Raw genomic sequence first — 44,218 nt, forward strand, 5'->3', positions numbered from 1 at the left:
CGCTCGGCGCGCGCCGAGCGTCGCACTGTCCGTCCTGCGACTGTTGTCCCTCCGCGGCGCCCCCGTTTCGGACGCGGCAGCCGCTTCCAGGGCCGCCAACTGCTCGGAGTCCAGGGCCATCCCGGCAGCGTGGTAGTGCGCCCGTGCTGTCACCGAGTCCACGCTGACCAGGCCCAGGTCCGCCTGGCCCTGGGCAGTGGCCTCGGCAATCACCGCCTCCATCAGGTACTGGAAGACTCCCTGTGTCGCCCAGATCCGGAAGCGGTCGTACGCACTCTGCCAGTGCCCGAACTCGCTGGGAAGGTCGCGCCAGGGGCTGCCCGTGCGGAACCGCCACATCACCGCGTTGAAGTGTTTCCGCAGGTCGGGGATGGGTCCGACTGCGGCGATCGGAAGGAGGAGCTCATTCAGGGCCCACTGCGCGTCGGTGAGATCGCCTCACGCCATGACTGACGGCCTATCAAGAAAGGACTCCATGACGCAGGCGATCTACCGAACTCGTGATCCGGACTCCAGACAGGACCTGGTTCAGAGAAGTCACCAGGCCGCACGAAATAGCGCCTGACCCGGGGCATGGCGAACCTCCGTGAACGCCCCCGAGGAATTCAGCCTACGAGTGGAGTCCTGCGCTCGCACACGTACTGCCGGCTCTTTCGGGGGTCGCCGCGCGCTGGGGGAGAGGCAGGGCCAGCATGGGCGTATGTCCTGGCGCTGGCGTTCACGGGCCACGATCGCGGTGACCTTGGCGAGCTGGTGAGGGCGGCCGGGGCCTGAGAGAGCACGGTCGGCATGGTGTCGTGCCCGCCGACCGTGCTCTCCCTGGATGTCAGCTGCTCGGCAGACTGTCCGAGGCGGCCCGTACCGAACTCACCACCGAGGGCAGGACGTTGCGGGCGTCCAGGGGGTCGGCCACGGTGTTGGTCAGGCGGACGGCCTCCTGGGTGGTGCGCTCTCCGGTCGCGGCGAGGGCGATCGCCACCTGTTCGACCTGCTGGGTCAGCCCGATGTGGCCGAGGGTGTCGGCTGCGGCGCCCGGGTCGCCGTACGCCTTCTCGATCAAGGGCAGGGCCTGCTCCGGATCGGGGGTGACGGTCCTGAACTCCTTGATGTGCGGGTCCTCGGCGTCCTCGAAGAGAATCTGGCCCGGCACGGTCGCGCCCGGCTGGAGCCATGAGAACCAGTACCGGCGATCGGGCAGAACAACGGGAAGACAGCCCAGCAGAGCGTCAGTCAGTCGCAGAGCCACGACCGCCGGAACCGCTTACGAGTATCAATGTCAGTGGCGGCTGGAAGACTGAACGCCGTGAATGGCGATGAGCAACTGTTGCGCGGCCGGATATACGGCCACGACCACGACGACCCTGACCCGGGCCCACGCCCGGGCGGCTCCTACGTTGCACTGGTCGGCGGGCCCTTGGACGGGCTGCTCCTGGATGTCACCGGCTGGACGCCGGACCAGATCGCTGGCGGCGCCGCTCTGTCCACCGAGCTCGGTCGGTTCGGTGCCGGAGGCCGGGCCTTGTACGACCCGCGCCCGGGCGACCCGAGCCGCTTCGACTGGTCCGGCGACAGCCCTTGACCACTCCCGAAGCTCCTTGCGCACCGACCACGCCCCGATCATGGGGAATCCAAGACCCCTGGCGACATCCATGGGACCTTGCGTCGGATCGGTACCCACAATGTTTTCAAGCGCCCCTGAAGCAATGAACCCGCCACAGCGCCGCTGCGCTGAGAACAGAGGCCGTCTCGACAGCCTGAGACGGGGCGTCGCCACTGGACTCGTGGCGGGGGACAGCACGGTGTGGGTAGCGGTCTTCACAGGCGGCACAGCGGTCCTGGCGAGCTGGGTGACCACGGTCGGGAACGCGCGGGCGACAAGGGCCCAAGCAGAGACATCCATTGAGTGGTGTGCATCGTGAAGTCGCAGGTCGCGGGTCTGGTGTGAATGACGAGTTGGGTACTCGCGCCGGTCGGCGGCCGATGACCTTGGTGTAGATCATTGGGTGGTCCGGTTCCGGTGGGATACCTGGTTCGGCTGCGCTCGCGACTTGCCCCCGCCTACGATCCGTCGGCAGGTCGGCAGGTCGGCAGGTCGGCACGCCACGAGATCGCGGGAGGGCCCGGGATGCAGGAGCGGCAGTGGATCGCCGCCCGCCGGAGCGAACTGGATGCCCTCGCCGAGGAGTTGACCAAGCAGCTTCAGGAGGTCCAGGTCGAGCGGGACGAACTGGCGGTCGCGGAGCGGGTGTTGAACCGCTTGGCCGAGCAGGTCCAGGCCGACGCCGAGGTTGTCGCTCCGGTATCGGCGAAGGTGGCCGGGCGCGCAAGTCCTGCTCATCCCGCACCGCAGCGACGCGGCCGAGGAGGGCGCGCTGCCCGGCGACTATCGCAAGATCCTGGCGATCGTGCGGGAGGCCGACGGCCCGGTGCAGGTCAGGGCAGTCGGCGAGCGGCTGGGTCTGAACGCCTCGGTGCGCGGCAAGCTGGAGCCGCTGCGGGCGAAATGACTAAGCTCGCCGATCGCGGCTGGCTGCACAGACGCCCCGACGGGAAGTTCACCGCACGCTCGTAGCCACGCCGCCGGCGGGTGCCTTAAGGACCGTAACCGGCGGGTCCCCGGCGGCAGTTGAGTTTGGTGTGAAGAAAAACAACCCTCTCGCCGGGGCCCAGACGGCCTTGCTTACACCGCACGCCTGCCGCTGTCGAGTGCGACCCTGAACTGGCTCGCCAGTCTGGTACGCGGCCACCTGAAGAAGATCGGCTCGCGGTGGCGGGCCCTGCCCGCGGGGAAGATCGCCGCCATCGTGCTCGCGGTGCTGCGCTGTGACCAGCGGCCGGGCGACCTGGCCGGCGGCAACGGGATACACCGCACCACCGTGACCCGCTGGGTCAGGGAAGTTGTTGGCCTGCTGGCCGCTCGCGCCCCGCGCCTGGGCCGCACCCTGAAGAGGATCACCCGAACGGGTGGCGGGGTGGTGCTGCTGGACGGCTCGCTGATCCGCGCCCGGCGGCGCACCGGCACGGTGAACCGGAAGAACTACTCCGGCAAGCACAAACACCATGGCCTGCTCGTGATCGCGCTCACCGACGGCAAGGGTCGACTGCTGTGGGTATCGGCGGCGCGGCGCGTACGTACCTCGGAGATCACCGGCTACAAGGCCGCCCGGAACCGGCCGCTGACGCGCGGGCAGAAGCTGTCCAACAGGGCCCTTGCCGCAGTACGGGCGCCGGTCGAGCACGGCTTCGCCCACCTGAAGAACTGGCGCGTACTCGGCAAGGTACGCACCGATCCGAAGTGGGCGACCGCCCTGGTGAGGACTCTGCTGGTCCTGACGAACCGCGAAGTCTCTCGGTGACCGACGATCTTCGCCGAAGCGTGACGGGCGCCGACGGCGCCGGGCCGCCGCCCGCCGCCGAGGGGGTTTTCTGAACGCCATCCTCTGCGTGGACCGGACCGGGGTCCCATGGCGTCACCTCCTGCTCGACCACCCGCACAACGGCTCACGACGTAGTAGGTTATAGGTCGACCACTAACGTAGGAGTGAAAATGACAGTCAAGGAAGACGACGCCACCCGCCGCGCCGCTGCCCAGCACGCCGTGGCCGAGCACCTGCGCCTCACCGCTGCCGGACACACCGAGGAGTGGGTGAAGCTGTTCGCCCCGGACGCGGTGCTCGAGTTCCCGTACGCGCCGGCCGGCGTGCCCCAGCGGGTGACGGGGCGAGACGCACTGCGCGCGCACATGAGCAACTTTCCCGAGACCTTTGACGTGGAGTTCGTCGGCCTGGTGTTCCACGAGACGGTCGATCCGAGTCTGGTGATCGCTGAATTCCGCTCGACGGGCACGGCGCTGCCGACCGGCAAGCCGTACGAGCAGACATGCATCTCCGTCGTCCGGACCGATGACGACGCGCGCATCACCCACTACCTGGACTACTGGAACCCGCTGGTGGCGATCGAGGCGCTCACGCCCCACGACGTGCCGTCCGACTCCGACCGCAGCGTGGCTTTTGGAGGCTGAGGGGAGCCGTGTTTGACTGACGCCCATGCCTGCCGCCGGTACCAGCACGAAGAGCGACGAACGACGTCGGGCCATCGTGGCCGCCGCGGTCGACTGCTTCGCGCAAAAGGGTTTCTACGGTACGACGACGCACGAGATCGCAGACTGGGTCGGCGTCTCTCAGCCGTATCTCTATCGCCTGTACCCGAACAAGGAAGCACTGTTCGCGGCGGTGGTCGACCACGTGTCTGTCGTCATGACCGACACTCTGGTCGCTCACTCACCGGCGTCGGGTGGGGCCGGGCCGGCGCCCGAAGCGGCGTTGGACGCGGCGCGCGGCGCCTACACCGCGCTCGTCGCGGACCGGAACATCCTGCGTTTCCTCATGCACGCGAACTGTGCCGTCGGCGAGCCGCTGGTGGAACAGGCCGTGCGCCGGTGCTACGCCAAGCAGGTTGACACTGTTCGGCAGTTGCTGGGCGACGACGAGGCTGTGCGGCGCTGGTTCGGCGCCGGAATGCTCGACAACGTGGTCGCCGTGCTGGGTCTGGCCGACATCGATGAGCCATGGGCGCACGTCCTCACCGCTCGATGACCCGGCACTGGCAGTTCGGCGCCGACGGTCCCGAGTCCTCCTCGTAGGCCAACTCGGCCGATGGGACTCGGCTTCTTCAGCCGCGGGCAAGCTTCGTCCGGGTCGGCCTCCTCCCGGGCGGGCGTCGGGGCGACGGTCGCGGCGGCCTCCGGTCCGCTCCAGCTCCCGCATCCCCACGCTCTCCCGGCGTACCGGCCCGGCCCCGGATCGTAAGAGCGGCACAGCGGTCGACACAGCACAAACCGAGGACGGCTCCGAACGGCATGTCAGACGATCTTCGCCGTGGACACCGGCCGATGACCAGCGCGAGTAGCTCTCCCGACCCTCACACCAGATCCGTGACCAGCAACTTCACGATGCACACCCCTCATTGAGGGACAGCGCCGGGACCATGTGCGAGACAGTCGGCGTAACGCCTACTTGGACCTGATGGAACAGGCCCACGTGATTGGCGAGCTGTACTGGCGAATCGGTGATGCATACGCGCAGCTCACCAATCAGGCCGACCGGCTGACTCGCATTGAGGAAACCCGGATACAACTGCGCAACGGCTTCGACCGACCGCGTCGAGGTCACGAACGGGATTCATCGCCGAGCTCACCGCCGTGACTGAGGCCCTTTCAACCTGGTTGAGCACAGGCCGAGTTGGCGGAAGGTCGGGCGCGGGGAAAGGCGATGCTTCTGGTTAGATGGGCCGACGACAAGCACTCCTTGCGCCTGACCGGCACACCTCAGCGGGATCGTTGTCAAGAACTCCTGCGGGGTAGCTGACAGAACACGGCCGGTGGAAGCCGGCAGACGAAGGATGGATCTCATGGGAACGACGCGGGGCGGACCGGTGGGGGACGAGGACATCCAGGTCCCCGCGGGACGGACCAGGTGGTGGGTGGTCGCCCTCATCCTGGGTCTGCCTGCACTTCTCGTGGTCGGCTTCTTGGCCATGATCGTGATCTGGCTGTTCGTCGACGACTCCTCCGGGGCCGAACAGGGGCCCTCCCACGGTCTTCAGGCGCCGATCGCGGCGAACTGGTAGTTGGTAACTGGTACGGCTGACGCGCACCCTGCCGTTCGAGCGGCAGCGCGGTCACTCGAATGAGACTGCTGAGACCAAGCAAAGGGCCGTCGCCAACGAACCGGATTCCTCGCGCGCGGTCGACCGCAAACTGATCACACGTCTCAAGGCGCCTCAACACGGCCCCGCGCGTGCGGCATGACCCGAGACCGTCGCCAGACCTCCTATCGCAGGTCTATCGCGATCAGTGCGCAGCAACGACAAAGCGTGAGCGTCTGTCAACTTGAAGTCGCAGGTCAAAGGGCTGGTGTGATCGGCTGTCGGGGTGCTCAGGCTGCTCACGGCCGACTGTCTGAGCAGTAGATCGTCCGTCAGCACGGTCAGCGCCTGAGCCGAAAGACGGTCGACGAGATCATTTCGCGCAGGAGATCATGTGTGGGTGTCGCCGGTCCGCTCCGCACCCCCGATCCGTTTCAAGACGAAAGGTTGACCATGTGGGAAGGCTGTACCCCGGTCCTAGGGGCGGAGCCCGAGCCGTCCCGCCGGGAGATCACCGGCTGGGAGATCCCCGGCATTGGCGAGATGGACGTCGATTCCGAGGGGTACCGCACGTCCGTGCTGCCGTCGGACGGATCCCTGCGCATCGAGCTGGCGTTCTCCGACGCGTACGTGGAGTCCGAAGCGATGCCATACCGGCGGCTCGGACCTGTGTTCCTGATCCTGGAGGGCGTGCGGTCCCTCGACATGGAGACCCTCGGGGCACCGGCGGGCCCGCTGTGGAAGCGGCTGCTGCAGGGGGATTCCCAGGACGAGCTGCTGCGAATGGCCTGGGACGAGAACGAGGACGTCCTGCATGTGAGGGACGGCGGCACAGTCCTGAGCTGCCGGGGTGGTACGTGGCACTGGCAGGTCGGCTTCCGGCCCCCTGCCTGAGCCGGGCGGCGACCTGATCACGCAAGAAGCCGACTGACCGTGCCAGGACGGCTTGAAGATCAGCGGTTGACTTCCAGGTTCGTCAGAACGAGCAGTGCACGCAGGAGGTGGGTGGCGCGGGCAGGGTCGGTACGGAGCTTGGTCAGGATCCGCCAGTTCTTGAGGTGGGCGAAGCCGTGCTCGACCGGTGCACGCCCGACGGCGAGGACACGGTTGGCTTCCTTCTGGCCCGGGGTGAGCTTGTGGGTGCGGGTGGCGGCGTAGCCGGTGACGATCACGGGGTCGCGGATGTCGTTGTCCAGACCGCGGAAGCCGAGGTCGGCCAACGCCCCAAGGCCGGCGGCGCGCAGGTGGGCCAGGATGTGATCCTGGCGGGCGGCGGTGTTGTCGTGGGTGGAACCGGGCCGGGCGGCGGATACCCAGATCAGGCGGCCTCTCTCGTCGGTCAGGGCGAGGAAGTGCAGGCCATGACTGCGGTACTTGCCGGAGTAGTTCCGCCGGTCGGCTCTCCCGGTGCGGCGCTGGGTGCGGATGAGGGTGCCGTCGATCAGGACCACCTCCCCGCCCCGTTTGGCGATCTTCTTCAGGGCGCGGTCCAGGCGGGGCGCCTGCGCGGCGAGCAGGACGATCACCTCGTCACGCCAGCGGCGGACGGTGGACTCGGACACGTTGTTGCCGCCAGCCATGTCGGCCAGGCGCTGGTCGTGACGCAGTACGGCCAGGACGATCACTGCGATCCTTCCAGGCGGCAGGGCCCGCCACCTGGACCGTATCGCCTTCAAGTGGCGTCGCAGCAGATCGGCGAGGTGGTTAACGGTGCTCGTGGACAGCGGCAGACGGCACTGGTAGACAAGCGGGCAGGAGTCCTCGGCGCGCTCATAGGTTCTCGTCACACAGTCCCAACGGCCGCCGGGGGCACCCCGATTACGCCCGCACCGCACCGCCAAGAAGTGGCGTGCCTGGTTACAGGCGAGTGGTGAACCGGCCGTCGGGCATTTTCCGCAGCCAGCCAGCCAGCCAGCCAGCCAGCCAGCCAGCCAGCCAGCCGCGGTCGGTCAGCCTGACCAGCTTCCCTCGTAGCGGTTCCAGCTTGGACCGCACGCTGACGTCCACCCCCAGCATCTCGCCGACCTGCCGGGTCATGACCGGTCCGGCGGCCTGCCGCACGACGGCGAGAATGCGCTGGTAGTCCGGCGGGAGCGCGGTCTCCTCCACGTCTGGCGCGCGGTGCGGAATCAGCATCACCGCGCGACCACCCACCTGCCCAGGAGCCGGCGCGGCCGAGGCACGTTCGTCGGCAAGCTGTTCACTCACCCGTTCAAGGACCCGTTCGGCGACAGCGAGTTCGTGCGCTCAGTCCGCACCTCCGCCAACTCCTTGGCCAGCCGTTCCTCGAGTTCGTCCAGCTCCGCACGCCGCGCGGTGATCCGTTCCAGCAGCTCAGGATCCATACACCGGATCGTAGAAGGCACCCAGGCCCCAGAGAGCAGGAACCGGCAAGTTGCCCCCTGACGGACGATCTACTCCTCAGACAGTCGCCCACGAACAGCTTGAGCACTGCGAAATCCGGTCACACCAGCCCTTTGACCTGCGGCTTCAAGTTGGCGGAGGCTCAGTGGGACCCATTGACACTGGGTCCCGCTCTCTCGTATCAGCAGCCGCCCCGGTCACCTACCACTCTTGGTATGTGGGTGGGCGAGTGCCCCCGGCAGGATTCGAACCTGCGCACACGGCTCCGGAGCACAATCAGAGTTCGGCTTGCGAATGGGCCCTGACCAGCCCCAGCGCGTCCATCAGAGCGGTGACATGGGCGGAGGTAAAACCACCCGGGCGGCCTGCCGCGGCTGGATCTGCTTCGAGCGCGAGGCGGGGTTCACCCGCAGGCCGTCGACCGGACGTATCTGGGACGGCGCACCCCGGTCGAAGGTGAACGGCCGCGGCTCGGGCGGGTCTCGGTCGCCGGGATGATCGCGATGCGTCCGGGCTCGCGGACCCGGCTGTGCCGCCGTCTGCGGCGCCACACCGAACGCAAGGGCGAGCGCCGCCGCTTGTCCGAGCACGACTACATCGCCCTTGTCGACGGCGTGCACCAACTGCTCAAGGCACCGATCGTGCTCGTGTGGGCCCGCCTGAACACCCACGTCTCCCACAAGATGCGTGACCTGACCGAGGCGCGCGCCTGGCTGACGGTGTTCACCCTGCCCGCCTACGCACGCGAACCGAACGCGGTCGAATGCCTATGGGCCTACGTGAAACACAGCCTCGCGAACCTCTCCAGTGTTGCCCTCGACCGACTCGCCGCGCTCGTGCGCAACCGACTCAAGCGCCTCCAGTACCGGCCCGACGCCCCTCGACGGTTTCCTCGCAGGGACCGGACTCGCCATCGACCTCCCGCCGCCATCACCCTGAAGCGCTTCGGCAGCTAATCGGTTGCACGCCACCGAAACGGGAGTGTCAGATCCCGACTATGACGATTGTGCTGAGGACGCCGACGGCCGACGGAGTGCGCGAGGCCATAGCGGCGCTGCGGGAGTGGCAGCACGACGAAACGCCGATGCAACTGCATCCCGGGGACATCGGCTGGAACTACCGGTTCGGAACGGCCGAGACGGCCACAGCGGTACGGACCTGGAGCCGGAGCGGACGGATCCTCGCCGTCGGGATGCTGGATTCGCCGACGCTCGTGCGGATGACGGTCGCTCCCGACGCTTTCCATGACGAGGACTTGGCGCGCCGGCTCATCGAGGACTTCTCGCTGCCCGAGCGCGGCGTGCTGCAGGAAGGAGCGGTATCCATCGAGGCGCCGCAGGGCCTGCTGCTCCACGACCTGTTGACCAAGGAGGGCTGGGGAGTCGACGAGCCGTGGACGCCGCTCTTCCGCGACCTCGCCGAAGAGGTGGAGGACCCCGGTGTGCGGATCAAGGAGATCGGCCTGGAGCAGGCACAGGACTTCGCCGATGTTCTGCGGTCCGCGTTCAACCCCACGAAGTCCACGCGCGAGTACCGGCACAAGATGTCCGCGGCACCGTTCTACGCCGACGCCCGATGCCTGGGTGTTTACGACGATCAGGGCAACCCGGCGGCGGTGGTGACGGTCTGGTCGGCCGGCCCGGGGAAACCGGGTCTGGTCGAGCCGATGGGCGTCCACGCAGACCACCGTGGCCGTGGCTACGGCCGGGCGATCACCGTCGCCGGGGCGGCCGCACTGCGGGAGATGGGCTCGTCAAGCGTGCGCGTGTGCACGCCGAGCTCCAACGTCGGCGGTGTCGCCACATACAAGGCGGCCGGGTTCGCGATGAGGCCGGAGATCGCCGATCGGATCCGGAAGGTCTGACGTAGACCGGATCCGGAAGGTCTGAGGTAGGGGTCTCCGGACCTTCTCACCATGCCGCAGTGCCTCGTACGGCGGCCGTACGAGGCGCTCTGTTCGCGGCTCGACCGGACATCCACTGCTCCAACTCCGGGCGAGTCCGGCCGACGAGGGCGGTTCCATCCGTCATCCGCATAGTGCATCGCGCATACCAACGAGGTACTGCGTACATGACCGTCAGCCAACGAGTGGACGGTCTGTCGGCTGAGCGGTGAGCCACTCAAGGAACTCGCTGCCCAGGCGCCTGCAGTCCTCAACCAGACCCCGGCCCTGTAGGACGGAGAGCCATGCAACCCCTGTCTCAGCTGTGATCGAGGCCCACCGGACACTGGAGAGGCTCGTGGCCAGCCTGAGTGACCGGCAGGTCGCCGAGGCATCCGCCCTTCCGGGTTGGTCACGCGGCCACGTCCTCGCGCATCTCACCGACAACGCGAGAATGTTCGCCCGTCTCGCGGAACATGCCCTGCGCGGTGAACTTGTCGCGGGCTACGACGGCGGGGTCGACGAACGCAACGCGATCATCGAGGCGACGGCCGGCCGCAGCGCGGCCGAGCACCGCGCGCAGCTCGCCGCGCACACGGCCGGGCTGGAGGCATCCTGGGCACGCGCCACCGACGTGGACTGGAGCCGTCCGGTGACGTTCCGCAACGCGAACCTCGCCGCAACTGTCTTCGCACGCTGGCGCGAGGCATGGATCCACATGGTCGATCTGGAACTCGGCGTGCGGCCGGACGACTGGCCCGAGGACCTGGCTGCGCACACCATCGACATCCTCCTCGGCCGCCTTCCGACAGGCGCACGCCTCCGTGCGGAGGACGTGGGCCGCCAGTGGTCCGTCGGCGCTGGGCCTCCGGGCACGGTGGTCACCGGAAGCCTGCGCGACCTGGGGGCCTGGCTGGCCGGACGTACGCCGGTCGTGTCACCAGCGGCGGCGGAGGAACTGCCTGATCTCGGGCCCTGGCCGCCCCACCCTCCAGCGCCATGACCGCCTGCGACCTCGTCACCGGGCAGGGGTGTGGGGCACGCCGATCTCGGCCCGAACGGCGCAGGAACTGCCTGAATCACCCCGTAGCAGCGTGACCTGACCGGCCGAGAGCCGAATTCCGTTCTCGAGAGGAAAGAGCGCCATGCGTGCCGACATTGTCTGGTGGGACCTGTCCGCCTCCGGACAGACCATCGAGTCCATGCGTGAGTACCTGCGTGAGGAATCCGTCGCCGCGTTCTCCGAGGTGCCCGGACTTCGCTTCAAGATGTAGCTCTCCGATCCGGACAACAACCGCTGGGGAGCCGTTCTGCTGTGGGAGTCGGAGGAGGCGTCCCGGCAGGCGCTGCCCAGCCGGGCGCTCGAACTCATCGGCTACCCACCGCAGATCGTGCACGGGTTCGACGCGGAGGCCACGACCGAAGGCCGATACGAAACGCAACAACTCGCCCTGCAAGGGTTGGCGTTCACCGAAACAACGCAGAGGAAGTCAAGCTGACGGGCAACCAGCGGGGACAGCATGTCCTGGCCCCGCCTTGTTCGCCGCGTCCATGGCTCACGCGTACCCCGGACGACGCCGCGCCCTCAATGCGTTCAAGAATCGTCGTCGTGATCGCAAGTGGCCCGAGATGCTGGTTGCGAGCAGTCAGCGCAGTGCAACCGCGCCTGCGTGGACGGCACGGAGGGCCCGCTCGACAGTGTCCTGCTTTTCGCCGACCGGAGCCACGTAGTCGATGACGGCGCGCGCCGCGTCCTCCGTGAGCATTCGGGTGATCACCCACGTGGCGAGATACTGGGACGCCAGGCAACCGCCCGCCGTAGCGATGTTCCCCTCGGCGTGGAACGGCGCGTCCACCACGGTGACGCCGCAGGCTTCGACAAAGGCTCGGCTCTTCATGTCCGTGCAAGCCGGCATGCCCTCCAGCAACCCGAGCCGGGCGAGCACCAGCGCGCCGGAGCACTGCGCACCGATCAGCTGTCGTGACGGGTCGAGCGGCAGCCTGGAGAGCAGCCTGTCGTCGGCGACCACCTCTCGCGCCTTCACCCCGCTACCGATCAGCACGACGTCGGCTTCGGTCACGAACTCCATCGGGCGCTGCCCGGTCACCTCGACGCCGTTCATCGACGTGACAACCGGCGTCGGCGTAGTGATGAAGGCTTCCAAGCCGTCCTTACGACATCGGTTGATCAGCGCGGAAGAGATGAAGCTGTCGAGCTCGTTGAACCCGTCGAAGGTGACCACGGCGACCTGCATCACAACTCCCTCAAGCACAGCATCAGAGGTCCACAGTTTTCCTGGCGCGCTGTTCCCGGTCGAGAGCCAATCAGTGGCTGGTGGCATGCCTGACGGCGCTCTGTGTGTCGAGTCCCGAGCTGGAACCGACTGCCACCCGGATTCGCTCTGTCGGGCGTCAACGCCGTCCGCCGGTTCACCGAGTGGACCGAGGCCCGGGTGTGGGCCAAACTCCACCGCCTGGTCCTGGATGAACTCGGTTCGCGGGGCGGGCCGGACCGGCTGCCCTGCCCGATCGCCTCCGCCAGTGTCCCGGCCCTCAAAGTAGGCCCTGCACATGCTCGGAACTGTGGCTTCCACCACGGCGAATGTGATCTTGGCGTGGTGAGATCGCCGGATGCTCGGTTTCCTCATCCGTCTCCTGCCGTTCTGGGTCCGCGAACCCCTCCTCATTGCAGTCGGGTCGGTTCTCGGCGTACGCATCATGTATCTCGCCGTCCACGATCACGAATGGGTCGCGGCCGGTCTCGGCGTGGTGTTCCTCGTGTTCACAGCCATACGCATCTACGTGGTGGTCCGGGCCCTGCGCGCACGCCGGAACCCGAGTCCGGCAGCCTCGGCGGACGGGGCGGCGGCCGATGCTGCGGCCCAGGCCGGAACGGGGCCGCGTCCCGGCCCGGTCACTGCGGAGAAGGACCACAACGCATGGGGCCAGGCCGTTGCGGCCGTGGCCGTGTTCGGGGCACTCGGGGCCGTGCTGTGGGTAGCCCCACGCGTGATGCCGTCCGACGTCAGTACACCGCAGCCCGCCTCGTGTTCGGGTGGGGCACACGAGGAGCTGCCGAAGGTCTACCAGCAGACGCCCCGGCCCGTGACCGGCGAAGAGCTGTGCAAGGCGCTCAACCGGCCAGACCTGGCCAAGCTTCTGGGAACGCCTGAAGAGACCGCTACCACTGCTTCCGGCACCAACAACACCGCCCCGTTGACCGATGGGAGGGTCGCCAATCCGGAGGCCGAGGTCGCCTTCGACACGTACACCGTGAACGTCTCGGCCACTTACAACAAGCTGACGACCGACCAGTACGTGAAGCTGATGAAGTTCGGGGACGAGACGGACATCAAGACGCTTACGGCTGTCGGTCGGCCCGCGGTCTTCTCCTCGGCTCCCACCATGAAGATCGAGATCGATCTCGGGAGTGGCGGATCCGGCGGACCGGTCGAACAGGGCCCCCTGGCCAGGACGCTGACCGTGGCGCTGGACCGCAATGACCGGGGCGGTTACTGCGACATTGTCGTGTGGAGCAGGTCAGGAGCCCTCCCTGACGACAGCGTTCTCCTGGACATCGCCGAACGGGTCCTTCCGAGGATCCCCGAACGGCCTGCCTGATGAGACGCGGAGAACAGCTGCCTCGGCAAGACCGAGGACAACAGCACCGGTCTGTCTCTGCTGGGCGCGCGAGTCCATGAACCTGGCTTCGGACGCTGCCTCAGCCCGGACCCGCTCAGCGCGCCGTATTCTCCAGATCCCGCTGTCCATGCGGCCAGTTCGTCCGGATCGGTGTTACACGGCACCCCGTCGCTCTCCTTGGCCCGCAGCGAGCACACGCCCGCCATCGCACCCCCACGCCCACCACGGCGCCACGCACGCGTCATCTGGGTCGGCAGATCGAGGATCGGCGCCAGAACCAGCTCACGCCGTGCGGCAAGTCGGCGTGATGATTCCACGGCGATCAGTGTCTTGCCGGACCCGGTGGCGGCGACGACCTGCGTTCTCAGGCCTCTGAGGGGAGGCGGCCGTCGGAGGGGGACCTGGAGGTGCCTGACCGTGTTCAGGAGCATCGGGGACGTTCGGATCGAGGACGTCCCTGGAGGCTGAGCCTGAGGGTGCTCCGAGTGGTCATCACCAACGGCCGCGCCACCGGAGTTCTCGTCGATCGCGGCGGACGCCGCACCACTCTCGACGCGGGGCAAGTCGTGCTCTGCGCGGGGTCGTTCGTCACCCCGCATCTGTTGCACCTGTCGGGCATCGGACCGCGCGCCGACCTCGAACGCCTGGGTCTGCCCGTGCTCAAGGACGCTCCCGCCGTCGGCGCACGCTTCAGCGATCACCCCCAGGTGCTACTGGAATGGGCCCCGAGTTGGGACCTGGGCGAACCCACCGACTCCTGGCTGGGCGGCTGCGTGCACCTCTCGTCCTCCGACAGCGCCTACGAAGGTGACCTGGAAATCCTCCAGTCCTTTACCCCCGTGGCGGCACTGGTCGCTGGAACTGTGACGGTCCCGGGTGCTCCCTTGGCTTTCCTGGCGTCGGCCCAGACCCCTCGCCGTATCGGCAGCCTGCGCCTCCGGTCGGCCGACCCTGCCACGCCTCCGCGCATCGAGTACGGCTATCTGCGGGCACCGGAGGACCGGCGCCGCCTGCGTGAAGTCGTCCGTATCACGGCAGAGTTGACTGCCACCCGCGCCTTCGGCGAGGTCTGCCGAGCTATGCTCGGCCCCGGCCCCGGAACCCGTCGCCGACGGCCGTGCCCTGGACGCGTGGATCGCGGGCCACCTGGGAACCGCTCACCACGCCTGTGGCACCGCACCGATGGGACCGGCCGACGATCCCGCCGCGATCGTCGACCAGTACGGCCGGGTCCACGGCCTCGCGGGACTTCGCGTGGCGGACACGTCCGTCCTTCCCGAGGCCCCGTTGCGCGGCCCGGCGGCCACGGCCGTACTCATCGGCGAACTCGTCGCTCACGCAATGCGCCACGATCTGCCCTGAGGCGAACAGTGGCGGCAGGCACGCGCGGCACGTGGTACTCACCGCACGGTCGGGAACAGAACGCGGGCGCGGTCGGGGTCGGGCGTGACGAAGACACCGTCCGCGGTGACCACGACGGCCGACGGGTCCTCCGCGGTGCTGATCGAGCCGTCCACGAAGACCTTGCGGCCCTCGGTGCCCGTGACCCGGGCGTGGACCCACAGGGGCGTCTCCAGGGGCACGGGCCGGCGGTAGCGCACCTGGAGGGAGACTGTCATGCCGGGCAGTCCGGCAGCGATGCAGGCTCTGCCCATGAGTTCGTCCAGCAGCATGGCGCTCATTCCGCCGTGCCCGTAGCCGGGCGGTCCTTCGTGGGCGATACCGAGGGTGCAGCGGCCGACGGCGCCATCGCTGTCCGCGGTCACCTGCATTGGGGGAGCGAGAGGGCTCCCGGCTCCCGTCACGGGGCTGTACATCCGTATCTCTCCGGGGAATTCGTCGACGTCCGGGATCTCCGCCCTGGTGCGTCGCCGACCGGTCAACTGTCCCCTGATGAGGCGGACTTCGTCCGTGATCCGATGTAGGACCTCGGTCGGGGCTGCGGTGCGTACGGTCGCGTCCACGAGGGCCCTCAGTTCGTGGCCGAGAGCGGCAACAGCCTCCCGTTGGAGGTCCAGTTCCGTTCCCGTCGTGCCTGCTGTGTCGTGGTTCGTCGCTGGGGATTCGATCTGTATTGCGTTCATCAAGTTTCTCGGTCGGGGTGTTGGCCGTGGTCGCGACGCGGTCAGCCGTCGGCGCGGACGAACACGGGCTTGAGGCGCCCCTCGGGCAGTTCGTGAGGGAGTTGTTCCCAGTCGAGGACGTGGGAGACGACCCGTGCCGGGTCGACCTTGCCCGAGGCGGCCAGTTCGAGGGCGTCGGGGATGTGGTTGCGGACGTTGTCGCGGGCGATGCGCAGGGTGACGCCGGTGAGGTACATGTCGAGCAGGGGCAGTTCGCCGGGGCGGAAGTGGTTGCCGGCTGACTCGCAAATCCCTTCCGGGGCGAGGGACTTGACGGCCAGGGCGAGCTGTTCGACGCGGCCGGTGGCCTCGACGGCGATGTCGAAGCCGTGCTGGACAGGTTCCAGCGTCTCGGCGGTGGCGGCGCCGTAACTGCGGGCCAGTTCGCGGTGTTCGGGGTCCGGGTCGACGTAGAGGACGTTGGCGGCGCCGAGCGCGCGGGCGATGTCGCACACGTAGAGACCGATGCTGCCGCGGGCGACGACCAGGACGCGGGCGCCGGGCTTGTTCTTGAGGTGGGGTGCCACCAGGCGCCAGGACAGGGACCAGTTGTCGCTGGCCGAGGCCATCGCGACCGGGTCGAGGCCCTCGGGCAGGGGCACCAGCATGGCGTCCGCGTACGGCACGCGCACCAGGTCGGAGAAGAGGCCGCCCCAACTCCCGCCGATGGGCGCGCCGTACATCGCCATGTGCGGTACGGCCGTGCAGTGGGCCGTGAGTCCGGCGCGGCAGTGGTCGCAGGTGCCGCAGTTGATGGACCAGGGGACGACCACCAGATCGCCGGGGGACACTGCCGTCACCGTGTCGCCGATGTCGACGACCCGGGCCACGCACTCGTGGCCGAGGGCGAAGGGCGGGTCGATGAAGCCGTGCCCGGCCAGGATGGCGGAGTCGACGTCGCAGGAGGTGGCGGCGACCGGGGTGACGATCGCCTCCTGGTCCGACTGGAGCTTCGGGTCGGGTGCCTCGCGCCACTCGACGGTGCGCTTCGCGACGTAGGTCAGTTCACGCATCGATGCGCTGCCCCTTCGCCAGTGCCACCAGGTCGGCGTAGCGGATGACCGAGCCGCCCGCGCCCCAGGTGCCTTCGGCCTGCTCGTGGACCAGCACCCACACGCGCAGTGCGTCGTCCTGGGACAGGCCGGCGGCGCCGAGCACCGTCTTCGTTGCGTCCCCGACCAGGCCCGCCTTCCGGCGCTCGGACAGTGCGCCCTGCGGGACGGTGACGTCCACGAGGAAGCGGGGCTCCTCGTCCTCGGCGGTGGTCTGCGCACCCTCCGGGAGCTCGACGAGGTAACTCCATGCCTGGGCGCGGAAGAACGCGGTGTCGGGTGCTCCCTCCCAGCGGAGCAGGACGGCGGCCAGGTCGCGCTGGACAGTCTTGCGGCCCTCTTCGGTCAGGGAACCGGGCGGGACGGTGAGCCGGATCATCGGCATGTGGATATCTCCCTTTGTGCTGCACACGCGGTCTATGACAGTCGTTATATCCGAGGTTCACGCTAGACTATGACGAGCGTTATATCCAGAGACATCCAGTGACCAGACACATTCAGTGAGGGGCATCGCCGTGGCCGGATCCAGCGCGCCGTCGCGTGACCGCATCGTGGCCGGTGCGGCCGACATGATCAGCAGGCGCGGTCTGAACGCCACGAGCATCCGGGACCTGGCCAAACACGCCAAGGCCCCGCTCGGCTCGACGTACCACTACTTCCCGGAGGGGAAGCGGCAGTTGGCGACCGAGGCGGTGCAGTACGCGGGTACGGCCGTGGCTCGTCTCCTCCGCAAGGAGCTGGACGCGGGCCCGGCCGCGGGGCTGCGCGCCTTTCTCGCCCTGTGGCGCGGCATCGTCGTCGAGAGCGACTTCCGTGCCGGCTGTCCCGTGCTGGCGGTCTCCGTCGAGGAGCCCCCGGCCGACGAGATCCCGCCGGCGCTCGCCGCGGCGGCCGAGGCGTTCGAGGACTGGGAGCGGCTGCTCACCGAGGCGCTACGGGAACACGGCGCCGACCACGACCGGGCCCCGGGGTTGGCGGCCCTGATCGTGGCGTCCGTCGAGGGCGCCATCGCCATGAGTCGAGCCAAGCGCAGCATGAAGCCGCTGGACCAGGTGGCACAGCAGCTCGAAGCTCTGATCGACGACGCGCTCACCCGTCGAGCCTGAGGGTCCTGGGGGTGCGGGACGTTCGGACTCAGGCGTCGAGCGCCGTGCGGATCGCCTTGATCTTCTCCTCGGTGAACACGCCGCTGTCGAGGAGGGAAAGGACGGGGAGGACTCCGCCGCTGGAGCCCCAGCTTCCCTCGTCGATGACCCGGAAGTTGACCCACCAGGCCGGGGACGGCTCCGGCAGCCCGCAGGCCTCGGCCATCGAGGCCAGGACGCGCTCGATGACCTCGGCCCGGACCTCCCGGCGCCAGTCGCCGTCCATGACCGCCACGTCGATCACCATGACGTCGAGCCCCTGACCGGTGTCCGCCAACAGGCGGCCGCCGATGGCCATCATGTCCGGCTCGCGCTCGACGAAGTGCACCTGGAACCCAACTCGCGCGGCCGGTGCGAACTGGCCGACCTCCGGCACGAGCACCGCGTCCGTCAACGTCTCGGCCAGCGCGCGACGCTCCTCAAGGCTCAGGCGCCCCTTAGGGGTGTTCACGGTGATGACGGTCACGACTGCCTCCTATAACGATCGTTATAGGAGGCACCGTACACCCGGCCTATAACGGTTGTCATACCTGTAGTGAGGGTGCGCTTGGACAGTGGCGCCCACGAGGCTGTCAGCCCTCTCCGGCGTCATTCGCCGCACGGTTCCCGGCTGGTTGGGGGCTGGGTGCGACGGATCCTTCGGCTCGGTCCAGCGTGGAGCGTTCGCGTGCTTCCGATGGCGCACCATGTGGAGTGCGTCGCGATCCATGAACCGGCTACCCAGGGCTCTTGACCTGCGGCTTGCCGCGCATCAGGCGCATCTGACCCAAGGGCCCCATGCCGACTGGGTCTGCGAATCGACACCCAGCAACCTCGGTGGCGGGGTGTGTTCGCGGTGGCGCTCATGGACTGTCTCGGAGACATTTACCAGGACTGGAACGACGGTGGCGTGTCGATCGGAGGGGTCGCCGAGCGTATCTCTGCCGAATCCGAGTGCATTCGCCGTGAGCTGGGCGACTGCCGACATGGAGGAGTGCACGCAGCGCGCGTCGCATGCTCGGTGCGAGTACGCCTGCACCAGCGACGGTCTGCCGTTCGGAAGGCGGACATCGCATCGATCATGACCGCCAACCCGACCAGTACGGCAACGCGCCCGGTTCCTCCCCGCCGTCAGGAGCAGTCGTACACGAAGCGAATGGTGGCTGTGTGGCGGCTGGGGGAGAGGACGTGCAACTCGGCCTGGGCCCGGTATCGGCCTTCGCCCCGGAACGTCCACAGCAGATGTACCCGTGCCTTCTTCTGGCCCCCGGGCACCACCTCGCGCAGGACGGCCGAGGTCGTGCCGTCGCTGCGGACCCAGCGGTAGGACAGGGTGCCCGGTCGGCCGTTCGTGTTGATCACTCCGATGATGTCCGCGGTGTTGTCGCATTCCACCGTCGTCTGGCGGGTGGTGACGGTCACCCGGTCCGCGGTGAAGCCGGTGCCGGTACGCTGCCAGGCGAGGAACGCGATGACCAGGAGCAGCACCAGCGCCGGCAGGGCGTGTCGGCGCAGACCTCCTCGCGGACGCCGGGTGGGCGTCGGCACGGCGGCGGGCAGCTGGGCCCCCGAACGGTGCGAGAGAGCGGCGGTCACACCGGGGCCGAAGCGCAGGACCGTTCCCTCGACTCGGTCGGGCCGGGTCTCCGGCGTGGGCGGTGCCACGGCGGTTCGGTCCTCTTCCGGCGTGGTGTCCTGCTCGGGTCTCTGGAACCAGTGACTCCCCAGCACGGTGGCTCTGTACTCCGCTTCCGCGTCGGCGGTGTGGTCGGGCGGAGTGGGCCAGGAGCCGTTGCCGGGCGGGGTGGTGCGGTCGTTGGTCGGAGTCAACGGATGTCGCACCCCCTCGTCAGGAGCTGCTGTGAGGCGCCGCCGTCGGCGGACGCAGGAGCTGTCGTGGCCTGCACGGCCCAGTAGCAGCCCTTGCCCTGGAACGTGTGGTCGACAGTGAACGTGTACTGCGTGGCACCACTGCGGTCGAAGGTCTGGGGCGTTCCGTCCGGCGTGCCGAGCTGCCCACTGGTGTCGCCCGTGTACCAGGACACGGTCACGGAGATCGGCCCGGTGCCGTCCGTGGTGACGGAGACGGTGGTCGTACCCGTGGTGGGGCCTGTCTGGCGGAAGCCGGACACGGCGACGTCCTTGACCGTGGGCGCGGTGGGAGACGCGGTCGTCGGGGCGGGAGTGGTCGTCCCTCCGCTGGGCGGCGTGGCTTCTTCCGCCGGGGTCGAGGAAGACGCCGAGGGGCCGTCGGATGCCGAGCTCTGCGAGCCGGACGGGAAGGGGCCGGTCGATCCGGGGGATGCCGAGGACTCTGCTGGGTCGGTGGGGTCGGCCGACGAGGTCGGTGAGGTGGGCCCCGACCCCACTCCGGGCTGTGCACTGGTCGTGGCGAACGCTTCGGCCACCTGGTCGGTCGCCTGGCCGTCGTTCCGCGGCACGCCGTACGCCAGTGCGATCGCCAGGAGCGCGGCCGCGGCCGACACGAGCACGCCCGGGCGAGTGGGCCGCCACCTGTGGCCCCGTCCACCGCCCCCGCCGGCTCCGGGGCGCAGGACGGTGCGGGCGGTGTCCATGGTGGACTCCGGGCCGGGGCGGGCCGAGGGGCGCAGCAGCACCAGTAGTGCTGCGAGTGCGGAGAGCCTGCCGCGGCCACGTTCCTCCCACTCCGGTCCGTAACCGGCGACGGCCGCCGCTTCCAGGTCCGCGACGAACGCCGCGGCGTGCGAGGGACGTTCCTCGGGCGACTTGGCCAGGCCGCGACGGACCAGTGACCGCACCGCCTCGGGAACCTCATCGGCCGGTACGGGCGAGTCGACGTGCCGCAGCGCGAGTTCGGCGAGGTTGTCGGCCGGGTACGGCTTGTGGCCGGTCAGGCACTCGAAGAAGGTGGCTGTCGCCGCGTACACGTCGCCCGCGGGTGAGGCGGGCGCACCGGTCCACTGCTCCGGGGCCATGTAGGAGGGTGTTCCGGCCACTCCGGCGCTCTCACCCGTGGTCACCGCGATGCCGAAGTCGACGAGCTTCGACGCGCCGTCGGACGTGACGAGGACGTTCTCCGGTTTGTAGTCGCGGTGGACCACACCTAGCCGGTGGGCGTCGGCCAGGCCGAGCAGGGAGCCCTTGAGGATCACGAGTGCGGCTTCGGGTTCCAGCGGACTCTGCCTGGTCAGCAGGGAACGGAGGGACACACCGTCCACCAGCTCCATCACGATGGCGGCGCCGTCGGGGCTCTCGACGTACTCGTACAACCCGGTGACATACGGGCTGTTCAGGCCGGCGAGCAGTCGTGCCTCCGCGCGGAAGTCGTGGACGAAGCCGGGGCGGGTGTGCAGCGACTCGCTGAGGTACTTCACCGCGACCGCGATGCCGGTGCCTTCGTGCACGGCCAGGACGACCCGGCCGCTCGCCCCGGAGCCCAGCTCCAGCGATTCGGTGTATCCAGGAACTTCCCATGTGTTCATCCGCATCCCCTCAGGGCCGTCGTGGTCCCGGAGCCTCGGTGAGGCTCGGAAGCTTCGGGCCACGCGATGGGAGACACATTTTCGGCCATGTCGGTTGCGGTGGGGCAACCCCCGATCGCGATGTCGGGCGGATTCCTCGGTCGCGGCCGAGGATCTGCGTGCGCGGTCCGGCAGCCGCTCAGAGGCCGCACTCGCAGTGGCACCAGGTGAACAGGGCCTGGGATTCACCGAGCCATTGGTCGGCCATGGCGCGGAACGCGCTCTGCGTGATCCGGCAGGCCATCGGGAGGGCACGGAAGCCGAGAAGGTAGGGCGGCTGCTCGCCGTCGAGGTTATAGACGGACAGGGTGGGGGCGTACCACTCGATGTTCCAGGCGTTCGCGGCGGCGGCCGCCAGGGCCAGCTGGTCGTCCTTGAGGTAGCGGTCGTCGGTGGCCATCACCAACAGCATGTCGTTGCTCGTCGCCGCGAAGTCGAGCTGGATCTTCCGCTCGGCCTCGGGATGGTCGAACTCGATGGTGACCGATGACGCGTTGACCTCGTACGGGCGGTGCTGGCGCCGCACCCAGTCGTTGACGAGCCGCCGCCAGTGGGTGGCCAGTTCGAAGGCGTCCTCCGGCGCGTGGTCAGTGTCAGGCATGGCCTGCGGCCTCCCTCACCATGCGGTCGGTCAGGCCCGCCTCCAGCAGTGATCTGACCTTCGGCGGCAGGGGCCGTTGTGGCGCCGCCGCCGGCGCGGTGCTCCGCGCCAGCCAGGCGGCGCCGGTCGCCACCGCGAGTTCGGGTTCGGAGACGGACAGCACCGTGCGCCCGGAACGTTCGGCCAGCAGGTCACCCACCATCGGAAGCCGGGAGCTGCCGCCGACGGGGACGATCAGGTCGAGGTCTTCCCAGCGCAGCCCCTGCGACCGGAGTACACGCTCGCACTCATCGACCGTCTCCGACAGCAGGGGCCGGACGGCCTCCCGCAGGTCCGCCTGCGTCAACGTGACCTCCGTCGGCGGATCGAGCATGGTCAGCAGGTCCGAGTGTTCGGAGGAGACGGACAACTGCTGCTTGAAGGCCGTACAGGCCTCGGCCAGCATGATCGCGCGCCGCAGCGTTCCGGGATCGCCGGAGCGGGTGGCTGCCCGACGCAGGCTGTCCACCGCATCGGGACAGCGCTCCCGTACGAGGGACAGCACGGCCTGGTCGATGGCGATTCCGCCGACGTCGGGCAGCCCTCCGGGGGCGCCGAGCACGGTGAACCCCTCCCTCGTGCCCTGGGCCACCGCGAGGTCGAACGTGCCGCCGCCGAGGTCGTAGACGAGGACCGTACGGTCGCGGTCCAGCCCGTGGTCGTGCAGGGCGTACGCGGTGGCCGCCACCGGTTCGCTCTGGATCTCGACGATCTCCGGCGGCAGTCCCGCCGCCTCGGCGGCGCCCACCATCAGGGTGTGCCGACTGCCCTCCCAGGTGGCCGGAACGGTGATCACCACCCGGGACGGGGCGGCGGCGACGGCCGCCCGGGCCTGCTGGACGAGAAAGCCGAGCACTTCCGTCGTCAGCTGCGCCGTCGTGAATCCGCGCTCCCCGAGCCGGTGCGGATACGGCTCGCCGAACTCTCGCTTGAACTCCGCGCGGAACCGGTCAGGACGCTGCAGGCGCGAGTTCTGCGCGGCCTGGCCCACCACCACGGATCCGTCGGGCAGGAGACATACGGCGCTGCGCACCGACGTGGCGCCGTACGGGCTCACCGGATCGCGTACCGGCAGCGGCTGATGGCCGTGGCGCAGGACGACCAGCGCGGACGACCACGTGCCGAAGTCGATCCCGTAGACCGGCCCCGTCGGGCCACCGTCGCCGGTCATGGCGCGTCGAAGAGGTCGGGGTCGAACGAGGCGCCGAAGTCCTGGGCCGATGGGGACACGACATCGGTGCCGAGGTCGTCGGCCGGTGTGGTGGGAGTGTGGACGGCTGGGTCCTGGGGCTCGACGGAGTTCGTCTCCTGGGGTACGGCGGTGGGCGGGGTCCAGGGTGCGAGCGCCTCCGGGTTCTGCGGCTCGAGGGTTCCCGCATCCGGCGCGGAGGCCGTCCCCACGGCGTTGGCCTCGACGGCCGGGGAGTTCTTCCCGGTGCCGTCGGCCGCAGCCAGGGCGGCTTCCGCGGTGACACCGAGAGCGATCTCCGCCGCTACGCCGGCGGCGGCGCCCTTGGCCGTGGACGTCGTGGCCGGGCCGACGGGTGCCGGAGTTGTGGCCGGCGCGTCAGGGCCGGGCAGTTCGGGGCGTCGGGATGCCGGGAGGGCGTGTCGTGGTGGTGCGGATGCCAGTCGCTCCACCCGGGCCCGCAAGCGGTCGAGTTCGCCCTGCAGGCTCCGGTAGGTCTGCTGACGGACCAGCAACTCGCCGCGCCGCCGCGTCAGTTCCGCCTTGGTGCGACCGGTGGCCTCCTGGAGTCGGCGGCCGGACTCGGCCAGGGACTCCTGCTGCGCGGCCAGTTGGCCGTTCAGTTCCGCAGTCAGAGCCTGGGCGATGTCCCCGAAGGCCTGGTTGAAGGACTCCGTGGCCTGCCGGCGCAGCACGCCGAACTCCTGCGTGGTCAGTTGGAGCAGCCGGGCGTTGCGTTCCTTCTCGGCTCGCTCGTGCAGGTCCTTGCGGTGGTTGCGGACGCCGTGGACGAATCCCATGGTGCCGAGGCCCAGCATGACGGCGAGCCCGCTCAAGGGCTCCACGAAAGCGACTGCGGCGCCCGCACCCACGCCGGCCATGCCGGTGGACCAGCTTGCCCGGAACTGGTCGAAGAATCGGGCGGGGCGCACGTTGAGCGGCACGCTCGGTACGGAAATGGCGGCCGTGAAGGGCGGTTTGGGAGCCTGGGGCGAGGTGAGTTCCAGGCTGGTGTGCTGTGCGAACTCCTCCATCAGGGCGACGGCGACGGTGGCCAGTCGGTCATGAGCCTCCGTGAGTGCTTTGAGCATGTCGGAGGTGACCTGGCCGACCACCTCGTCCGCCGCGGGGTCGGCACCCGCGTTCACCTTCTCGTGGTAGTCGCGCAGCCCCGCGTCGAAAGCCGACTGCAACGCGGTGCGGGCCGGCCGGGTGTCCTGGTCGAAGCGGCGGCGAAGCTCCGTACGCCACTGCGCGCTTCCCGCGGACAACTGCTTGACCCGGTCGGCCGTTTCGGTCACCTCCTGGCGGATCCGCCGCAGTGACGCGTCGGACTCCAGCGCGGCCAGCTCGTTGACCACGGGGGAGCCCGCCGTGGTGACGGCATCGCCGAGCGCGTCCAGCGCCCGGCGCAGCTGCACGGCACCGCAGGTGGTGGCCAGCCCCTCCCACAGTGCGAGATCCAGCTCGGGAAAGTTGGAGTCGGCGAGCAACTGGTCGTCGGCACGGTCCCGGAGCCACTTGAGCTTACGGAAGGAGGAGACAGGAACGACGACCAGACGTTCCGGGGGCCGGCCGGTACGTACGGCGATCTTCTCGCGGGCTCCGGTGACCACCGGGACGGGATCGCGGACTTTGTCGGTCTTGGTGACCACGGTGACCACGACCTCGCACCTGGCGAGCGCCCGGTCGAGGAAGTCGAGTTCGTAGGTGGCGAGCGGCTCGATGGCGTCGCAGACGAAGACCAGGCCGTCGGCGCGTTCCAGGAAGGCGTGTGTGACTGCGGTGTGTTCGGAGTTGACGCTGCCGAAACCGGGCGTGTCCATGAACACCAGCCCGGTCTCCAGCTGCGGGACGGGGGCCTTGATCTCCACCAGCCGGACCTGCTTGTGGTTGCGCGGGTTGCCCTGCTCGGTGACGAACTCCGGAAGTCGGTCGAGCCCGATGCGGACCTGACGGGTACCGCTGCCGTCCGTGGCCCCCGCATCGGTCATGTGCACCACGGCCTGTTCCCGCGGGCCCCAGCCGAGGGTCGACACCACACACGTGGCCACGTCGACGTCCACGGGGAACAGCCCGGGCCGCTCCACGAGGGCGTTGAGCAGCGAGGACTTGCCACGGTTGAACTCTCCGACGACCACGATGTGGCAGGTCCCCTGGTCCAGGCGGGCCAAGGACTGGTCGATCAACTCTCGCCGGCGGGGGCCCAGTTCACCGGAGATCGTCTCCGTGAGCCTCGGGAAGGCGGCCAGGACGTCCGCGCGCAGGCGGGTGAAGGCGTTGTCCCGCATGGTGGTTCACCTTTCGTCGGACAGGTGCCGGCGGAGGAACTTGGGCGCCAGCTGCCGGTAGTAGGGCGTGAGGGACGGTTCCAGCAGCCGGCCCAGCAGTTGACCGAACTGCCCGGCCCAGCCGTCATCGGGTTGCCGCCCGCGCCCGAGCTCGTGCAACAACTCGTCGTAGAGGCCGAAGAGGTGGGTGCGCAGCTCCCGGTAGGCGGCGGTGGTCAGTCCCTCGACGGCCGGGTGCGGGAAGCGGCCCACGGGCTTCGACCACTGCGCACGCGACCGGTGCGGCGCCTTGAAACGTAGATCCGTGTACTCGACCGGTCGTCCCGTCGCCCAGTCGAGCGTCACTGTGGCGAACGGCGGGAACAGGTCGGCACCGCCTGCCGGATCCGGGCGCAGGACGAACAGCGGCAGCCTCATGTAGACCCGGGGCACGCCATCCTGCAGAACCGGCACGGGCAGCGGCCAGCCGATGCCCGACTCCATGGGGACCAGCTGGTGGAACAGTGGTGAGCGGCGCAGCTCCCGGCTCAACGCCTCGGAGCGGGGCACATCGTGACTCGAGGCCGTTGTGAGGCGGGCACTGGGATCAGTGGGGTATGTCATGCGGTGGGCCACCTTCCTCGTTCGGTTCCGAAGCCGGTTCCGCAGTCGGGTCCGAACCCGGTGCGGGAGGAAGTTCAGGAGCCGTGTTCGGTGCGGTCCGCTGCTCGGGCCGTACGTAGGCGATGACCTCCTGGTGGCGCAGCAGCGCCCCGCCCCACAGGTAGCCGGGGCGGACCGTCTCCGCGATGGCTCCGTGGTGCCGCCCCGAGGGGTCGTCGCGGGTGGCCACGACGTTGTGCCGGGCCGGGTCCACCGGGCCGGAGTCGTCGACCGGGGTGACATCGGAGGCCGCCAGTGCGGCCAGCACGGTGCGGCGTACCCAGGCCAGTACGGGGTCGGGAGTCCCGCGGCCGGGGGAGTCCGGGGAGTCGGGGGCCGTGGGCAGCTCGGCGAGCCGGTCCAGGAGTCCGATGAGGGGTGCAGCGACCGCTGGGGCGGACGGCCGGGCCGTCGACGGGCGCGTTGGGGCGATGGGTGCCGGGCGCGCCACCTGCTCGGACCTCGTGTGCGGCACGTCGTACGACTCCTCGTACTCGGAGCGCAGTTCCCGCTCCATGCGGTCACGTTCCTGGATGAGCCAGGACGCGCACCGGGCGGCGAGATCTTCCAGGTCTTCGCGGCTGCCCATGTCCCGTTCGGCGTTGTCGCGCGTCATGGTCACACCGCCTGCGGGGAGCCGGCGGCGACGAGGTAGTTGCCCGAGTCCTGCCAGGCACCCATGAATTCGTCCAGCGGGACCGCCAGTCCCTGGCCGTCGGGATGGCCGGAGTCGTTGAGCACCACCATCGGGTTGGCGGGGTCGGTGTTGTCGATTCCGGTGACCCACACGGCGTGGTTGGCGTCCTGTCCCGCCATGCCCGGCATGTCGCCGACGTTGTCGTCGTTCGGGTCGTGTCCCTGAGCCCAGATCTCGTCGGCGTCCAGTCCCACGATGGCGGCGCCGCCGTCGGCGAGCACCGTTTCGAGTTGCTCAATGGACGCGTCCTCCACCTGCTGGACCGGGACGCCGTGCAGTTCGAGCAGATTGCCCAGGTCGGCGGGTGCTGTGCCCGACCCGTCGAACCATCCCTGGTCGGCCGCCTCGGAGGTGAGCTGTTCCTCGCTGATGCGCTGGCCCGTCAGGTACTCCAGCACCATGCCCTGCGCGCCGATCGCGCAGCCGTTCTCGCCGGTGTGCTGCTGCCACACCTCCATGGCCTCGCCCGGACTGCCGACCACGGCGGTGGGATCACTCTGAGCGGGGTCGAAGTTGGGCAGGTCGGGGACGTCTCCGGCAGGAGGAGCGGTGTCCGGTGTCGCGGCGGGGTCACTGTAAGGATCCGCCGGGTCCGCCAGGCCGGTCGGATCCGTCGGACCGGCCGGATCCGCCAGGGCCGTCGGGTCCGTGATGTCAACGGGGTCGAACCCTGGGTCGATTGTCGGGTCCGTCCCCGGATCGGCGCCCGGGTCGTACATGTCCCAGCTCAAGATGTACTCCTCTCACCGTGGTGTGCGCCCGGTGCGTCCTCGCCGTAGAGGACCACCAGCGCACGTTCGACGAGGTTCGCCACACGCTCGTAGGAGCGCAGCACCACGCGTGCCGTGGTGAGTGTCGGCCGGTCGAGCAGGGGATCTCCGGCGAGGGCGGCCCAGTGGGCGATACGGCCTCGCGCCGTCGTCAGGAGCACGTCCACCCCGGTGCCCGGGTGCAGGCCGAGCCGGGCCGCGCAGCTGGTCCCGTGCTCTCCGGTGACCTCCAGCAGTTGTGCCTGTTCCTGCTCCGTCAGGGTCAGACGACCGCCGTAGTACGCGCTGAGCGCTGCGAGTTCGGAGGGGCCGGAGTCGGTGACGCGCATGGTCTCCAACACCTGCGCCACGCGGTCCGCCACGGCGGGCGGTCGCTGCCGGGCCCGCTGGGCGCCGGCCCGGAGCCGGCCGACCTCTTCGGCGATCTCGCGCTGTCCGTGGTCGAGCTTGATCAGGGAGGACCGATTGCCGAAGTGACACAGGACCAGCTCCCGCAGTTCGGTGACTCCGCTGCGCTCCAGGAGGTGTTGCCGCACCGCGTCCTCGGACAGGCCGTCCCGCAGCAATCCGCAGGCCAGGAAGACCCCCCACGCGCCCAGTCGGTCCACCAGCGCGGCGCGCACCTCGGCCGGAACAGGCAGCTCGGGGTAGTCCCTCACGCAGAACATCTGGACGTCCTCCATCCGGTCCGCCAGCAGCCGCGGTGGCACCTTTGCCAGCTCCGCGAGCGGCCCGAATTCGTCGGACGGCATGCACTGTGCCCCCGTTCCCAGCAGCCCCGAGACCGGGACGACCGTGCGGAACACCCTTCGTACGGCGGGCCGTTGGAGGTAGGAGTCGGCCATCCGCCGGGCCGTCGCCATCGGGTCGTGGTCGAGGGGGTCAGCCGGCATCCCGTCGGGGCCCGTCTCGCCCATGGGCGGCCAGTACTGGTCGCTCCGGGAGAGCACGCCGAACGCCTTCAACGGGCTGACCACCTCCCCGTAGGCCCCCGCGAAGGACTCCACCGCCTGCTGGTCGGCCCGGCCCAGCCCCCGGCTGAACACGAAGACGACGGCGTCGGCCCGGTCCATCTCGGCGGCGCTCGCGGCGTGCACCGAACGCGCGTCCTGGCCCAGCTCCTTGAGCACGCGAGCGGTCTCGTCCCGCTCCACGGGGTCGTCGATGCCGAGGAAGGAAAGCGTGTTCTGCGAGTCGGTCCCATGCACGCTGGCCAGACCGGGTGTGTCGATCAACCGGAAGCGGCGCAGCAGCGGACTGGGACGACCGACCTCCACCTTCCGCACGGAGCGCAGCAGCCTCAGCCCGTCGGCGGAGCGCGCGGTCAGTCGGGAGAGCGATCCCTGGGGCCACTTCTCGGCGGGTCTGCCGTCCTTGAAATGGACGATGAGACCAGGGCGATCGCAGTGGTGGAACTCGCAGACGTTGAAGGTCAGCTCCAGCTGCCCCGTGTCGGAGACCTCCTCACCGAGGAGCGCGTTGACCAGCGTGGACTTGCCGCACTTGAGCCGACCCGCGACGGCGACCCGCATCGGCTGCGCCATCCGGGCCCGCGCGTTGCGCACCACGGTCCGCAACTCGGCCGCGGCCGGGTCGTCCTGGTCGATCGCGTGACCAATCCGAGCGAACACCTCGTCGTGCGGTGCCGCCACAGGGTCCGGCAGACTCGCCATGCCGTCACCCCGCCTCCGGAACCGGGACGCGAGACCACCCGGCGGCACCTTCGGCCCTCGAAGGAGCTCGGCTCGGTGAGCGAGGCGAGCGGTCCGTCGTGACGAGCTGTGCGGCGGTGCGCCGGCCTGAATTCGGGCGTGCCTGTGCCATGAGAATCCCCCGATGATCCCCCGATGTCGCCCCGGGGGAGGTTGCCCGGCCCCGGCGCCAACCCGTTCAGAGTGGCAGTCGGGCGGACCCTCGGGGAGGGGTTGGCGACAACTGCCCGCAATACGGGGCGCGCAGTCCAGGGAGCGGGGCGCGCGATACCGAGACGTGCGCCCGGCGGTACCTCGTGACGGTTCCCTCCCCGCCTCCCACGGCCGTACGGTGGTCGCCCCGGGGAGCCGGGGCGACACGGCGGGGGACGTGAACGGTGGAACTCCAGAGCCTGGCCGCGCGCTGCGGCGAACTGTCGATCGCGTACTGGCAGGCGGCCGACGCCGGACTGCCGACCCGACAGCTCTTCGAGCAACTGACGGCCCAGGGCAGACAGACACTCGCGGCCCTCCGACAGCACGGCAACCCGTCATCGGTCACCGTGGGCGAGTCCGGCATCGCGGGCATGCTGCTGGACGCCTACGGCCGCGAACCGACCACGTGCCAGGAAGGTTCCCGAACCCACCGTCGGATGAGGGAACACTGGTCGGCAGCCGAGGAGTTCACCCCCCTGGTGGGACCGGAAAGGTTGCGCCACTACCTGGCGGGCCGGGCCCAGTACGAGCTGGGGGAAGGCCGGGCCAGTGAGGCGCTGGCCCTCGTGGACCGGGCCGATCCCCCACGGCACGACGACGCGTCCCCGGCCACCGCCCCGGCCACTCCGCACGGAGACCTGCGGGCTCTGCGGGCGGAGGCCCTCCACCAGCTCTACGACTCCCGCACCGCCCTGGAGGTGCTCGCCCCGCTGGAGGCCGGACTCCGCACCCTGCTCCCGGACGGACCGATCCCCGACTCCGCTTCCGAGGCACAACGCCGTATCGAGGCGGAGTTCGCCCGGGGAGGTGACCCGGCGGACGTCGCCCGTCTGCTGGAGGCGTCCACCGTGTACCACCGCGTACTGGACACCAAGGCGGGCGCCCTACGGGACACGGGCCGTCCCGAGGAGGCGGAACGGGCGTATGTGATGCTCATGCCGCAGTACACGGCGTCCGGACTCGAAGCGGTGGGACACCTCCAGCTGGCCCGGTGCGCGCTGGACCGTGCAGCGGTGGAAGAGGCATCCCGGCGGCTGGACCGGGTGGCCCCGTTGTTCGAGAGCGCCTACGAAAGGGACATGGCCTCGGTGCGGGCACATCTGCGGCGGGTCCGCGGAGCCACGTATTGCGCCATGCGCGCCGAAACTGCCCGGATGTCTCGTCGGCACAAGGAAGCACTCGACTGGTGCGACCGGGGCACCGAGTTCCTGACCGCGCGCCCCGACGCCTCCGCCGCCGCGACCCTGCACACCGAACAAGCCAGAAGTCACCAGGCCCTCGGCGATCACGCAGGGGCGGCACGCTACTACCGCCTGACGGTGACCGACCTGGACCGGGTGCTGCGGGTCTCCCTGGGCCACCGCTTCGACACGCTCCATCTGCACTTTCGCAGACCGCTGTTCGAGGAGATGCTGGGATTCGCGGAGCAGAGCGGCGACGCGGGGCTGGCCGCCGTTGTCACGGACCTGCTCAAAGCACGTGCCTTCTCCGCACGGCTGTCCCTGAACCGGTCGGGCGCGCCGAACGGTCAGGAGGCACGGGCCGTCCAGGACCGCACCGCCTTCGCCGACCTGACCGGGGACATCGCACAGGCCGAGCGCCAGGGCCGGTCGGAGGACGCCGGCCACTTGCGCGGGAAACGGGCCGAACTGCTCATCAGGATCCGTGCCGTCGACCCACGCTGGCACCTCATCAGGGACGACCCGCCCTTCGACCCCGACCGTCTCACCCACTTCCTGGCGCAGTATCCGACCGGCGCCCCGGGCAGCAGGCCGGGACGCTGTGTGGCCCTGAGTCTGTACGAACGCCCCGAGGGACTCCTCACCCTCCTGGCCACTCCCGACGGGAGGCTGCGTTCGGAGACCTGCCGACCGACCGAGGCCACTCGCCGCGCTCTCGACGCGTACCACCGGGAGATCGACTCGGGGCATCCACCGGATCCCGCCCGTCTGGACTTCTGGGGCCGGCACGGTGTCGGCCTCGCCGATCTTGTCCCCGCCGCCGTCGCCGACGAGATCGCGGACAGCGGCACCTGCCTGCTGTCGCCGCACGGCCGCCTGCACGCCCTGCCCTGGACGGTGGTGCGCCACCGGGGCCGCCACCTGGTACGGGACACGGCGCTCGGCGTCGTCCCCAACCTGTCGTGCGTGCCGCTGCTGGACCATCGCCCTGACGGCCCGATCGAAGCCACCCTGGTGGGTGTCACCGAACTGGCCGACGGCAGCGCGCTGTTCCCTCAAGTGGGCCGTGCCGTCCGCATCCTGTCCAAGGCCCTCGGCCCGGACAGCCTGCTGGGAGAACCGGTCACCGGCCCCGCTGCCACTGTCGCGGCTCTGCGCGGCCTGCTGGAATCGGGACCGCCGCGTCCCGGACGGACGGCCGTGCTGCAGGTCGCCACACATGGTGTACGCAGCCCCGGGACCCCCTTCGAGACCGGTGTGCAGTTGGCCGACGGTGACCTGGAGACCGGCGAGGTCCTCATGGGACGCATGCGCCACGAGGAGGTCGTCCTGACCGCGTGCAGCACCAGCTTCCGCACCCGAGCCGATCACAGCGGCGGACACGGAGCGCTCGCCGGCCCCGCACCACGGGAGCCCGAACCACTCGAACTCGCCGGAGACGTGGCCAACTCCCTGGTCCACGCCTTCCACGAGGCGGGAGCCGCCTTCGTCCTGGCCAGCCCGGTCCCGGTGTGGCCGAGACTCGCGATCCACCACTCCTTCCAGTGGTTCGCCCACCGAGCGGCGGGCTGCGCCCCGCTGGAAGCGGCCCGAAGAGCCGCGGTGGCGCTGCTCGACAACGACGACTCACCGCGGCAGACGGGCAACTGGGCCGGAATCACCGCCTACGGAGCACGGTGACGCGAGGAGCGACCCACGGGAGACACCCGATGACGGACGAGCCGCAGGAAGTGAGCTCGCTCCTCGGACGAGAGACTTGTCGGACGTCGGAAGGACGACGATGAAGGACGAACCACAGCAGCCGCCTCAACAGGAAGCCGCAGCACACCCACAGTCGGAGCCAGAGCTTGTCTCGGCAGGGTTGCCCTTCCTGCCGGAAGAGCTGGCGCAGGCACTGTGCGACGAGTTGGACGAGGACTCTCATTCGGACCCGGACAATCCGATGGGAAGCGCCAAGAGCCCCTGGACCCCCGAGGACCGCTCACCGATCCGGCCGAGGCCGCCCACACCCCCGCCGGCCGGGTGAACCAGGCATGCCGTCGAACCTCGCCGGACTCGCCGCTCTCTTGTTCGCGGCCGTCCCCGGCTACCTCTACCTCGTCCGCTACGAGCGGCACGGCCTGCGCGAACGGCCCGGCGCCGCCCGGGAGATCGCCGAACTCTTCGCCGTCGGCACGTTCGTGACGCTCGGCACGGCGGCGGGTGTCCTCGTCCTCGCCGAGTACGTGCCGGGCCTCGCCACGCTCGACGAGGCCGCCTCCGGTGAGACCTACGCTCGTGCGCACCCGTGGGAGCCGGTGCGATCCGGCATTCTGACCCTCGTCCTCAGCGCGCTGGTCTGCGTCGCGCTGGGAGAGCTGCGTGGGCGACGAAGCGGGGGCAGCAACTGGTCCAACACCCCGGGCACAGTGTGGTCCGAGCTCCTGAAGTCACCGCGTGGGGAGGCCGACCCCGAGGTCGAGGTCCTGATGGACGACGGCACACGGGTCAACGGCTGCTGTCACATGGTCTCCCACGAGAAGGACACCTACTACCGCGACGTCGCCCTCCACCACCCCATCTCGATCCACCCGGCCGACGAGGGCCAACCCGAGCCGTGCGAAGCGGACTACATCATCATCCCCGGCGGCCACATCCGGCTGATCCAGATCACCACGGCACGCACCCAGGGCAGGAGTTAGTGCCGAGTTCCTCGGTGTCGAGGATTTCGCCCGCGGGCCTGGTCGATCAGGAGGGCGCAGTTGATCTGCTGATGGTTGGTTCAGCTGCGGGTGATCGGTGCGCTCCAGCGGCTTGTCTCGTGTTCTCGTCCGACTTCGGGAAGCCGGAAGCATGCGAGGGCGCCGAGCAGGCCGGCAGCACCCAGAAAGAGGAACAGTGCGGTGTAGCCCCCGAGTGCCAGCAGCGCGGGGCCCATGAACGGGACCAGTGACTCGGGCAGCTTGCTGGCGACGTTGAAGATCGCGAGATCCTTGGCGGCGTCGTCCTTGTCGGGCAGGACGCGTACGGACAGGGCGAAGTCGACGGACAGGAAGGTCCCCGTGCTGAGGCCCATGCCTGCCACAGCCACATAGACCCACGGACAGGTCGGAGGTCCACGCCATCATGGCGAGGCTGACAGCGGCTGTCACCCCGGCGAAGACCACGAACGGCTTCTGCCGCCGGACCAGATCGGACAAGTAGCCGGCAACCACCGTGGACACGATGACGCAGGCGATCGAGAGGACAACGAGCCGGAGGGTGACGCCGGTGAGTTCCTCCTTGCTGATGTCGAAGCGCTCCATGAGATAGAAGGCACTGAACGCGACGGAGGCGTAGGCGCATCCGATCAGAAGGCGGACGAGCCACGCCCATCCGAACGCCGGGTGTTTACGGGGATCGAGCCAGAACGTCAGGGCCCTGGTCCGCAGGTTCAGCGGCGGCTTCGGCGCGTGGGTGGGCGTCTCGCGCAGCAGCAGGAAGGCGAGGATGCCGGCCAGGACCACATCCAGCAGCGGCCCGAGCGCGGTGGCCAGACCGACCAGCCCGGACACCCCTCCCGTCCGTCCCTCATCGACCTGGTCGGCGATGGCCGCGCTGTGCGCGGAACCCTGCAGGTTGGTGACCACCGCCACCCCGCACCACAGCAGCACCACCTGCCAGACCTCGGTCGTGTTGGGCATGATGACCAGCGCGAGTGCGGTGAGCAGCGTGCCGGTAAGGATCCAGGGGCGACGACGGCCCAGACGGGTGCGGGTGCGGTCCGAGATCCGGCCGGCGACGGGGCTGAACACGATCGCGATCAGACCCCCCGCACCGACGACGATCCCGAACGCGGTCGTCGCCCCGTCGCCCGCGATGGCGTCGAGGTGAAGGGCGAGCAGCAGTTGGATGGGAGTGGTCAGTGCGACGTAGACGCCGAACTGGGACAGCATGACGGCCGGGACGAACCCGGCGCAGCGGGTGTCTTCACGTCGTCGCGCGGTGCGTCGACCGGCGGTGGGGCGAGGGATTCCGTTGGCATGATGCGTCCTTGCTCGTGGGTTGCGGCGGAGCGTGTCCGCTCGGTGTTCGGAGAGGTTCGGTGGTGTTTGTGGCGGGTTGCTTCTCGGCAGCGGCCCATTGGGCCGAGAGGGGGTGTCGGCCCGCCCGCGCGAAAGCAGGCACGCCTGTTTCAGAGCCTTCAGCGGTGGTGTGTGACGCTGCGGAGCGCGTGTTGCACCGCGGTGGCCATGGCCTGCCGGCCCTGGGTGTTGGGGTGTGAACCCGCTGCCGGAGTCGTCGCGACGAGCGGTTCGATTCAGCGTTCGTTGGCGGGCTTACCAAGCGCGTCCTGCTCGATGCATAGATCACAGGTCAGGCGTCGTCCTCAACGAGTCCGAAACCTTGAGGGAAGCCCTCCAAGAACTCGCGGCGCGAAGGATCAGCTTCCTCGGCAGCCATCGAACCGAGTAGGTCGATGAACTCGCTTCGCTGATCGCTCGTCAGCTGAGTCACCAGATGGGCAACACCCTCAAGGACCTTGACCGCGTCATCCGGATCCATCTGCTCGTCCTCGCACCCCTCAACGAACCAGAGAACATCGGCCAAGGCCTCCGCCAGAGCACGGGTCAGCGACGGGTACACAGGCATTGGAACGATCTCCCACCAGGCAGCTGATCGAGCGCGGCCATCTCACTACAAGCCACTGACATCACTGTCGGTGAGCCCTCCACAGAAAGTGGGCCAGAGCCCGAGAACGAGCGGCACTTCGACGTCGGTTCGGGAGGCGGTTGGCGGTCGCGGCCTGACCGGAATGTTCGCGAGTTCCACGGCACCTGGGCCTGCTGAGGTGTTCTCGTTGACCAAGGGCGCCGGCCCGGTGTGGGTCCGCAGCCGGGCGGGGTGGTGCGCTGTCGGGCCTAGGGGTGCACCTGCCACCAGGAGTTCGCCTCAGCGTGGGCGACTTCGGCGTCGTACTGACCCGCATCAAAGTGGAGCTCCGGCGGGGGGTGGGGCGTGGGGGCGTGCGCCGCATCCGGGGCCTCCCAGTCCGACCACTGCACGATCTCCCCGAATCGCTGCACGACCACGGTGAGGAAGCCGCAGCACCCGCCGGTGCAGTCGGGTTCCCCCAGCTCCAGGCGGCGGGCCTCTCCGGTCGCCCGGAGAGGGCTGGGCCGCCCCGCCGGGAGCATATCGGCGGCGTACGGTCCGCGGCCGCCTTTGTCGACCGTCTCTTCGACGATGTCCTCGCCGTTGACCCAGAACCGCACCTGCGCAGCGAACCGGGATCCCGGCGGCAACACCTTGATCTCCAAACGATCGGACATCAGACCACCCTACGAGGCGTCCTGACGCCGGCGCGAGGCCCGGCCGACGATGCCTCCACCCGCCGCGTGAGAGGTTCAGAAGGTGCCTCCCGTTCTCGTGAACGTCGACTACGGCCCGGGCAGAGCGCCTCCCGCAGTCGTGAACAACTGCTGTCGTGAGTCGTCGATAAAGCCACGGGCGGGTGAAAAGCAGCCGGGCGGCAGGGGCAACAAATTGGGGTGACAGGTCTCGGCCTCGTGGGCATGATCCGTCCGTTGTTCCGTCACGTCTGACTTCGGGGTACGCCACGTCCATCCACCGCGAACGAGCCTGGTCGCTGCCTTGGGCTGCCGCCGACCCCGGCCGGAACGCTTTCGACTGGGACAACGATGAGGCGGCACAGCTGACGGCGCTTGTCGTCCCGATGGTGCCTTCCGCGGCCGACCGGACGGCTGATCCCGACCGGATGGCGGGCTTTCGATTCATCGACAAGGTCACCGTGCTCCTGGTGTCCCGTTACGGCCGCTGGGCCTGCGGTTGGGACTACTCGGTCCACAACGGTGGTCCGGTCGACGCCTGGTGCTGCGATGCGCACTCGGTTGGAGAGGCACAGGAGACCGCCGAACGCGTCGTGGCCTGCCTGCTGGAGTGGCGTGACTGGCTGGAGGACGTGGCCGAGCGGTTCGAGCAGCTTGCACCGCATCCCGACGCGGACGCCGAGGACCGAAGCTGGCATCTGGAACGCGCGGTGACCCGCCTCGTCACCGCGGTCGTCAGCAGCACCCACGCCGAGTCGTCCTGGTACGGGCTCTGCGAGACGACGCTGACCTGGTTCCTCACCTCCACCGGCCTGGGCCTGGAAGAGGCGCAGAAGGCGGTGGAAGCCGCTATCGGCGGCCGGTTCAAGAGCCACGTTGCTCCTGCCCCGACCCTGGTCGACACGGTTGGAGAGGACCTGGCAATTCGCCTGACCGGTCGCGGGTTCTATCGTGAGCGATGACGCGCTGGCAACGTGGTGCAAGGTCAGGGAGCAGGTCGACTGGTCCTCGGCCGCGAGCGTAGGCCCGGTACCGGTGCGCCCGGCCGTCGACGGACTCGCTGCCTGGTTCGACGGTCCGGTCCGCCTTCGCGACCCGGATCGTGCCGGTCGGCTGCTCGCCGCGATGGCCCTGTCCCGCGTCGCGGCCTCACAGGGAGAGCCGCTCACCCCGACCCTGCTCGCCGACTGGCAGAGGCTGGTCCTTGGTGTGAACGAGGTGGGCCTGCGTCAGAGCGACGCCTTCGCCAAGGGCGGCCGGGAACGATACGGCCTCACGCCCCACACATGGCAGGACTTCGCCGTCTGCCTGCACCAGAGCGCCGACCCGTCGGTTCCCCTGACAGCCCGCGCAGCCAGGGCATACCTCGATGTCGCCTTCTTCCACCCCTACCCGGACGGCAACGCCCGCCTGGCACTGCTGGTCCTCGCGCACGTCCTGGAGATTGAAGGAGCGCGCCTGGACGAAGTGGGGCCGCTGCAGACCACCCGCTACGCGGACGACCCTGACGGCGCTCTCGACCTGGCGGCGCTGGTCACCGTGCTGATCCGCGCCACTCACCGTCGGGCAACCGCACGGTGAGTGGGAGTCGGCACACTGAGCGCCTTGGCGAGTTGGGGTACGAGGCGCAAGCGGGCGGTGTGGTAGGGGATCGCCACCTTGCACTTGCCGGTGCGGCATGAGGAGCCCGCAGGGGCGGCGCAGGTGGACATCGGGCGTCTTGCGATTCCAGGCGCTTGAAGTCGTCGCTCACGACTCAGACCGTTTCATGAGGGTGTTTCAGACGCCCAGCTGTTTGCAACAACTCATGAAACATGATCGCCGCAGGTGGACGACTGCGCGGCCGGGTGTTTCATGAGCGACCACCTTTGAAACAGGGGCTGCCCCATGGGGTAGGGGGCTCGCGATTACCGGGAGCCGATGGAGCGTGCCGGGCGCCGAGGTTGTTGGGTGTAGCTCTCTTGCAATGAGATCGTTAAGGCCGTCAGGCGGTAAGCGTACTGGTCAGCGTGGGGTGGACGCGTTGGCGTTCGGCGGCGAGATGGTGTTGCCAGTAGGCGTCGAAGTCGCCGTTGCCAATTGACCGCGCGGAGCTGAAGCAGGGATTCCCGACGGAGTCAAGCTAAGCCTCGGACGGTGTCGGCGGCGTGGCGGAGGAGGGTTTCTCCTGCGTGTCCTTGGGATCCAGCAGGACGATGCCACGTCGGGCCAACCACTGCTCACCCCAGTTGCTGAGTCCGATCAGCAGCGGCTCCATAGAGCGTGCTTCCTCGGTCAAGGCGTACTCCACCTTGGGCGGGACGACCGGGTAGACAGTTCGCTGCACCAGACCGTCCTCCTCCAGCTCACGCAGTTGCTTGGTCAGCAGGCGCGGAGCGATGCCGGGCACCTGGCGATGCAGCTCGTTGAACCGCATGGTCCCCTCAAGCAGATGGAAAAGGATCACACCTTTCCACTTCCCGCCGATGATCTTGGCTGTTGCTTCCATCGCGCAGCCTGGCAGGTCGTCAAACGGTCGAGTCCGCGGCATGGGGCACCTCCGAGTCGTGCTGCCTGTCGAGTGTCTCGTGCCCGGAGGGCATCCCCTCCGGGCACAGGGCCGGTCCGCCGCCCGGTGCCGGGAGCGCTTCGGCCGCCCCGGCCCCGGGCGGCCGCGACGAGTTCGGTGTCCTTGCCCCGGGGTGGTTGCGGGACCAGGGCAGAACCGGTTAGGAGACCGTGGCGTCCATCGGCGCGGCGGGCAGCGGGGGCTGCGAGCGCTGCCAGGCCGACCCGTAGCGGGTGTACTGCAACGGGACCTCTATGGCCGCACGCAGCTCGTCCGCGGCGGTCCGGGCCCAGAAAGGGTCCTTCAGCATCTCCCGGCCGACCAGCACGATGTCTGCGCGGTCGTTTTGCAGGATCTCCTCGGCCTGGCGGCCGCTCTCGATCAGGCCGACCGCACCGGTCCTGATTCCCACCTCCCTGCGAATCAGATCCGCGGCGGGCACCTGGTAGTTCGGGTAGGACTGCACCTTCACCGGGGCGATACCGCCGGATGAAGCGTCGATCAGGTCGACGCCCTGCTCCTTCATCCACCTGCCGTAGGTGACGAAGTCCTCCGGAACGTTCCCGCCCTCCGCATAGTCGGTCGAGGAGATGCGGACGAACAGCGGGCCGTCCCACTCGCCGCGCACCGCGCCTATGGTCTCCCGCACGATCCTGTAGCGGTTCTCCCGGCTGCCTCCGTACTCGTCCGTGCGGTGGTTGGCCAGAGGTGAGAGGAACTCGTTGAGCAGGAAGCCGTGCGCCGTGTGCACCTCGAGCACGTCGAATCCGGCGGCCTTCGCCCGTGCCGCCGCAGTCCGGAACGCCTCGACGACCTCCTTGATGTCCCCGACGCCAAGCTCCTGGGGAACGCGTGAACCGTCACTGAAGGGAATGGGTGAGGGGGCCACCGCGATCTCGGACTCCACGCCGAGCTGCCGCCCCGCGTGGACTCATCTGAGACCGGCCACGGGGCTGCCCAATGGGATGGGCGGGCAGCCCCCTCCGAAGGCCCTGCACCGACCACAGAAGGTGTCAGGCGGCGAACACTTTAGAGTCGTCGGCGAACGCTTTGAACTCCAGGGCGTTGCCGGCCGGGTCGAGCAGGAACATCGTCCATTGCTCGCCGGTTTCGCCTGCGAAGCGCACGTAGGGCTCGATGATGAATTCAGTGTCCGCGGGGCGCAGCCGGTCGGCGAGCCGGTGGAAGGCGTCGATGGTCAGGATCAGCCCGAAGTGCGGTACGGGGACGTCGTGGCCGTCGACCGGGTTGTGTATCTGTTCGGTGCGGGCCGGGGCGAGGTGGGTGACGAGCTGGTGGCCGTACAGGTTCCAGTCCACCCAGGTGTCGGCGCTGCGGCCCTGTGCCAGGCCGAGCGTCTCGCCGTAGAAGTGGCGGGCGGCGTTCAGGTCGTCGACCGGGACGGCGAGGTGGAAGCGGGGAATGGGGGAGGCAAGACCGGACATGGGTGGTGTTCCTTCCGAGCGGCGTGGAGTGCCTGGCGCTTACCAGTTCTGACGGGTGGGGGAGATGATCAGGTCGTTGACGGTGACGTCGGCGGGCTGGTCGAGGGCGTAGACGACGGCGTCGGCGATGGCCTCGGGGCTGATGGCGATGGAGTTGAGCTCCTGGGCGGCCTTGCGTCCGGCGGGGTCGGTGACCTTGTCGGCCCATCCGGTGTCGATGACGCCGGGGCTGATCGTGGAGGCCTTGATGCCCTGGTGGACGCCGAGTTCCCGGCGCATGGACTCGGTCATGGCCTGCACGAAGAACTTCGTCGCGCTGTAGACACCAGCACCGTCGCCGACCTGGTGGCCGGCCACCGAGTCCATGTTCAGGATGTGGCCGGACTTCTGGCGGAGCATCACGGGCAGGACGGCGTGGACACCGTTGAGGTAGCCGCGGATGTTCACGTCGAGCATCCGGTTCCAGTCGTCGAGCGCGAGGTCCTTCCAGTACGAGAAGAGCATCAGTCCGGCGTTGTTGACGAGGACGTCGATACGCCCGTAGGTGTCGACGGCGAAGTCGGCCAGCGCCTGCATGTCGGCGGCGTCGGTGACGTCGGTGAGCCGGGCGGCTGCGGTGCCGCCGGCCTTCTCGATGTCGGCGACCAACTGGTCGAGGTCTTCCTGGCCGCCGGCGGCGGCGACGATCTTGGCGCCACGGACGGCGAGGGCCTTGGCACTGACGGCGCCGATGCCGGAGGAGGCGCCGGTGATGACGACGGCCTTGTCCTGAAGATGGTTCATGGGGATCTCCCGGTGCGGTGGTTCAGCGCGCCTTTCCTGGTGAGGGGAGCGCGGCGGAGGCTGTATCTGTACGGGGTGGGGAGGTCAGCGCTTGCGGCGCTTGACGACGTAGGCGTATTGGTCCGGCCAGGTCGGCTCGGCGCCGAGCGCGAGCGCGGCGTGCTGGGCCCAGTAGGGGTTGCGGAGCAGTTCCCGGCCGAGGAAGACGGCGTCGGCCTGCCCGCCTGTGATGATGTCCTCGGCCTGCTGCGGCTCGGTGATGATGCCGACGGCTGCGGTGGGAATGCCGACCTGGTTGCGGGCCTGGTCCGCGAAGGGCACCTGGTAGTTCGGCCCGGCGACGATCTTCGCGTCGCGGACCATGCCGCCGGTGGACACGTCCACCAGGTCAACGCCGTGGGCGTGGAGTTCCTTGGCGAGGCGGACGGTGTCCTCCCCAGTCCAGCCCTCGCGCTCGTCCTCCGGGTTCTCGGTCAGCCAGTCGGTGGCCGAGGTGCGGAAGAACACCGGCAGGTCCTCGGGCCACACGGCGCGGACGGCGTCGACGACCTCCAGGGCGAAGCGGATGCGGTTCTCGAAGCTGCCGCCGTAGGCGTCGGTGCGGTGGTTGGAGGCCGGGGAGAGGAAGGAGTTGATCAGGTAGCCGTGGGCGCCGTGCACCTCGGCGACCTGGAATCCGGCGGCCAGGGCACGTTGGGCGGAGTCGGCGAAGTCGCGTACGAGCTGCTGGATCTCCTCCACGGTCAGCTCGTGCGGGACAGCGAGTCCGTCGTAGGCGATCGCGCTGGGGGCGACGGGCTGCCAGCCGCCCTCGGACTCGGTCAGGTAGCGGTCGGACAGCCAGGGCTTGTCCACGGACGCCTTGCGGCCGGCGTGGGCGAGCTGGATGGCCGGGACGGCACCGTGGGTCTTGATGGCCGCGGTGATGCGGGTGAACGCCTCCTGCTGGCGGTCGTTCCACAGGCCCAGGTCCCAGGGGCTGATGCGCCCGTCGGGCCGGACGCCGGTGGCCTCGGCCATGACCAGGCCCGCACCGCCGGCGGCGCGCGAGGCCAGGTGGGTGAGGTGGAAGTCGGTCGGCGCACCGGTGTCCGGGCCCTCGGGGGCGGCGGAGTACATGCACATCGGGGACATCCAGGCCCGGTTGGGTATCGGCAGGGAGCGCAGGGTGAGGGGTGTGAACAGGGAACTCATGGGGGTGGTGCTTCTTTCGTGATCGGTGTCGTCGGTCGGGGCGGCTGCCGCCCGGTGTCAGGTGAGGAGCGTGTGGAGGCCTGTGAGGGCGGGGGCGTAGGCCGCTTCGAGGATCGTGGCGGCTTCCTGGGCGGTGGTGCCCTCGGCCGGGTCGAAGGTGGCGTGCCAGCAGAGGAAGGCGCCGCCGGTGTCGGCGACGGGCTGGACGTGCAGCGTCGAGAGGTAGCCGCGGACCGGCAGCGGTGCCTCGACGATCTCGTATCTCAGCTTCCGGTCGACCTCGTCCAGGCCCACGAGCCGTTCCCGGTAGATGCTGCCGTCCACCCCGGTGAGAAGGCGGACCGCACCGGGGGTGAGCCCGTTGCCGCCTCCGATGACCTCGCTCGCCCGGATAGCCGGGTGCAGTCGGGCAGGCCGTTGAACTGCCGGACGACCGCCCAGGTCTCGTCTGCGGAGCTGGTGAAGACGTAGCTCCAGTACGCCTGTGCCATCAGGCGGGCAGACGGGTGTCGAGGACGAAGTTGGTCTCGATGAGCTGTCCGGGGAAGAACAGCGAGGCCACGCCGATGGTGCTGCTGGTGGGACGGTGGTCACCGAAGTAGGCCAGGTTGGCGCCCGCCATCGCGTTGTTGTACTTCGGCAGGTCCACGATGTACTGGGTCTCGGAGACGACCTGGTTGCGGGTGGCGCCGTAGTGGGCGAGGACCTTCTCGAAGTTGGCGAAGACCTGCTCGGTCTGGGCCTCGAAGTCGTCCGCGTAGAGGAAGTTGCCCTCGTCGTCGTGGGAGAGCTGGCCCGAGACATAGATCGTGTGCTCGACCTTGATGGCCTGGGCGAAGCCGAACTCGCGCTCGCCCGAGACGCCGTGGCTGTAGGAATCGATCGCAGTCATGGTGGTTGTCCTTCTCCGGTGGGGGGTGGGTGGGGGAGCCGGGCTCAGGCGGCCAGGTGGGCGACCGCGTCCGCGACTGGGGTGTCGCCGGACGTCAGCTCGACGACGACGCGACTGAGGGCGGGCTCGTGAAGAGCCGCGTCGATGAACGCGGCGACATCGTCGCGGTGCACGTCGCCGTACTCGACGGCAGGCCCGGCGGTGACCCGGCCGCTGCCGGGGGTGTCCAGCAGGGTTCCGGGACGGACGATCAGCCAGTCGAGATCGGTGTGCGTCAGGTACACGTCGGCGCTCTTCTTGACCTTGATGTAGTGCTCGAAGCCCTCACCGGCCTCGCCGCCGCGCAGCGCATCGGGGAAGACCGAGACCAGGACGAACCGTGTCACCCCGGCAGCGGCAGCCGCGTCGGCTGCCTTCTCCAGGCCCTTGCCGTCGATCAGGGTGGTCTTGTCCATGCCGGTGCCGTGCGCGCCGGCCGAGAACACCACTGCGTCGTGTCCGGCGAGCTTGCCCGCGAGCTCTTCCACAGAGTCGGCGATCAGGTCGCCGGTCACCGGCGTCGCACCGGTCGCGCGGATCGTGTCGGCCTGGGCCGGGCTGCGGTGCATGCCGGTCACCTCGTCGCCGCGCTCGGACAGCAGGCCGGCGAGCCTCCTGCCGACACTACCGGCGGCACCGATCTGGAACACCTTCATGGAATCGTCTCTTTCCTGGCCGGAGATGACCGGCCCTCCGCTTGTCCTAATGTTGACATTACGACAACACGCGAATGTTAACATTGCGACATGGAGAAGATGCAACTCATTGACGCGGTGGCCCCCGCCCGCCGTCGCGGACTGGCCGACGAAGTCGCCGACCGGATCCGGGAGGCGATCTTCAGTGGCGCATACGCCCCCGGGGCACCGCTGCGCGAGGTCGAACTCTCCGGCGTCCTGCAGGTCAGCAGAGGGCCGGTGCGTGAGGCTCTGCGCGTACTGGAGCGCGAGGGACTCGTGCACTGCGCCTGGCACCGCGGCACCGTCGTCACCGCGCTGTCCGCCGAAGATGTCGCCGAGCTCGACAGTCTGCGCGGCGCGCTGGAGGACCTCGCCGTCCAGCAGGTCATCACACGCGCCTCCGAGGAGGACCTTGCCGTCATCGAGAAGGCGGCTGGCGTAATGGAGCACACGACGGACCCGCACGACATGGTCCGCCTGGACATCGCCTTCCACGACGCCGTCTTCGCCGCCACCGGCCACCAGCGTCTCGCCGCGGCCTGGGAGTCCATCCGCTGCCAGGTCCACCTGTTCCTGTTGACCCGCATCGGCCACAGCACCGAGGGCTACCTCGGCTGCATCCCCCAGGAGCACCATGCACTGGCCGCCGCCCTGCGCGCCCGCGACCCCCAGGCCGCC

General features: G+C 69.2%; 49 protein-coding genes and 6 pseudogenes. 21 read left to right on the forward strand and 34 right to left on the reverse strand.

Annotated elements, in window-relative coordinates; genetic code table 11:
* Both AOK17_RS50255 and AOK17_RS31225 read right to left on the reverse strand, forming a co-directional pair.
* Positions 1-420 (reverse strand): annotated as a pseudogene (locus AOK17_RS50255) (transposase); the annotation flags it as partial.
* A gap of 406 nt (positions 421-826) precedes the next feature.
* Positions 827-1,150 (reverse strand): hypothetical protein, encoded by a 324-nt coding sequence (locus tag AOK17_RS31225; protein WP_157881435.1) that lies wholly within the window; start codon positions 1,148-1,150, stop codon positions 827-829.
* A gap of 153 nt (positions 1,151-1,303) precedes the next feature.
* Between AOK17_RS31225 and AOK17_RS31230 the strand changes: the two genes are divergently transcribed.
* The 5 genes from AOK17_RS31230 to AOK17_RS31250 all read left to right on the forward strand — a co-directional run bounded on the left by AOK17_RS31230 (position 1,304) and on the right by AOK17_RS31250 (position 4,595).
* A complete protein-coding gene (locus tag AOK17_RS31230; protein WP_245697471.1) occupies positions 1,304-1,579 on the forward strand; it encodes a hypothetical protein in 276 nt (91 codons plus the stop codon).
* Between the two features lie 709 nt (positions 1,580-2,288).
* The gene (locus AOK17_RS52615) at positions 2,289-2,507 is read left to right on the forward strand and encodes a hypothetical protein (RefSeq protein WP_245697473.1); all 219 of its coding nucleotides are present in this window, start codon (positions 2,289-2,291) and stop codon (positions 2,505-2,507) included.
* 306 nt (positions 2,508-2,813) lie between these two features.
* Positions 2,814-3,356, forward strand: coding sequence for a transposase family protein (locus AOK17_RS31240; RefSeq protein ID WP_245697474.1), 543 nt, complete (start codon positions 2,814-2,816; stop codon positions 3,354-3,356).
* A gap of 191 nt (positions 3,357-3,547) precedes the next feature.
* On the forward strand, positions 3,548-4,021 hold the full coding sequence (locus AOK17_RS31245) for a nuclear transport factor 2 family protein (RefSeq protein WP_055615935.1): 474 nt from the start codon (positions 3,548-3,550) through the stop codon (positions 4,019-4,021).
* 25 nt (positions 4,022-4,046) lie between these two features.
* Positions 4,047-4,595 (forward strand): TetR/AcrR family transcriptional regulator, encoded by a 549-nt coding sequence (locus tag AOK17_RS31250; protein WP_055615936.1) that lies wholly within the window; start codon positions 4,047-4,049, stop codon positions 4,593-4,595.
* A gap of 351 nt (positions 4,596-4,946) precedes the next feature.
* Here AOK17_RS31250 and AOK17_RS50930 read toward each other — a convergent pair whose 3' ends face one another.
* The gene (locus tag AOK17_RS50930; protein ID WP_157881436.1) at positions 4,947-5,171 is read right to left on the reverse strand and encodes a hypothetical protein; all 225 of its coding nucleotides are present in this window, start codon (positions 5,169-5,171) and stop codon (positions 4,947-4,949) included.
* Positions 5,172-5,409: 238 nt separating this feature from the next.
* Between AOK17_RS50930 and AOK17_RS31255 the strand changes: the two genes are divergently transcribed.
* Together AOK17_RS31255 and AOK17_RS31260 are read left to right on the forward strand one after the other, a co-directional pair.
* The gene (locus AOK17_RS31255) at positions 5,410-5,628 is read left to right on the forward strand and encodes a hypothetical protein (protein ID WP_055615937.1); all 219 of its coding nucleotides are present in this window, start codon (positions 5,410-5,412) and stop codon (positions 5,626-5,628) included.
* Positions 5,629-6,099: 471 nt separating this feature from the next.
* On the forward strand, positions 6,100-6,540 hold the full coding sequence (locus AOK17_RS31260) for a hypothetical protein (RefSeq protein ID WP_055615968.1): 441 nt from the start codon (positions 6,100-6,102) through the stop codon (positions 6,538-6,540).
* A 59-nt stretch (positions 6,541-6,599) separates the two neighbouring features.
* Here the strand turns inward: AOK17_RS31260 and AOK17_RS31265 are convergent, their stop codons facing one another.
* From AOK17_RS31265 to AOK17_RS51360, 3 genes are all read right to left on the reverse strand, one after another.
* The gene (locus AOK17_RS31265; RefSeq protein WP_055615938.1) at positions 6,600-7,433 is read right to left on the reverse strand and encodes an IS5/IS1182 family transposase; all 834 of its coding nucleotides are present in this window, start codon (positions 7,431-7,433) and stop codon (positions 6,600-6,602) included.
* Positions 7,434-7,503: 70 nt separating this feature from the next.
* On the reverse strand, positions 7,504-7,854 hold the full coding sequence (locus AOK17_RS31270; protein ID WP_245697475.1) for a hypothetical protein: 351 nt from the start codon (positions 7,852-7,854) through the stop codon (positions 7,504-7,506).
* Positions 7,851-7,991: a hypothetical protein gene (locus AOK17_RS51360; RefSeq protein ID WP_169801961.1), complete on the reverse strand. Its 141-nt coding sequence runs from the start codon at positions 7,989-7,991 to the stop codon at positions 7,851-7,853. Before AOK17_RS51360 ends, AOK17_RS31270 begins: the two co-directional genes overlap by 4 nt.
* 269 nt (positions 7,992-8,260) lie before the next feature.
* Here AOK17_RS51360 and AOK17_RS54065 point away from each other — a divergent pair.
* The 4 genes and pseudogenes from AOK17_RS54065 to AOK17_RS53650 form a co-directional block, all read left to right on the forward strand.
* Positions 8,261-8,949: pseudogene (locus tag AOK17_RS54065) on the forward strand (transposase); the annotation flags it as partial.
* A gap of 58 nt (positions 8,950-9,007) precedes the next feature.
* Positions 9,008-9,874, forward strand: coding sequence for a GNAT family N-acetyltransferase (locus AOK17_RS31280; protein ID WP_055615940.1), 867 nt, complete (start codon positions 9,008-9,010; stop codon positions 9,872-9,874).
* 343 nt (positions 9,875-10,217) lie between these two features.
* Positions 10,218-10,895 carry a maleylpyruvate isomerase family mycothiol-dependent enzyme gene (locus AOK17_RS31285; RefSeq protein WP_281198649.1) on the forward strand — a complete coding sequence of 226 codons (678 nt, stop codon included), beginning with the start codon at positions 10,218-10,220 and terminating at the stop codon, positions 10,893-10,895.
* A 142-nt stretch (positions 10,896-11,037) separates the two neighbouring features.
* Positions 11,038-11,166 carry a hypothetical protein gene (locus tag AOK17_RS53650; RefSeq protein WP_281198650.1) on the forward strand — a complete coding sequence of 43 codons (129 nt, stop codon included), beginning with the start codon at positions 11,038-11,040 and terminating at the stop codon, positions 11,164-11,166.
* Between the two features lie 372 nt (positions 11,167-11,538).
* Here the strand turns inward: AOK17_RS53650 and AOK17_RS31295 are convergent, their stop codons facing one another.
* Positions 11,539-12,147, reverse strand: a complete 609-nt coding sequence (locus AOK17_RS31295) for a DJ-1/PfpI family protein (protein ID WP_055615941.1) — start codon at positions 12,145-12,147, stop codon at positions 11,539-11,541.
* Between the two features lie 117 nt (positions 12,148-12,264).
* Between AOK17_RS31295 and AOK17_RS51365 the strand changes: the two are divergent.
* Both AOK17_RS51365 and AOK17_RS31300 read left to right on the forward strand, forming a co-directional pair.
* A pseudogene (locus AOK17_RS51365) lies at positions 12,265-12,450 on the forward strand (IS5/IS1182 family transposase); the annotation flags it as partial.
* Positions 12,451-12,523: 73 nt separating this feature from the next.
* The gene (locus AOK17_RS31300; protein ID WP_055615942.1) at positions 12,524-13,513 is read left to right on the forward strand and encodes a DUF6215 domain-containing protein; all 990 of its coding nucleotides are present in this window, start codon (positions 12,524-12,526) and stop codon (positions 13,511-13,513) included.
* On the opposite strand, the gene AOK17_RS53815 is transcribed toward AOK17_RS31300, so the two are convergent.
* The gene (locus tag AOK17_RS53815; RefSeq protein ID WP_342671531.1) at positions 13,405-14,133 is read right to left on the reverse strand and encodes a DEAD/DEAH box helicase family protein; all 729 of its coding nucleotides are present in this window, start codon (positions 14,131-14,133) and stop codon (positions 13,405-13,407) included. The two genes, AOK17_RS31300 and AOK17_RS53815, sit on opposite strands and share 109 nt — an antisense overlap.
* Here AOK17_RS53815 and AOK17_RS53655 point away from each other — a divergent pair.
* Positions 14,020-14,559 (forward strand): annotated as a pseudogene (locus AOK17_RS53655) (GMC family oxidoreductase N-terminal domain-containing protein); the annotation flags it as partial. The gene AOK17_RS53815 and the pseudogene AOK17_RS53655 overlap by 114 nt on opposite strands.
* Positions 14,560-14,680: 121 nt before the next feature.
* Entirely contained in the window at positions 14,681-14,896 is a 216-nt protein-coding gene (locus tag AOK17_RS53660) for a GMC oxidoreductase (RefSeq protein WP_281198651.1), read from the forward strand.
* Between the two features lie 38 nt (positions 14,897-14,934).
* Here the strand turns inward: AOK17_RS53660 and AOK17_RS31310 are convergent, their stop codons facing one another.
* Genes AOK17_RS31310 through AOK17_RS31320 form a run of 3 tightly spaced genes read right to left on the reverse strand, consistent with a single transcriptional unit; the run spans position 14,935 to position 17,094 of the window.
* The gene (locus AOK17_RS31310; RefSeq protein WP_055615944.1) at positions 14,935-15,618 is read right to left on the reverse strand and encodes a PaaI family thioesterase; all 684 of its coding nucleotides are present in this window, start codon (positions 15,616-15,618) and stop codon (positions 14,935-14,937) included.
* A gap of 41 nt (positions 15,619-15,659) precedes the next feature.
* Positions 15,660-16,670 carry a zinc-dependent alcohol dehydrogenase gene (locus tag AOK17_RS31315; protein ID WP_055615945.1) on the reverse strand — a complete coding sequence of 337 codons (1,011 nt, stop codon included), beginning with the start codon at positions 16,668-16,670 and terminating at the stop codon, positions 15,660-15,662.
* The gene (locus AOK17_RS31320) at positions 16,663-17,094 is read right to left on the reverse strand and encodes a tautomerase family protein (protein WP_055615946.1); all 432 of its coding nucleotides are present in this window, start codon (positions 17,092-17,094) and stop codon (positions 16,663-16,665) included. Before AOK17_RS31320 ends, AOK17_RS31315 begins: the two co-directional genes overlap by 8 nt.
* A gap of 130 nt (positions 17,095-17,224) precedes the next feature.
* Here AOK17_RS31320 and AOK17_RS31325 point away from each other — a divergent pair, with 130 nt between their 5' ends.
* Entirely contained in the window at positions 17,225-17,815 is a 591-nt protein-coding gene (locus AOK17_RS31325; protein ID WP_055615947.1) for a TetR/AcrR family transcriptional regulator, read from the forward strand.
* Between the two features lie 28 nt (positions 17,816-17,843).
* Here AOK17_RS31325 and AOK17_RS31330 read toward each other — a convergent pair whose 3' ends face one another.
* From AOK17_RS31330 to AOK17_RS31375, 10 genes are all read right to left on the reverse strand, one after another.
* Entirely contained in the window at positions 17,844-18,320 is a 477-nt protein-coding gene (locus AOK17_RS31330) for a tautomerase family protein (RefSeq protein ID WP_055615948.1), read from the reverse strand.
* Positions 18,321-18,964: 644 nt separating this feature from the next.
* Positions 18,965-19,663, reverse strand: a complete 699-nt coding sequence (locus AOK17_RS31335; protein ID WP_063997316.1) for a hypothetical protein — start codon at positions 19,661-19,663, stop codon at positions 18,965-18,967.
* A complete protein-coding gene (locus AOK17_RS31340; RefSeq protein ID WP_055615949.1) occupies positions 19,660-21,297 on the reverse strand; it encodes a serine/threonine-protein kinase in 1,638 nt (545 codons plus the stop codon). The genes AOK17_RS31335 and AOK17_RS31340 overlap by 4 nt, the downstream gene beginning before the upstream one ends.
* Positions 21,298-21,475: 178 nt before the next feature.
* Positions 21,476-21,937: a hypothetical protein gene (locus AOK17_RS31345; RefSeq protein WP_055615950.1), complete on the reverse strand. Its 462-nt coding sequence runs from the start codon at positions 21,935-21,937 to the stop codon at positions 21,476-21,478.
* Positions 21,930-23,147 carry an Hsp70 family protein gene (locus tag AOK17_RS31350; protein WP_055615951.1) on the reverse strand — a complete coding sequence of 406 codons (1,218 nt, stop codon included), beginning with the start codon at positions 23,145-23,147 and terminating at the stop codon, positions 21,930-21,932. Before AOK17_RS31350 ends, AOK17_RS31345 begins: the two co-directional genes overlap by 8 nt.
* Positions 23,144-25,456: a dynamin family protein gene (locus tag AOK17_RS31355; RefSeq protein WP_055615952.1), complete on the reverse strand. Its 2,313-nt coding sequence runs from the start codon at positions 25,454-25,456 to the stop codon at positions 23,144-23,146. Before AOK17_RS31355 ends, AOK17_RS31350 begins: the two co-directional genes overlap by 4 nt.
* A gap of 6 nt (positions 25,457-25,462) precedes the next feature.
* Positions 25,463-26,005 carry a hypothetical protein gene (locus AOK17_RS31360; protein WP_055615953.1) on the reverse strand — a complete coding sequence of 181 codons (543 nt, stop codon included), beginning with the start codon at positions 26,003-26,005 and terminating at the stop codon, positions 25,463-25,465.
* A 37-nt stretch (positions 26,006-26,042) separates the two neighbouring features.
* Positions 26,043-26,714, reverse strand: a complete 672-nt coding sequence (locus tag AOK17_RS31365) for a hypothetical protein (RefSeq protein WP_055615954.1) — start codon at positions 26,712-26,714, stop codon at positions 26,043-26,045.
* Positions 26,715-26,716: 2 nt separating this feature from the next.
* Positions 26,717-27,526, reverse strand: coding sequence for a C39 family peptidase (locus AOK17_RS31370; RefSeq protein ID WP_055615955.1), 810 nt, complete (start codon positions 27,524-27,526; stop codon positions 26,717-26,719).
* Positions 27,523-29,238, reverse strand: a complete 1,716-nt coding sequence (locus AOK17_RS31375; protein WP_055615956.1) for a dynamin family protein — start codon at positions 29,236-29,238, stop codon at positions 27,523-27,525. The genes AOK17_RS31370 and AOK17_RS31375 overlap by 4 nt, the downstream gene beginning before the upstream one ends.
* Positions 29,239-29,654: 416 nt before the next feature.
* On the opposite strand from AOK17_RS31375, the gene AOK17_RS53665 reads away from it, so the two are divergent.
* Together AOK17_RS53665 and AOK17_RS52625 are read left to right on the forward strand one after the other, a co-directional pair.
* On the forward strand, positions 29,655-32,333 hold the full coding sequence (locus AOK17_RS53665; RefSeq protein ID WP_055615957.1) for a CHAT domain-containing protein: 2,679 nt from the start codon (positions 29,655-29,657) through the stop codon (positions 32,331-32,333).
* Between the two features lie 353 nt (positions 32,334-32,686).
* Positions 32,687-33,334 (forward strand): DUF6338 family protein, encoded by a 648-nt coding sequence (locus AOK17_RS52625; protein WP_055615958.1) that lies wholly within the window; start codon positions 32,687-32,689, stop codon positions 33,332-33,334.
* 80 nt (positions 33,335-33,414) lie between these two features.
* On the opposite strand, the gene AOK17_RS52630 is transcribed toward AOK17_RS52625, so the two are convergent.
* The 4 genes and pseudogenes from AOK17_RS52630 to AOK17_RS31400 all read right to left on the reverse strand — a co-directional run bounded on the left by AOK17_RS52630 (position 33,415) and on the right by AOK17_RS31400 (position 35,944).
* Positions 33,415-33,708, reverse strand: coding sequence for a hypothetical protein (locus AOK17_RS52630; protein WP_245697477.1), 294 nt, complete (start codon positions 33,706-33,708; stop codon positions 33,415-33,417).
* Positions 33,709-33,799: 91 nt separating this feature from the next.
* Positions 33,800-34,567 (reverse strand): annotated as a pseudogene (locus AOK17_RS54070) (MFS transporter); the annotation flags it as partial.
* A 421-nt stretch (positions 34,568-34,988) separates the two neighbouring features.
* On the reverse strand, positions 34,989-35,264 hold the full coding sequence (locus tag AOK17_RS31395) for a hypothetical protein (RefSeq protein WP_055615959.1): 276 nt from the start codon (positions 35,262-35,264) through the stop codon (positions 34,989-34,991).
* A gap of 269 nt (positions 35,265-35,533) precedes the next feature.
* Entirely contained in the window at positions 35,534-35,944 is a 411-nt protein-coding gene (locus tag AOK17_RS31400) for a hypothetical protein (protein WP_055615960.1), read from the reverse strand.
* A gap of 404 nt (positions 35,945-36,348) precedes the next feature.
* On the opposite strand from AOK17_RS31400, the gene AOK17_RS31405 reads away from it, so the two are divergent.
* Positions 36,349-36,924: a hypothetical protein gene (locus tag AOK17_RS31405; protein ID WP_245697481.1), complete on the forward strand. Its 576-nt coding sequence runs from the start codon at positions 36,349-36,351 to the stop codon at positions 36,922-36,924.
* A complete protein-coding gene (locus AOK17_RS51740; RefSeq protein ID WP_206190863.1) occupies positions 36,914-37,543 on the forward strand; it encodes a Fic family protein in 630 nt (209 codons plus the stop codon). Before AOK17_RS31405 ends, AOK17_RS51740 begins: the two co-directional genes overlap by 11 nt.
* On the opposite strand, the gene AOK17_RS54075 is transcribed toward AOK17_RS51740, so the two are convergent.
* From AOK17_RS54075 to AOK17_RS31450, 9 genes and pseudogenes are all read right to left on the reverse strand, one after another.
* A complete protein-coding gene (locus tag AOK17_RS54075) occupies positions 37,519-37,674 on the reverse strand; it encodes a zinc finger domain-containing protein (RefSeq protein WP_425424652.1) in 156 nt (51 codons plus the stop codon). The two genes, AOK17_RS51740 and AOK17_RS54075, sit on opposite strands and share 25 nt — an antisense overlap.
* A 410-nt stretch (positions 37,675-38,084) precedes the next feature.
* Positions 38,085-38,450 (reverse strand): winged helix-turn-helix transcriptional regulator, encoded by a 366-nt coding sequence (locus AOK17_RS31415; RefSeq protein WP_063997318.1) that lies wholly within the window; start codon positions 38,448-38,450, stop codon positions 38,085-38,087.
* A 220-nt stretch (positions 38,451-38,670) separates the two neighbouring features.
* A pseudogene (locus tag AOK17_RS31420) lies at positions 38,671-39,420 on the reverse strand (oxidoreductase); the annotation flags it as partial.
* 103 nt (positions 39,421-39,523) lie between these two features.
* Positions 39,524-39,955, reverse strand: a complete 432-nt coding sequence (locus AOK17_RS31425) for a VOC family protein (RefSeq protein WP_055615962.1) — start codon at positions 39,953-39,955, stop codon at positions 39,524-39,526.
* 39 nt (positions 39,956-39,994) lie between these two features.
* The gene (locus AOK17_RS31430; RefSeq protein ID WP_055615963.1) at positions 39,995-40,738 is read right to left on the reverse strand and encodes an SDR family oxidoreductase; all 744 of its coding nucleotides are present in this window, start codon (positions 40,736-40,738) and stop codon (positions 39,995-39,997) included.
* Between the two features lie 84 nt (positions 40,739-40,822).
* On the reverse strand, positions 40,823-41,932 hold the full coding sequence (locus AOK17_RS31435; protein ID WP_055615964.1) for an NADH:flavin oxidoreductase/NADH oxidase: 1,110 nt from the start codon (positions 41,930-41,932) through the stop codon (positions 40,823-40,825).
* Positions 41,933-41,989: 57 nt separating this feature from the next.
* Entirely contained in the window at positions 41,990-42,526 is a 537-nt protein-coding gene (locus AOK17_RS31440) for an SRPBCC family protein (RefSeq protein WP_245697484.1), read from the reverse strand.
* Complete coding sequence (locus AOK17_RS31445) at positions 42,423-42,824, reverse strand: RidA family protein (RefSeq protein WP_055615965.1); 402 nt, start codon at positions 42,822-42,824, stop codon at positions 42,423-42,425. The genes AOK17_RS31440 and AOK17_RS31445 overlap by 104 nt, the downstream gene beginning before the upstream one ends.
* Before the next feature lie 44 nt (positions 42,825-42,868).
* Complete coding sequence (locus AOK17_RS31450; protein ID WP_055615966.1) at positions 42,869-43,519, reverse strand: NAD(P)H-binding protein; 651 nt, start codon at positions 43,517-43,519, stop codon at positions 42,869-42,871.
* 117 nt (positions 43,520-43,636) lie between these two features.
* Between AOK17_RS31450 and AOK17_RS31455 the strand changes: the two genes are divergently transcribed.
* A partial coding sequence (locus tag AOK17_RS31455) for a GntR family transcriptional regulator (protein ID WP_063997319.1) occupies positions 43,637-44,218 on the forward strand: 582 nt, incomplete at its 3' end.

Origin of the sequence: Streptomyces phaeochromogenes (assembly GCF_001418655.1) — a bacterium.
Lineage (GTDB): Bacteria > Actinomycetota > Actinomycetes > Streptomycetales > Streptomycetaceae > Streptomyces > Streptomyces phaeochromogenes.

Bases quoted from the DNA above. Each gene is read 5' to 3' on its own strand.
- AOK17_RS51360 (WP_169801961.1), bottom strand. From the start codon at position 7,991: ATGGATCCTGAGCTGCTGGAACGGATCACCGCGCGGCGTGCGGAGCTG.
- AOK17_RS31450 (WP_055615966.1), bottom strand. From the start codon at position 43,519: ATGAAGGTGTTCCAGATCGGTGCCGCCGGTAGTGTCGGCAGGAGGCTC.
- AOK17_RS31250 (WP_055615936.1), top strand. From the start codon at position 4,047: ATGCCTGCCGCCGGTACCAGCACGAAGAGCGACGAACGACGTCGGGCC.
- AOK17_RS31425 (WP_055615962.1), bottom strand. From the start codon at position 39,955: ATGTCCGGTCTTGCCTCCCCCATTCCCCGCTTCCACCTCGCCGTCCCG.
- AOK17_RS31340 (WP_055615949.1), bottom strand. From the start codon at position 21,297: ATGAACACATGGGAAGTTCCTGGATACACCGAATCGCTGGAGCTGGGC.
- AOK17_RS31255 (WP_055615937.1), top strand. From the start codon at position 5,410: ATGGGAACGACGCGGGGCGGACCGGTGGGGGACGAGGACATCCAGGTC.
- AOK17_RS31315 (WP_055615945.1), bottom strand. From the start codon at position 16,670: ATGCGTGAACTGACCTACGTCGCGAAGCGCACCGTCGAGTGGCGCGAG.
- AOK17_RS52630 (WP_245697477.1), bottom strand. From the start codon at position 33,708: ATGGGCCTCAGCACGGGGACCTTCCTGTCCGTCGACTTCGCCCTGTCC.
- AOK17_RS31260 (WP_055615968.1), top strand. From the start codon at position 6,100: ATGTGGGAAGGCTGTACCCCGGTCCTAGGGGCGGAGCCCGAGCCGTCC.
- AOK17_RS53650 (WP_281198650.1), top strand. From the start codon at position 11,038: ATGCGTGCCGACATTGTCTGGTGGGACCTGTCCGCCTCCGGACAGACC.
- AOK17_RS31375 (WP_055615956.1), bottom strand. From the start codon at position 29,238: ATGGCGAGTCTGCCGGACCCTGTGGCGGCACCGCACGACGAGGTGTTC.
- AOK17_RS31320 (WP_055615946.1), bottom strand. From the start codon at position 17,094: ATGCCGATGATCCGGCTCACCGTCCCGCCCGGTTCCCTGACCGAAGAG.
- AOK17_RS31310 (WP_055615944.1), bottom strand. From the start codon at position 15,618: ATGAACGCAATACAGATCGAATCCCCAGCGACGAACCACGACACAGCA.
- AOK17_RS31445 (WP_055615965.1), bottom strand. From the start codon at position 42,824: ATGACTGCGATCGATTCCTACAGCCACGGCGTCTCGGGCGAGCGCGAG.
- AOK17_RS31395 (WP_055615959.1), bottom strand. From the start codon at position 35,264: ATGCCTGTGTACCCGTCGCTGACCCGTGCTCTGGCGGAGGCCTTGGCC.
- AOK17_RS53815 (WP_342671531.1), bottom strand. From the start codon at position 14,133: ATGCGGGGTGACGAACGACCCCGCGCAGAGCACGACTTGCCCCGCGTC.
- AOK17_RS31430 (WP_055615963.1), bottom strand. From the start codon at position 40,738: ATGAACCATCTTCAGGACAAGGCCGTCGTCATCACCGGCGCCTCCTCC.
- AOK17_RS31300 (WP_055615942.1), top strand. From the start codon at position 12,524: ATGCTCGGTTTCCTCATCCGTCTCCTGCCGTTCTGGGTCCGCGAACCC.
- AOK17_RS31400 (WP_055615960.1), bottom strand. From the start codon at position 35,944: ATGTCCGATCGTTTGGAGATCAAGGTGTTGCCGCCGGGATCCCGGTTC.
- AOK17_RS31435 (WP_055615964.1), bottom strand. From the start codon at position 41,932: ATGAGTTCCCTGTTCACACCCCTCACCCTGCGCTCCCTGCCGATACCC.
- AOK17_RS52625 (WP_055615958.1), top strand. From the start codon at position 32,687: ATGCCGTCGAACCTCGCCGGACTCGCCGCTCTCTTGTTCGCGGCCGTC.
- AOK17_RS31355 (WP_055615952.1), bottom strand. From the start codon at position 25,456: ATGCGGGACAACGCCTTCACCCGCCTGCGCGCGGACGTCCTGGCCGCC.
- AOK17_RS31405 (WP_245697481.1), top strand. From the start codon at position 36,349: ATGGTGCCTTCCGCGGCCGACCGGACGGCTGATCCCGACCGGATGGCG.
- AOK17_RS31350 (WP_055615951.1), bottom strand. From the start codon at position 23,147: ATGACCGGCGACGGTGGCCCGACGGGGCCGGTCTACGGGATCGACTTC.
- AOK17_RS31365 (WP_055615954.1), bottom strand. From the start codon at position 26,714: ATGACGCGCGACAACGCCGAACGGGACATGGGCAGCCGCGAAGACCTG.
- AOK17_RS31280 (WP_055615940.1), top strand. From the start codon at position 9,008: ATGACGATTGTGCTGAGGACGCCGACGGCCGACGGAGTGCGCGAGGCC.
- AOK17_RS54075 (WP_425424652.1), bottom strand. From the start codon at position 37,674: ATGTCCACCTGCGCCGCCCCTGCGGGCTCCTCATGCCGCACCGGCAAG.
- AOK17_RS31415 (WP_063997318.1), bottom strand. From the start codon at position 38,450: ATGGAAGCAACAGCCAAGATCATCGGCGGGAAGTGGAAAGGTGTGATC.
- AOK17_RS31295 (WP_055615941.1), bottom strand. From the start codon at position 12,147: ATGCAGGTCGCCGTGGTCACCTTCGACGGGTTCAACGAGCTCGACAGC.
- AOK17_RS31345 (WP_055615950.1), bottom strand. From the start codon at position 21,937: ATGCCTGACACTGACCACGCGCCGGAGGACGCCTTCGAACTGGCCACC.
- AOK17_RS31245 (WP_055615935.1), top strand. From the start codon at position 3,548: ATGACAGTCAAGGAAGACGACGCCACCCGCCGCGCCGCTGCCCAGCAC.